Genomic DNA, 57402 nt, shown 5'->3' with positions numbered 1-57402 from the left:
CCTGGAAAAACACCCCCTGTGGGACGGAGAGGTTAATAACCTTCAGGTTACTGACTCCGGCCCGGAGGGAGTAAAGATCAGGGCTTTGATGAGCGCTAAAAATGCTCCCGATGCCTGGAATCTTCGTGTTGATATCCGGGAAGGTTTAATTAACTTTATCCGAAAAGAATTCCCGGATGCACTACCGCGTACCCGGGTAAAACTAACAAATACCTCAGCCTTATAAACCTGTAAAAAAATTACAATACTATGAATAACATCCCTCCCTTTCATCTTGCTATCCCTGTTCACGATGTTGAATTGAACAGAAAATTTTACCTCGATGTTCTGGGTTGCACCCAGGGCCGCAGCAGCGACACCTGGGTAGACCTTGACCTGTATGGCCATCAGCTGGTTATCCATTATAAACCAAAGGCCGAAACCCAGGAGGCCCACCATAATCCCGTTGACGGAAAGTCGGTACCGGTACCTCACTTTGGGGTGGTACTTCCGTGGGAAGAGTTTCACTCACTTGCAGACCGGGTAAAGAGTAAAGGCATCACCTTTGTAATTGAACCCTATATCCGGTTTGAAGGTCAGCCCGGAGAACAGGCCACCATGTTCTTTGAAGACCCTTCCGGCAATGCCATAGAATTTAAATCGTTTAAAGATCCGGAGCAGCTTTTTGCCACCTAAGCGCTCAAAACCATCCCGGTCATGAAAAACACCCTTCTTTCTCCGGACTTACTCAGACAGGTATTCATCCTGGCCCTGATATTGTTAAGTGGTTTTTTGATCATCGGAGAAATGCTGCCTTATCTTTCGGGAGTATTGGGGGCTATAACCTTGTTCACCCTTTTTAAAGGATTGATGAGAAAGATGCTTGACCGTGGTTTGGGAGCTGTAACTGCTGCTTCCGTCATCATCCTGACATCCATTATTATTGTGATCATCCCCCTATGGCTGATCATCAGGTTGATCTTTTCACGTATCGAGGAGGCTACAAAGCATTCCAATACCTTTATTGAAGCCCTAAGAGAGCGTCTGAAAGCCCTGGAATCTGTGATCGATCTTGATTTTGCCTCCGAAATTCAGCCCCAGGCTATCAATTCGTGGGTGTCTGACAACCTGGAACTATTGCTGGGGTCTACCTTCCAGGTGCTGGTTACCCTATCTATCATGTACTTTCTACTGTTCTACATGCTTATCTACGTGAAGGAATTCAAGAACTGGTTACGTCAGTTCTTACCCCTGAACCATAAAACTGTAGAAATGCTCGCCGATGAGATTGACCAGATCGTGCGTTCCAACGCCCTGGGCATTCCTATGGTTGCCCTGATGCAAGGCATTATTGCCCTTTTGGGGTACTACCTCTTTGGAGCCCCCAATCCCTTGTTCTGGTTTGTGATCACCATCTTTGGGTCTATGATCCCCATTATCGGAACAGCTTTGGCGATCATTCCGGTAACCCTGATCCTGTTCACTTCAGGGCACACCTGGGCAGCTTTAGGGATGTTGCTTTACGGGATATTCGTGGTAGGCACCACTGACAACCTTTTCCGAATTTTTATACAAAACAAAATTGCCAACCTCCACCCACTGATCACCCTGATCGGAGTGGTTATCGGGATTCCCCTTTTCGGGTTTCTGGGGCTTATATTCGGCCCCCTTCTGTTAAGCCTCTTTATGCTGCTTATTAAGATCTATACCGCTGAGTATGGAGAAATGCAGGAAGAGGGTGAAGAAGATGAGTAAGGAGCCTGCCTTCCGGCAGACAAGTTTGCGGAACGAGCCTGGCTGTCGCAGGCAGGTTTCAGGGACCATGCCTCCGGCTTGGCAGAAGAGGTTAGATTCTGCCAACTGCAAACCGTAAACTGCTAACTACTGGTATCTCCAACTCGATAGATCAGCCCCTTCAGGAGCAGATTTCTCGATACGCTCCATGATCTTAGGTACATACATACTGTTATAGCGTAATCGGCTGATATGATTCGGATTCTCCTGATCGCCATTCCAGCAGTGTTCTGCGCGATCACCATAATCCACCTCTCCCTCATAATAGGGGTCAGTGGTACTCTCTAAAAAATCCTCCATCAGGTATACCGCATTGTTCAGGTAGTAGTTATCCATGTCACCGCAATAGATATGGATCTTGCCTTTCAGCTTATCACCAAGCCTGCCCCAATCCCTTTCCAAAATATAACGCAGATCGTAATTTTCTTTCCAATATTGGGCCACATCCTTATTGATAACCCCCGATCGTTTATCCCATATTCTTTGTGGGTAGCCATCATCACCCTGGGGCGAATAGGTGGCCTCCCAGATATCCCATTGCTGCCCCGATCTGGATTTATCGCCCAACACAAGTTCCAACTGATTTTCTCGTTTCACCGTGGTAGAAATATGCCCGAGGTAATCGCGCCTTGCCGGTACTTCCAGGCTATCATGCTGCCCGGTATAGTAATAAGCGTTCTCATCCTCATAAATATTAGTAAGGCAGTAAGCCCTGAAGTCTATAGGGTCAGGACATGCCGCAAAGCAACCGTTGTATTCTTCCGGGTACATGACCTGTACAGCGAGTGCCTCCCACCCCCCGGTAGATCCACCATATAAAAATCGTGACCAGCCTTCACCAATACCGCGAAACTGTTTTTCGATATACGGTATTAACTCGTAGGTAATGGCGTCTCCATATGGCCCCTGATTAGCAGAGTTCACAGCATAGCTATCGTCATAATACGGCGTGGGGTGCTGTATCTGAATGATGATAAACCGCGGAAATTCTTCATCTATCCAGCGTTGGTAGAAATCATAAGCCTCCTGCTGCTCAGTGATGTTATAGCCATTCACACCAAATCGTTCAGAATATTCAGGTTTCAATTCCGGATCAGGGGGAGTGGTTCTGAATCCTCCGAAATCCTTTGGAAAGTGCCCGTGAAAGATCATCAGAGGATAATTGGCTTCAGGGTGCTCTTCAAACCCTTTGGGCAGCAAAACATGAGCCCCTAAATACATATCGCGTCCCCAAAATTCTGAAAGCCGCTCTGATCTGATCTTAATATGCTTGATCCACTCGGTATCCTCCGGCGGGGTGATCTCCGGAATCATCTGGTCGATAACAATAGTCACTAGGCCTCCTTTCTTTACCTCAACCTTTACAGGAGTGTTGTACACGTTTCCGGGGGAGGTATTCCATTGCTGTCCTTCCCCATTATCCATAGGCAGTTTTACCGTCTGCCCAGTAGACAAATTAAAGGTTTCGTATACATGAAGCAGTGCCTGTACATTATAGGTGCCAGCGGGCATTTCCGAAAGTTTAGCAATGGGATGCCCGGGAGATTCCGGATCAAAAACCAGCGATTCTCCGGGCTTTAGCCCTTCTACATTCATTCCGAAAATAAGCTGGGTATCGGTACCGGAAGAGATCTGAAAACGGGGCTCACCATCTTCCTCGGTTGAGAACATCAATAATAACCGACCGTCCAGAGACGATACCGCCAATTCCTCATCCAATTTTACCACAAATCGGGTTGTTTCAGTGTCTCCCGTTCCCTGACAGGAAACAAGAGATTGCACGAAAATGAGCATAAAAAAAAGATACCTCATAAGAAAAATGTTTCTTACAAGGTATCGCTTTTAATCTTATATATCAACCGGTTTTTCCCGATCAGCGTTTCCGCTCCCTGGCCAACAAAGTGTTTTTCAAAAGCATGGCGATGGTCATAGGTCCTACACCGCCCGGTACAGGGGTGATATAACTTGCTTTTTTACTTACCTCTTCAAAATCTACATCTCCCACAATGCGATAGCCTTTTTTGGCAGTTTCGTCAGGCACCCTGGTAATTCCGACATCAACTACAGCAACACCCTCTTTTACCATATTGGCTTTAAGGAAATTCGGAACACCAAGAGCCGAGATTATGATATCTGCATCTTTGGTAAATGCTTCCAGGTTTTGAGTACGACTGTGAGTTAAGGTCACCGTAGAATTTCCGGGATCTCCCTTACGGCTCATCAGGATACTGATAGGGCGACCCACGATATGTGAGCGTCCGATCACAACGGTATGCTTTCCTGAAGTAGGCACCTCGTATCTTTTTAGCAGCTCCATGATTCCAAAGGGAGTTGCAGGAATAAATGATTCCATCTCCAGGGCCATCTTTCCAAAGTTGGCCGGATGAAAGCCATCCACATCCTTATCAGGATCTACCGCCAGCAATACTTTTTGCTCATCAATATGCTTAGGAAGGGGGAGCTGAACGATAAAACCATCTATGTCGTCATTGGTGTTTAGCTCGTGTATTTTTCCCAGGAGTTCTTCTTCAGTAGTAGTTTCCGGCAATTTAACAAGGGTCGATTCAAAACCAATTCTTTCGCAGGCGCGTACTTTACTACCCACGTAGGTAAGACTGGCCCCGTCTTCACCAACCAATACAGCAGCAAGATGAGGAACCTTCTCCCCTTTAGCTTTCATTTTACTTACCTCTTGTGCGATCTCGTCTTTGATCTGGTTTGAGATCTTTTTACCGTCTAAAATTTCCATAAAGTTTATCCTGAAATTATATTAATGTGAGATGAATTTAGTGAATGCTTATTGCATGCCTTTCATATTGTTCATCATCTGCATCATTTTACGGCCACCGCCCCCTTGCATCATCTTCATCATCTTGCTCATTTGATCAAATTGCTTGAGCAATTGATTAACTTCCTGGATAGAGGTTCCACTACCTTTGGCAATACGCTTCTTTCGGCTTCCATTGATCACGGAAGGATTACTTCTTTCATCAGGGGTCATTGAGTGAATGATAGCCTCGATACCTTTAAAGGCATCGTCGTCGATATCGATTCCTTTCAGGGCCTTCCCCATTCCCGGTATCATACCCATCAGGTCTTTCATATTACCCATCTTCTTGATCTGCTGGATCTGACTCAGAAAGTCATCAAAACCAAACTGATTCTTGGCGATCTTTTTCTGAAGCTTTCGGGCCTCTTCTTCATCGAATTGTTCCTGTGCACGCTCTACAAGAGAAACCACGTCTCCCATTCCGAGAATACGGTCGGCCATACGGGAGGGGTGAAAAACATCTACCGCCTCCATCTTCTCACCGGTACCGATAAACTTGATCGGTTTATCTACCACCGATTTAATTGATAAAGCGGCTCCACCTCGGGTATCACCATCTAATTTGGTTAGCACAACCCCGTCAAAGTTCAGGACATCGTTAAAGGCCTTTGCTGTATTCACAGCATCCTGACCTGTCATGGAGTCTACCACAAAAAGTGTCTCCTGGGGTTGAATGGCTTTATGAATATTAGAGATCTCGGTCATCATCTGCTCATCAATAGCCAGACGACCGGCGGTATCGACGATCACCACGTTATGTCCATTCTCTTTCGCATGAGCAATTGCAGCGGTAGCAATGGCCACAGGATCCTGATTCCCCTTATCTGAAAATACCTCAACTCCTATCTGCTCTCCAACTACATGAAGCTGATCGATCGCAGCGGGACGGTATACATCACAGGCAACCAAGAGAGGTTTCTTTGTCTTTTTATTCTTCAGGTAGTTAGCCAGCTTTCCGGAAAAAGTGGTCTTACCAGACCCTTGAAGTCCGGACATCAGTATAATGCTCGGATTACCTGACAAGTCAATTCCTGCTGTTTCACCGCCCATCAAAGTGGTAAGCTCATCTTTGACCAGCTTTACCATGAGCTGACCGGGTTTCAGCGACGTAAGTACGTCCTGTCCCATAGCCTTTTCTTTCACGGTGTTCGTAAATGCCTTGGCTGTTTTAAAGTTTACATCGGCATCCAGCAACGCCCTCCGTACTTCTTTAAGGGTTTCTGCCACATTAACTTCGGTGATCTGCCCATGCCCTTTCAGTACGTGTAACGCCTTATCTAACTTATCGCTTAAATTATCAAACATAAATATTGCTTCTTACAATTTCATTACCCCCGATCGCTCAGAGTCGTGCAAATTTAATCATTTGTGTTTGAAGATGGAAGTGTCGGAAGAGTCTTTCCTGTTATTTTCCGCCAAGGGCTCTAAGGTCTGCAAGGCATTGCTCATCAAGAGACGGCACCACCCCACCAAAACTCAATGCTCCTAGTCGCAACCCGGCATCTGTACGGTAGTTCATCAGGCAGTCGGCTGTCTCGCAATGACTGGGATTATCCGGATCTTCATGAGCAGACTGCATAGGGGTTGATAAATTGACCAGGCCAAGAAGGTGACTGAATTCATGATTCATCACAGTCGATTCCAGTACCGTTTTATCATTGCTTATAAATTCTTCTGAAAATCGTCTGATGGTCTCTTCGAACAGCACAAAAGAAGTATTCCGATAAGCAGTTCCCAGTACCACTGCGTTACCCTCATCTCGTGCTGACCTGCCATTAACTACAAGAATAAAAACAGTGATGGTATTGCCCCGGTTATAGTATTCGCGGTATTGTTCTTCCAGGTCAACAATCTCCCTGATGCCCAGGCTGCTCTTTCCCGGGTCTGGAATTGCTGTCAGGCTGTAGTTCACCCCTCCCGGCTTGAAGCAGCGATCTTTTGTGAAGTCGAGTAAGTTTTGAATAGCGCCATAGGAGGGCTCATGCCCTTCTACATAAACAATCTCAAAAAATACGCGATCAAAATTGGTGGAAGTAAGCAGATCTTTTCCCGATATCCCCGTGGTGAGTCGGTTAGCCGCGAAGGAAGCATCCTCATCCATCCCATCGGGCGAACACCCTGCCAACAGCAGCAGGCACAGAGTAAAGGAAAACAACCAGGAACGCATTTTTAGCTTAGGAAACATGTTAAACCTTATTACCATCAGGGTTTTAATTGTACTCACCGCATCGATCTCCATTCAAAACCTTTAAGATAACCCAAATAAATACAGTGCACCATCATCTCTCTTTAAACATCGTTGAAAGGAAGTTTACGTAAGATGAAGGAAAAACGATAATGAGCAATGAGGAATGAAGGAGGAGTAAAGATAAAGGAGGAGGGATAATTCTATTCGGATTTACTTCAAATTAGAACCGGTGTAAAAAATAAAAAAGCCCATCTAATCTGACGGGCTTTTCTAAATATTATTAAATATCGGAATTACATCCGTTCAGGAACATTAACTCCCAGTAATTTCATACTCTTTGCAATTACCTGCCCTACCTGCTCAGCCAGCTGTACTCTGAAAACACGTTGTTCTGACTCCTCTGCTCCTAATATGGATACATTTTGATAGAAGGAATTGAATTCCTTGACCAGGTCATAACAGTAATTAGCGATCAGGGCCGGACTGTAATTTTCAGCTGCCTGCTGCACCACTTCAGGAAACTGACCCAGTATTTTGATCAATTCCTTTTCACGGATTTCAAGTGTATACTCACCCACCTGCTCTGAATGATCAAAATCAGCCTTTCTTAAAATAGACTGTATCCTGGCATAAGTGTATTGTATGAATGGTCCGGTATTCCCCTGGAAATCGATAGATTCTTTCGGGTCAAACAGAATTCGTTTTTTAGGATCTACTTTTAGAATATAATATTTCAAAGCCCCAAGTCCGATTGTGCGATAAAGCTCCTGTTTCTCTTCGTCGGTAAATCCGTCAAGTTTCCCTAATTCAGAAGCGATCTCCCCCGCAGTAGCTGCCATTTCCTCAATAAGATCATCAGCGTCTACCACGGTTCCTTCACGGCTCTTCATTTTCCCTGTTGGAAGGTCAACCATTCCGTAACTCAGGTGATATAAATGCTCTGCCCAACTGTACCCCAGTTTCTTAAGGATAAGGAATAGCACCTTGAAATGATAATCCTGCTCATTACCCACCGTGTATACCATACCGCCGATATCCGGATGATCTTTCACCCTTTGTATAGCCGTACCAATATCCTGAGTCATATAAACAGCAGTACCGTCTGCTCGTAAAACGATCTTTTCATCAAGGCCGTCCTCGGTCAGATCGATCCAGACAGAACCGTCTTCTTTTTTATAGAAAACCCCTTTCTCAAGTCCTTCCTGCACAATATCCTTTCCTAAGAGATAAGTATCGCTCTCATAATAGAGAGTGTCAAAATCGACCCCCATGGCTTTGTAGGTTTCATTGAAACCGTTATACACCCATTGATTCATTGTTTTCCAAAGGGAAACAACCTCCTCATCGCCCTGCTCCCATTTGCGAAGCATATCCTGGGCCTCTAAAAGAATCGGGGCCTGCTTCTCTGCCTCCTTCTTATCCATGCCATTAGCAACCAGGGATTCGATCTCTGCTTTATAGGCTTTATCAAAAGCCACATAATAGTTTCCTACAAGCTTATCCCCTTTTAACCCTGTTGACTCAGGAGTCTCACCGTTACCAAACTTTTGCCATGCCAGCATAGACTTACAGATATGAATACCCCTATCGTTTATGATCTGAGTTTTGTAGACACGCTTGCCTGAGGCTTTCAATATTTCAGCCACCGAATATCCTAAGAGATTGTTTCTGATATGTCCTAAATGAAGGGGTTTGTTGGTGTTGGGCGAAGAATACTCAACCATCACTGCCTTGGAATCCGTCGGGGCTTCACAATACCCAAAATTTTTATCGGTACGGATCTCAGCGAAACGCTTTGTAAAATGATCGTTGTTGATCACCAGGTTCAAAAAGCCCTTGATAACGTTGAAATCACTTACCAATGGTAAATGAGACTTCAGGTAGTCTCCGATCTGTTCTCCGATCTTCTGTGGGTTTCCCTTTACCACTCTAAGCATAGGAAAAACGACCACAGTTATATCGCCTTCAAACTCTTTACGGGTACCTTGTAATTCTACAGATTCCAACTCCTTATCAAAAATATCCTGAACCGCTTTCTTGACGGTTTTTACTAATAGTTCCTCCATGGGTGGTCTAAAAATTTGAATGCAAAGATAACCAAATACCAAAAGTTTTAGGCTTTGCTTAACGGTAAAAGCCCGCGAAAAATGTAACTTTAGAAAAATGAACCAAAACACCTTTCCAAGAGCTGCAGCAGACCTCAAATAACAGATGTACTAATTGAAAGAGGGGCATTATGCAATTTCTAGTTTCACTTCTTTTATCGACAGTTCCTAACCGAAGAAACTACCTTGAGTTAATGGTCGTAAATATCAGTTCGAAAAACTCTGACCAACAAATATCGACCCCCCCCTGTATCTTGTCTGACCACCAGGAATATCATTATTAAAAACATGATCAAACTCTGATAAAATGCTGGTAAACGTATCTTACAATGACCGTGAAATCACGGATAAAATAAACAAGGAGGTTGGAAAGGCCTTTAACCTGAGGGAACGCTTCTTACACAAGGGAATCGGATCTCCAAAGCTCTTTATTACAGGAAGCAGTATTGACATCCATAATCTTTTAGTGTTGGATCAAAACATCAATATCTGCAATATTGAGTTAAGACCTAAGGGTATTATCGTTCGGTTCCGCTCTTTACTGGAAACCTTTGCCCTGGTCATCCCCTATTATAAACTAAACCTTTATAAAGGACAAAGCCAGGAATACAGTATCTTTAGAGACAACTCTTTTGTACGGATCGCTGCAAAAACCCCGCAAATACACAAGTTCATGTCGAAGATCCTGAAAATCAAAGGAGACCAGGCATTTACCTATATTGACGATCTTAACTATCCGCAATGAAAATTCTTCTTACGGGAGCTAATGGCTACATCGGAATGCGTTTACTTCCGTCTCTTCTGGAGGCAGGACACGAGGTGGTTTGTGCGGTAAGAGACAAGAAAAGACTATCGTTAGATGACGAAACACTCAACAAAGTAAGTATCTTAGAGGTCGATTTTCTCGACCCTCCAACAAAAGATCTTATCCCCAAAGATATTGATGCTGCCTATTACCTCATTCATTCCATGAGTTCTTCTACTACAGATTTTGACGAGAAAGAAGCGATCTCAGCTGAAAATTTCAATATTTACCTGAAAGAAACAAACGTAAAGCAAGTCATCTATTTAGGAGGCATTGTCAATGACGACAATCTTTCCAAACATTTAGCATCCAGAAAAAACGTTGAAGACATTCTTAGAAAGGGTGGCTTTGCTCTTACTGCGCTCAGAGCCGGGATCATTGTGGGGTCAGGCAGCTCTTCTTTTGAGATCATCAGAGATCTATGCGAAAAACTACCGGTCATGATCACGCCTAAATGGGTGCTTACCAAAACCCAGCCTATTGCCATAAGAGATGTGATCAAGTTTCTTACGGGAGTACTGGGCAATGAGCAATGCTATAATGATACCTTTGACATTGGCGGTCCCAATGTACTTACCTATAAACAAATGCTGCAACTCTATGCAAAGACCAGGGGCTTTAAGAACTGGATCGTTACGGTGCCTGTAATGACTCCAAAACTATCTTCATACTGGCTGTATTTCGTCACCTCAACTTCTTATAAGCTGGCAGTCAACCTTGTAGACAGCATGAAGTTGGAGGTCGTGGCTAAAGACAAACGGTTGCAGGAAATGCTGGATATAAAAACACACACCTACGTAGAAGCTATTGAAATGGCCTTCGTGAAAATTGAGCAGAACCTTGTATTGAGCAGTTGGAAAGACAGCATGGTTAGCGGCAGGTTTAAAAAAGACCTGAATAAATACATTCAGGTACCTAAGTTCGGGGTACTCAAAGATGAAAAAACCATGAAGGTTGATGACCCTCAGCGCGTATTAAAAAATATATGGAGTATAGGCGGAGCAACCGGCTGGTACTATGGTGATTGGATGTGGCGATTGCGCGGAGTCCTCGATCTCATGGTAGGAGGGCCCGGACTGAGAAGAGGGCGAACCCACCCCGATCGAATATTCACAGGCGACTCGTTGGATTTTTGGCGGGTGCTCCTGGCAGACAAAGAATCTAGAAGATTACTGCTCTTTGCAGAGATGCGGCTTCCCGGAGAGGCCTGGCTCGAATTCCACATAGATGATAAAAACATTTTACATCAAACAGCCACCTTCAGGCCCCGTGGTCTTCCCGGGCGAATATACTGGTATCTGCTGGTGCCCTTTCACTATTTTATCTTTGGAGGGATGATCAAAAATATAGTTGAAACCGATAGTTCCTTACGCCCCCAAAACAGTTGATTCACTTTAATTTTTTGAAGCAGAGCCTGACTGCCTGTCATTCATCTAATATTTCTATACAAAAGAGAATTTATGTATAGAAAGAATTTTATTTTCTATACTTTTAGGATTCTAGTTATCAACAAGTTAAACGCGATGCGCGTAGTATTGTCTGTAATAGTTGCCATCATACTTCTCTGCCTGACTTTCCTGCTATTTATCAGGAAGGAACACACCTATAATGCATCTGCCAAGGTACATGTAGCACAAACCAAGGATGGCTTCCGTTTGATAAGAAATGGAGAACCCTTCGAGATCAGAGGAGCCTCAGGAGAGGAGGCCTATCTTGACAAACTCCATGAGATGGGAGGCAATACGATACGTTTTTACGATACGATCAATTTCAATAAGAAACTTGACTCTGCACAAAAATACGGTATCGCTGTAATAGCTGACATTCCAATACCGGCTTACCGCAAAGAATACAATCCATATGAAAGCGCCTTTAAAAGAGCGCGCTATCAATCTCTCGTAAAAGATTTTGTTTCAAAATACAAAGATCATCCCGCCCTGTTAATGTGGGTATTAGGTAATGAAATTAATTTCCCAGTTTCTTCCAATGGAGACGGGTTTACCACCTATTATAAATCCCTTATCGAAATGGTAAAGGAGATCGACCCCGATCACCCGGTAACCACAGCAATTCCACAATCAGGGAGACACCTGATTTTAAAACTGTGGTATACGACCAAACTCGATCTGATCGCCATCAATACATTTGGAGGGATTAAAGAGATAGAAAAAGATTTCAGACAAATTAATTTTTTGTGGAATGGCCCTTATCTTATTACCGAGTGGAATGATGAAGGACCATGGACAGAAATCATGACCAAATGGGGAGCACCTATAGAACCTACCAGCAGTAAAAAGGCCGAACGCCTCGCTGCGGTCTATGACCAACATATACGCCCCCTGCACGGTCGTAATCTGGGGAGCTTAATATTTTATTGGGGCACCAAACATGAACGCACCCATACCTGGTTTAGTTTATTTGAGGAAAGCGGAGAAATAACTCCTTCAGTATATGCCATGCAAAGCATTTTCAAACAGCAGGAAGAATCAAATTACGATGGGCCGGAAATGTATTACATGATGTTAAACAGATATGGTGCCGAAGAGAGCATGATTCTTACCCAAGGACAAATAAACACAGCAGATGTTTTTTTTAACGCCTCCAATTGTGATTCGATCAGTATACAATGGGAAATTCTTCCCGAAGTGTGGAATAATCAAAAACGATTAAAAAGAAAAGAAATAAAACCCTCTTCCCTCAACCATTTAATACTGGAAAATAAAGACAACATGATCCGGTTCAAAACTCCTGAAGAGGAAGGTCCATACAGGATCTTTTGTGTCATTAGGGATAACAAGGGCAATGTGGCAAGGACAAACTTTCCGTTCTATGTAATAAATCAGATGAATGCGCAAAAATAAGCTGGTCAAACAACCGACATTAAAGCAACGCAATACTCTTCGATTAATGATCGTTTTGGGTATGATCAGTTTATTGAATTTTTTCTACTGGTTTTTTTCACCTCAATTCACCGGAAATTCATTTTTATACGGGTTATTGATCATCGTTATAATCTATGTATCTGCCAGGCTGGTATACGAATGGTATCACTACTGGAGTATTTCCATTCCTGAAGACAAACCGAAAACGATTCCTCTCTCTGTAGACTTCCTCACCACCTATTTCCCGGGGGAACCCTACGAAATGATCGAGAACACCTTACTGGCTATTAAAAATGTAAGATACCCTCATACTACGATCCTCTGTGACGAAGCGAATGATGAGCGACTTATAGAATTTTGCAGAAGGCATGGTATTAAACATATCAGTCGTGATAACCGCGTAGACGCAAAGGCAGGGAATATTAATAACGCTTTGCGAAACATTGCAACCGGAGAAATTTGTGTGATACTTGACCCCGACCATGTACCCCAACCGGATTTTCTCGATGACATTATACCTTATTTTCAGGATCCGGAAATAGGCTATGTACAAATTGTGCAAGCCTACAACAACTTTGATGAATCTTATGTAGCCAAAGGAGCCGCACAACAAACCTTCCAGTTTTACGGGCCCATGATGATGTGCATGAATAGTTACGGCACCGTAAATGCTATTGGGGCCAATTGCACTTTCAGAAGGGCAGCACTTGATTCTATAGGTGGTCATGCCCCCGGCCTAGCCGAAGATATGCACACCTCAATGCTTTTACATGCTAAAGGATGGAAATCAATCTATGTGCCAAAAGTTCTCGCCAGGGGCCTGGTCCCATCTTCACTTACCGCCTATTATAAACAGCAGCTAAAATGGTCAAGAGGCACCCTTGAATTACTGGTATCTGTATACCCCAAAATATTCAAAACACTTAGCAACCGTCAGCGCTTACATTATGCCACTATTCCCTTGCACTACCTCGTAGGGTTTATTTACTTTTTCAACTTCCTGATTCCAATAATATCTCTTATAACGGCAACATCACCATGGAAGGGCAACATCCTGTTCTTCGGCCTAATTACCATACCGCTCATAACCAGTTTACTGGTAATACGAAGCTTCGTACAACGATGGGTTATGGAAGAATCCGAAAGAGGGTTTCATATGATTGGAGGGTTGCTATTAATTAGCACATGGTGGGTATTTTGTGTTGGGGCTATTTATACTGTACTCAGGAAGAAAGTCCCTTATCTTCCCACACCTAAAACCGGTGAAGATAAAACCAGCTGGAAACTCATGATACCTAATGCCGTGATCGCGTTGGTATCCTTGTTTGCTATTATTTACGGACTAAGTAAAGACTTTACACCATTTTCCATCTTCATGTCTGGCTTCGCAGGTCTGAATATAGGTTTTATGCTTTTCAGTTTCTACCTTGCCTCCCATAAGTATGTGGAGATAGAAAGCATTGGAAATACATTTAAAAAGGGATATTACCAAGGAAAATTTTGGATCAAACAGCTATTCTGGGATTTCCGACACGGTCTCTACCGAAATATACGCCAGGCAGCACTCCCTTTAGTCATCATCAGTTTCCTCATATCATTCTCTTTGATTTTCTACGATCAATATATGAAATGGGAGGGAGTACAATCCTATCCGGAATTACCGGTTTTACCTAACAAACTATTGGGCATCTATGCCCCAAACAATGTAAACGGGCTTAGTGATCCTGAGCGCACTGAACAAGCAGAATCTGCCTTAAGCACTAAATTCGACCTTGTAGCTCACTACATTCCCTGGGGTGACACCAGACCCAACCATGATATAAGTACACTATTAGCTTCAGAACAGGCAAGAACCCATACTCCCTTTATCACTTGGGAGCCCTGGGGAAGCACCTTCGACTTTTCTAAAGACCATGATGATCTCCAGGAGGAACGTGAAATATTTAAATATATAACCAACGGATATTTTGATAATTATCTTTCTGAAGTAGCTTCTCAGATTAAAGCATACAACGGCCGGGTATACCTAAGATTTGCCCATGAATTTGATAATCCACAGTATCCATGGTCAAGATCAGGCGGCAATACCCCTGATCAATTTAAAACGGCATGGAGTTATGTGCATACTTTCTTCAAAAAACAAGGGGTAAACAACGTTAAATGGATTTGGAGTCCATGGAAACCAAACTCCATTTCAGAATATTATCCCGGAGATACTTATGTCGATCTGATTGGAGTAACCGCACTGCACTATGGTAAGATTAATGAGACAGGTATTCCTTACAGTTTTGACCAGCTTTATCTACCAATTAAAGACAGCTTGCATGCAGCAGGAATTCGCAAACCAGTTATACTTTCTGAATTTGGAAGCCTGAATCTTGAAAATGGCCAAATTAACTGGATAAACGAAGCCCTTGACAGTATTTATTTCAACCATACTGAGATCACTGGAATGGTGTTCTTTAACAGTGATATCGATAAAAATATTCCAATAGACAACACCTCACTGTCAACCCTTGATTGGACCCTGACCGAAACCAATAACATTCGTTATAAATTATGGGAGCTGGAAAAGGAATATACAGAAGCAAACAAAAAAGAAATTACTCCTACCCCTATTAAAACAGACCGTCTTTTTTCCGAACGAAATAAACTACCCGACACTATTCGGGGAATTAGTTATAAAAAGGGCCAAAACTGGTATAAGAATTATCAGGTTATGGATATCCAAACTGTTCTGAAGGACTTTGAACATATGAAAATGCTGGGCTTAAATACCGTTAAATATTTTGGTAGTTCGGTTTATGACAGAAATATGCTCAAGGCTGCAGATGCCAAGGCAATGCATATCATCTACGGACTTTGGCTGCCGGAATCATTAAATAGTAATACGGCAAAAGTCGAAAATATAGAAGACGATATACTTCAGGCGGTTGCCCGATTAAAAGATAAAAAAGAAATTATTGCCTGGAACCTTGGTAACGATATCATTTCTAAAATCTATCAATACAATAAACCTGACCAGGCTGCAATAAAAATAACCGAGCACTTGAAATGGCTTCAAAAATTAATAGGCAACATTAAAGCACTGGATGCTGAGAGACCTGTGATCATTGACCTGGAACTTAACTCATATGCTTATAAAAATGCGGAACTGTTAATAAACCAACTAGCTCAGCTTGATATGTTATCTATTTCTGTCAAATCAAACACCTTTGATGAAGAATTCTTCAAGCTGGCTCAATTAAAGGGAATACCCTATATGATAGGTGATATTAAACCATCTGAACTCACCAGGTTCAATCAAATACCTTCAAGGTTTCTTTTCAGAAACTGGCAGGATCAGCATGAAAGCAACCTTGTTAGTTTTGATGGTATCATTGACCATAAAGGCAGAAAGAAAAATAATTATTTCATGGCCAAGGAGATCATGCAGGGATCTCTGATAAATGCTAAAAAGTCACAAAGAGTAAGTATCCTAAGGCCAGCCATGCGATTAACTCCAGATAAAGAATATCAATATTACGCACTACTAAGAAATCAAGAAACAGAGCAGTGGAAGTATGCCATACCAAATGAGAGGAACCAGCTCGAATGGTATCTCGTAAAATGTGACAGGTTTGGAACGCCTTTAGCATTTAAAAGCTTAGGTACAGGAATCGATAAATCTATTCAGATTCCTGAGTCTTACGAAAATTATGTCCTTGTTCTTAAATTTATTTCTGAAGGAGTTGTGCATACGGCTCAGTCTTCTCTTAATATTCCTCTTGAGAATACTGAACCAGCTCTCGTTGCACTATATGGTTCTTGATAACCGTCCCGACATCTTTACTAAAAGCTTTTGCACTTTCCGAATGCAGGTGCGACCCATCATAGGTCTCAAAATCATAAGCCCGATCACGATAGTTCAAATAAGGAACCCCTTTTTCACGAGCAATGGAGTCGATCGTTTTATCAAAATCACTCCACACACGGTCTTCCAAAGCCAGTACACCTTCATGCATGGGTACCCTGACCAAATAAACCAACCCTCTTTTTTGAAGACTGTCCATGGTCTTTCCAAACCATTCTATACGATAATCAGATACATGTTCCGGAATAACATCGGCTAACTTACTATAGCCCGATACCGTTTCCCGTTGCCAGTGATCGATGCTTTCCTGAGTAATACGATATCCCGGGGCATATAAACGGAATTCTTCCCAGCCATTGTCATGAAAAACCGTACTTATCCTATGATCGTGAGGCCAGATCCCCTTATATAATGACCGTCCAAAACACTTTCTGACAAACTCAAGGTTTGGATGGGTATTCATATTATTCATCTTACCCAACATGGTACCCGAATCAAATTCGAGAATATCCTCAGGGGTACGCAACCGATTGGAAGCTGAAAAGCTCCCCGGAGAAACCCCCATGATATAGATACCCTTAGCAGTTGACTCAGGAATCTTTTTTAAGATGGCATTGAGATAAACCTCCCCGTAGGGCGATTGGGATTTCTCGAATGCAAAATTTAAAAAAGGCCCCTGGTAATCGACCTCCTCCAATTGCTTTGTTATTGTTTCAGGGTCAAAGGCATAGTGCGCACGAGAGAGCCCCAGGATCAGACTTGCGCTTTGATGGGTGAATTTAGCATAATCATCACTCACAAAGGTTTGTGTCAATTGCCTGGCAAAGAACAGGTAGGTAGCGGTAAGGAGCATTGCCAATACCAAAACCTTTGCCAGAAATATGTACCAAGACCTTTTCAAAATTGAAAATAAATAAAGTTGTTTTGACGGTTCACACTAAACAGTACCACCACCAGAATAAAGGCAAAGTAAAACCCCCAGCGATAGCTTCTTTTTCTTTGCAGGATCAACTCCGGGATCCTGTCATTCCCTTTATAATAATGAATAACCTGAACAAGAATGATCAAGGCAATACTAAGCCACAGTTCTGTCTTATCGTAGGTAACATTTATAAAGGTCGAATTCAAACTCAGCATATTCTTTATGTAAAGCAAGGCATGTAACACATTGGGAGACCTGAAAAAGATCAAACTGGTGGTGATGCTTAAAAAGATAACCAGCCAGGTAAAAAACCTCAGCAATGGATTGGTGAGCGGAATGCCCATCGATTTTAGCAACTTATGCCGAAATGGTTGGGTGCCTACCTCAATGATCATTAAAATACCGCAGATCAAACCCCAGATCACAAAGGTCCAGTTGGCCCCATGCCATAAGCCATTACAAAAGAATACAATGAGTACGGTGAAGATCCTGCTCAATCCGAACTTTTCCAATAAGGGTACGTAGAGGTAGTCTCTCAACCACAACATCAGGGAAATATGCCAACGTCGCCAAAAATCGCGAACACTGCTAAAATAGAGTGGCCTGTTAAAATTCTGCATCAGATCATAGCCCAATACTTTTGCTGCTCCGATAGCAATTGTACAATAGGCCGAAAAGTCAAAATAGATCTGAAAAGCAAAGAAGAGACTTCCTAAAAACAGCGGCAACCCTCTATGGGCCGAAGGATCAAGAAAAACGGTATCTACATAGACTCCCAGTCTGTCGGCAACCACCAGTTTCAAAAAGAAGCCCCATGCCATCAGCACCAACCCCCATTTGATTCGATCAAGATCGACCTTGATATGCTTTTCAAACTGAGGCAAAAGCCTGTCAGCCCTTTCAATAGGACCGGCAACCAATTGAGGAAAAAATGCCACGTATAGCGCATAACGTCCAAAATGTTTTACCGGCTCTACCTTTCGTCGGTAAACATCAATAGAGTAACTGAGGGTTTGAAAGGTGTAAAAACTAATACCCACCGGGAGTAGTATCTTGTTAAAAACATAGTTCTCTTCTCTGCCACCACCAAACCATTCTATACCGAAAAACTCGAGAATGGCCTGCGAACTGTTGGTAAAGAAAATAAAGTACTTAAAGAAAAAAAGCATCCCGAGATTCCCGATAATACTCAACCACAGAAATCGTCGCCTTACCCGGGGAGCTGTTCTGTTATGCATTTGCAATCCGCAAAAGTAATCCAGACAGGTTGAAGCCATGAGCAAAAAGATCAGGGAAGGCTCGAGGTATAAATAAAAGAAGTAACTTGAAAGCAGCAACCATAACCACCTGTACCGATGTGGTATCACATAGAACAATACCCCCACTATAGGGAAGAAAAAAAGAAATTCGAAAGAATTGAACAACATGAAGCAGCAGGTTGGTAACTACCTCTAAAATAACCCTTTATACACTTTGTTTTCATTTAAAACAGATTAAACGTAAAATTGCCTGATTAATAACGTCTTCGAAAAGAGGTTTTTAACCATTTATCATGCCATAATTTCCACCATGAAATCACTAAAATTCTTACAAGAGAATGCTGTACTCCTTATTTGTATCGGAATTTTTGTGATCTTCTCCCTATCCATCTTATTCTTTACCGAAGCATTCTACGATTTGCTCGTCCGTTTCTCCCTCTTCATCCGGTCATGGTTTGGCAGGTACTACCTCTATTTAGGCCTGGTATGTGTGATCATTCTATTGTTGTTAACCCTGTTACCTTACGGCAGGATCATCTTGGGCAAAGAAGGTGAAAAGCCGGAATTTTCAAGGTTATCCTGGTTAGCAATGCTGTATAGTGCAGGTATGGGTGCCGGAATTTTGCTCAGAGCGGTACAAGAGCCTGTATTTATGCTCGTAAATCCACCGCTCGACACAGAGACCTCTGCCAGGGTCATGGCCCTCGAATATACATTTTACCAATGGGGCTTTACCGCCTGGGCATTCTATGCGTTGTTCGCCCTGATCATAGGGTTTGCAGTGATGAGTCGAAATAAAAAGCCCTTACTGAGCAACATTCTTCAAAAGCAAAACATTTCAACTCCATTATTAAAGGGTCTGGATATCCTAGTGATCCTTACTACGGTAACCGGAGTTACAGGGGCCATTTGCCTTGGTACAACCCAAATAACAGGAGGTTTCAATTATCTTATTCCGGAAGCTTTTTATGCCCTCGATCTGAATATAGGAGCACTGGTATTGATCTGTGTTCTGGCTTTTATTTCTGCATGGCAGGGCTTAAACAAGGGTATAAAAATGGTGTCTAACATTAACATTGCTCTTACCACCCTGCTTTTTATATATGTATTACTGCAGGGGAACATGCTGAGTATTCTTCAGAACTTTATGGCGGCATTATATTCCTACATCATAGATTTTATTCCAATGAGTCTTGCCTGGGGCAATTTCGATCCAGGAGAAGCCTTTCTGAAAGAATGGACTTATTACTATTGGGCATTTTGGATTGCCTGGGCTCCTTTTACGGGGATATTCATCGCCAGAATATCACGGGGACGCAGCATTCGTGAATTCATTTTAGGGGTATTAATCATTCCTTCCCTAGCCAGCTTTATTTGGTTTTCAGGTTTTGGTGATACTGCGTTCAATCTTATATCAGGGCAAGGGGGATACTCAGGACAATTCTCAGATGAGTTTGCTTCCCTGTTTGAATTCTTCTCTTACTTCCCATGGTCGGGTACGGTCAACATTCTGATCATCCTACTGCTGCTTGGATTTTTGATCACTTCAGCCGATTCTGCCATCTATGTACTCAGTATGTTCACCGATAATGGAAAACTTCACCCACAAAAAAAGCACCGCCTTATCTGGGCAGTGCTTTTAGCTATTGGCGGAGTTGCCTTATTGGTTTTAAGCGAGATAAAGCCTGAAGTAGATATCATCAATATTTTACAGCTACTGCTTATTATTACCTCCCTACCTTTTTGCATTATTAATTCCCGTTTTGATCCTTTTATTCTTAAAAGATCTCAGGGCAAACAAGCCCTAGCGAACTATTAAAGCGTTACCGGGTACCATTGCATTCTTCAACGATTTCATGTCTATTAAATAACCGTTGTATACATAATATTTCAATACACCATTTTGATCGGCCAGGAAGAACGATGGATTGTTACCAATACGGATTTCAAAGTCAGGAGTTGTTCCCGGAGTAACAAGGTGCATAGGCAGGGCCACATTATTCAAGTCTTTAGGAATATTATTCACCTGCAGGTAACCATATCCCTTTTTTATCAATTCATGATGAGCAAGAGCCTTAGCATCGTCCACCGTTTTCAGAGTTGCAGGGTAGGCCTTAGCAGGTACATATTTCAGTCCTTCAGCATTGATGGTCTCGTAACCGTAGAAGGTAGAAAGGTCTCCCAAATCGCCAATTCCGGCTGCGATAAAATAATCGCTATGAGCTTCGTTGTCTTTTTCGAATTGATAAAAACCAACGTCAAGAATATATTCTTCCCCTAAAAGGTCGTAGGTCAGTCCGGTTAATTTAAGATCAAATAATTTGCGATCGTTGTTAGGAATCTCGAAGTATCTGTCAACAGGGATATCCTTAAAGCTTTCATCTGCAATGGCACTTAAGGCTGTTAGAATGGATACAAAATTGAGTTTTCTGATCTCCTGCTTTTCCCTGTCTTCATAAGTACCTCCAGATTCGATCAGTATGGTACTGGTACCCCACTTTTGAATATTATCACCAAATGCCCTGGGTTCAAAATCATCATTGTATCGCCCCACCTGTCCGGGTACATAATGCTGAAGCACATCGTTCATCAATACAATGATCTTCATGGCATCCCCCCTGGTTTCATTGATCTCCTTTTCATAATTATAGGCCGGTGCCAGGTAGGATACGGTGGCAGGTTTCGCAGTAAGGTTTGCATTATAGTAGCGGCTTTGGTCGTGAAGATTAAAGCCAAAATCGGCATCGAGACTATCTCTGACCCTTTTCAGGGTTTTAGATTCAGGCGATTGTAAACGAAGTGCATCACGGTTAATATCAATACCTAGTCGATTTCTCCTGGTAAACAATTCTGCCCCATCAGGATTCAACATGGGTAGAAAGTGAATCCTTAGATTTTTCAACATTTCCCTTTTCTCCTTTTTGTAAGAACCTGCCTCAAAAAAATTCAGGATATCAAAAATGGCCATGGTGGCGGTAGATTCATCACCATGCATTTGCGACCATAGAAAAACATCCGTATCGCCTTTTCCCAAAGAGATAAGGTATAGCGGTCTTCCTTCAATGGAATGGCCAACGGTATTCACCTCAACACCTTTCATTTCTTTGACCTTTTCCACCAAGGCACTAACATCGCTGTGCTTGATCCGCCTTTTACTGATGGCAGGTTCCATAAAATCCTTATAATCCTTATCTAATTGCGTCATAAAATCCTGGGCATTGACAGTGATTACCACCAGCAGGATCGTAAGAAATGAGAGTACTCTTTTCATTCTTTAATTATTTGGTATTTCTTTAAACTTATTGGGTTCAAAAGCATTCCTGATCTCGCTCATAAACACATCTCCGGGATCTGATTTCTCTGTGCGATACCCCTGATCTTTCTCCATCCATAACGGGTGGCCTTCAAAATTCCGGTATTCATGATGCCCGATCACATAAGAGATATCATATTTTGATGACAGGTAGTCAATCAGGTCAATATTAGCCTTGAGCTGTGCATCGGTCAAAGGGGTGTCATCAGTACCTCCTACGTTTTCTATCCCAATAGCACAATGGTTCAATCCGATCACGTGGCGTGCCATAATGGTTTCCGGCATTAAACGATATATGGTTCCATCCCGGTCTACCAGAAAATGAGACGACACATTCAGTGCACCCGCTCCTGCGATCTCTGGCCGCCAGTTTGGAAGTTTTGTGTCGGCAAAGGCTTCAAAAGATTTCTCAAAAGTGGGTATAGCCGTCCAGTGTACAACCACCATTTTTGGTTCAATGCTTGGTTCATCCTGAATCAACCCATAATGGGATTCCATATATTCTTTAGAAAGCTCAAGTCGTTCCTGGTTAAAAACTATGGGTTTGTCAACAATTTCGGGTGCACATGATTGCATCCCGTACCCTATTACCAGGAATAGAGATAGTAGCATTAATTTCTTCATAAATAAGCTTTGGTTAATCTTAAATCAGAGATAAATATAAACTGATTAGGGTGTATTTCTATCAAAAAAGCCGATCTTTTGACCGGCTTATTTAATTAAGGCTTTTTGTGATTAACTCTAAGGTAGATGGAGACCACATTCCCGATGTTCCATCACTTTTGTAGGGTCGTAATATCGTGGCTCATCCTTCAACCCGTTTTCAGACATATACTGATCCAATTCATTATCCGACCAGGAATAGAAAGGGCTGATTTTTAAGATTCCTGTTTTATCCTTGGTAGCTACATCAAGAGTATTCCTAAAAGTCGTCTGTCCTTTTCGCAGGTTAGCGAACCAAGCATCCGGTTGATGATCAGACAATGCACGCTCGAAAGGTTCTAATTTTACAAGGCGGGCAAAGGTCGAATGAGCAGGATCATCTATTTGAGGAACACCACCGTGAACGGCCTCCCAGTGGGCTCTGGATCGTTTTGGATGATAGACTTTGATATTCAGCTGTAAATGATCAATAACGTATTCTGCAAACCTATAGGTCTCCTTTGTGTTATAACCGGTGTCACACCAAATCACAGGAATATCTGGAACTACTCTGGTTACCAAATGTAATATAGCCATGGAGTAGGCACCGAAGCTGGTGGTTAAAATAGGATTCTCAGTATTCCGGCAAACCCACTCAACGATATCTTCGGGGGTTTTATTTTGAAATTGCGCATTCAATCCTACTATGTCCATAATGCAAGATTTGAGATTCAGCCACAAAAGTATAAAAACCTACCATATCAGTAGATTTTTAAAAGTTATATTCCTGCTAAAAACCAAGCTCTTGTAGGAAAATCATCTCAAATAAGGTCTGCCAGCGTTTTACTCTCTAACACTTTAAGGGTGTTGTCTCTGACTTCTACCATGAGTCTGTTGAGAGAACATTGGGTCTCATCAGGACAGTCATCGCATTTTTCATAAAAGTTAAGGCTCACACAGGGCAGTAAGGCGATGGGACCTTCCAGTATCCGGATCAAGGCAGCAATAGATATCATTTCGGGCTCCTGCACCAGATAATACCCGCCTCCTTTTCCTTTCTTAGAGCCTAAAAAACCATTGTTCTTCAATTGCAGTAAAATGAGTTCCAGAAATTTCCTCGAAATATTTTCCGCCTCGGCAATTTCAGAGATCAGGATAGGGGCTTCATCTTTTTTCCTTGCCATATAGGTCAGAGCTTTAAGACCATATTTAGTTTTTTTAGAAAGCATAGTACAGTAGGTTCATTAAAAAAGGCAAGATATAAAAAGAGGCCGTTGAAAAGATGATCTTTATCAGCGGCCTTTTAAAAAATTAATCCTGTAATTACTTTTTAGGAAGAAACACCTCTGCCATCATGCAACGTGCACTACCGCCTCCTGCTGTTTCTATGGTCTCCAGAGAGCTGTACAGTATTTCAGAATATTTCTCAATTCGCTTTACCTGATCTTTATTTAAAGAGCGAAACGCTGCTTCACTCATCACCAGATACTTTTTATCTTCTGCCCCTGTTACCTGTAGCATATTACCCGCAAATTGCTGCATTTGCGCTTCGGTGATCTCAATGATCTCTTTACCATCTTCCTTCAGGTGGTTTAACACATTCTTACGCTCCTTTTTATCATCAATAGTATCGAGACAGATCACTGCAAATTTATCAGCCACACACATCATGACATTGGTATGGTAGATCAAAAGACGCTCCTGATCAACATTTTGATAGGCATGAAAAACTACAGGAGTGTACTCAAAATCTTCACAGAATTCTATAAAGAGGTCTTCATCGGCCCTCGGAGACAATGCACAATAGGCCTTTCTATTTACCCTGTCAAGCACCACACTTCCCGTACCCTCCAGGAAAACATCCTCAGCTTCTGCCCCGGTATAATCCATGACACTTTCTATATGAAATCCCTCCGACTCCAGTTTCTCCAGAACATCTTCTCTGCGCTCCAATCTTCGGTTTTCTGCAAACATAGGATAGAGACCTATTTGCCCGTTATCGTGAAATGAGATCCAGTTATTCGGAAATATAGAATCAGGAGTATCAGGATCTATGGTATCTTCCACCACTACCACATTTACTCCAACAGCTTGCAGTTTGTTCGCAAATGCATCGAATTCATCCTGAGCCCTTTTATTTACCGTTGCCTGCAGCCCTTCAGGAGACTCCTGAAAATAGTTGTTTACAGCGGTTTGTTCGTTCATCCTGAAGTTCACCGGACGAATCATTAAAATGGTATTTGTAGCCTGTCTGTTCATGTTCGTTTTTACTAAAAATTATTTATGCTCTGATCAATGGCATGGTAGAACACCTTAACAGTCCTTCCTGTTTGGCGATCTCTGCATAGGGTATCTCTTCTACCGTAAATCCTTTAGAGCGGAGCCATTCGTTAAGCCTGGTAAAATTACGCTCTGTTACTACCACATCGGGTGCAATAGAAAATACATTGCTGAACATATGGTACATCTCATCCGCTGTGATATGAAACAGGTTCTCTTCTCCGAACAGATCTACCAAATATTTGTAGTCATCTTCAGAACGAAAACCTTCCTTGTGAATGATTCCAAGGTTCTTTCCCACCGGCTGGAAACAACAATCCAGGTGAAGGGCATTTCGTTTGGCATCGGTATTCGATTTTACCAGGTCAAATTCCTTCACTTTCTTATGCGGAAAATGTTTTCTTATAAATTCGACCCCTTGCATATTGGTTCGGGCCGTAATATAATTTGGGTAGTCCTCACCTTTGTAAGTGCCTATAAATACATGGTCGCCCCACACCATAACATCGCCCCCTTCAATATGCACCTCCTCAGGAGGCGTCAGTATTTTTTCAGGTGCGATCTGATCAATTACGTATTGAATGGCTTCCAGTTCCTGCTCCCTGTCCGGTAAAATATTCGACTTCACCAATACATTATCAATCACCATGGCGATATCTCTTGAAAAGATCTGGTTGCAATCCTCGATCAATTTCGGACGATATACGGTTACTCCATACTTCTTGAGCACCTTATCAAAAGCATCCATTTCCTTCACCATATCGGCTTCTTTAGGATAGGTACCTGCTATAATGTGTTCTAACGATTTCGGATCGTAGGCTTCTTCTACCGTGGGGGTAGGACCGCAACTATCGGCTATCCCCAAGATCACTGCCTTCAGGACAGATGTTTCATCTGTAACATGTAGTTTGAGCATGTTCTTTTTAATTTCTGCTAATATAAAAAAGCGGTGAAAATGATTCTATCAATATTCACCGCTTTTTATTAAATATTAAAGTCTTTTAACTATCGTTGTTCCAAAGGCTTAAATTCTCTGTGAGTCTCTCCTACATAAACCTGTCTTGGTCTTCCGATCGGCTCTTTTCTTAAGCGCATCTCTCTCCATTGAGCGATCCATCCGGGCAGACGTCCTAAAGCAAACATTACAGTGAACATCTCCGTAGGAATACCAAGTGCACGGTAAATAATTCCTGAATAGAAATCTACGTTAGGATACAGCTTACGATCTACGAAATATGGATCTTCCAGCGCTTGTTTTTCAAGGCCTTTAGCAATATCCAGCACAGGATCTTCTACCCCCAGGTCGCCCAGTACATCATCAGCGGCCTTTTTAATAATTCGCGCACGAGGATCAAAGTTCTTATACACACGGTGTCCGAATCCCATCAGTCGGAAAGGATCGTTCTTATCTTTTGCCTTTTCCATATACTTGGCGGTATCGCCACCATCGGCCTTAATACCTTCCAGCATTTCGATCACCGCCTGGTTAGCCCCTCCGTGAAGTGGCCCCCATAGTGCAGATACCCCTGCAGCTAGTGAAACAAAAAGACTGGCATGAGATGACCCTACAATTCTAACGGTAGAGGCAGAACAGTTTTGCTCATGATCAGCGTGAAGAATTAAAAGCTTGTCCAGGGCATCTACTACGGTCTGATTCGGAACATAACTCTCATTTGGCTTTTTGAACATCATATACAGCATGTTCTCTTCATAGCCCAACGAAGAGTCTCCGTAATCGTATGGCTTGGCATTGATCTTTCTCAGGGTCCACGCTGCTAACACAGGAAATTTACCCATGATCTTTACGATGGCCTTGTACATATCCTCCTCTGAATTAATATCTACAGAAGACGGGTTAAAGGCCGTAAGGGCGCTGGTAAGCGATGACAAAATTCCCATGGGGTGAGCACTTCTCGGGAAACTGTCTACGATCTTTTTAAGATCCTCGTCTACCTCAGAGTTCGCCTTAATATCAGCGTGAAACTTATCCAATTGCTCTTTGTTAGGCAACTCTCCGAATATCAGCAGATAAGCTACTTCCAGGAAGCTTGCTTTTTCAGCAAGATCTTCAATGGCATACCCCCTGTATCTCAAAATTCCCTTTTCTCCGTCAAGGTAGGTAATTGCACTTTCACAAGATCCGGTATTCTTATACCCGGGATCGATGGTGATCATCCCAGTTGAGGCTCTGAGTGTTTTAATATCAATAGCTAACTCATTTTCTGTACCTTCAATTACAGGAAATTCAAACTTCTTCCCGTTGTATTCTAATGTAGCTTTATCTGACATATTCTATATCGAAATTTTTAGTGATTTTTAAAGTGTTGCGAAAATACGAAATAAACTGTTAAAATTCGGTTAACTCAAACGGTTTTTACCCGTGAAATCAGGCCGTTTTGAGGATATCCTAATTAATTTCGATTCTAAAGATAATCACTACACAGAACCCTGAATGTAATATTAGTTACCTACTGCTTTTTCAGGTACTTTAATTTGATATAGTTCTTTGTAATAAGCCTTTACCGATCGCTTCCAGGTAAATCGTTCAGCAGCGGCCTTCTCTCTGATTTTTTGCCACTTTTCCTTATCGTTAAAAAATACTTCGAGCGCAGCTTCAAAGACCTTAATGAAGTCGGTCTTCTTTTCTGCAAAAGTGTCACCATCAAAGGCAAACCCGGTTTCCATATGCCTAACCGTATCTTTAAGACCTCCTGTATGATGCACCAGGCAAGGCTGCCCGTTTCTCATGGCCAGCATTTGACTAATTCCACAAGGTTCGAACAAACTCGGCATGATATAAAGGTCTGATTCGGCATACAACCCATCAATGACCTCTTCAGACTGTCCGTTAATAAAGATCAGACTTTTATGCCTGCGGCTCATAGCTCTGAACAATCTCTCATATTCCGGAGCCCCGGTTCCCACCAGCACATAGACTCCGCCTTTTGCCTCGAGATCATCGAGCATGGTGGCCAGCAAAGAAGGATCTTCCTTAAAAAAGAAAAATTTCTGTTCGGTTAACCGCGCTACACTCCCGCACACCATTGTGGGTGGTGCTTCCAGTAAAGCTGCTATTTTCTCTCCGGTATGAGCAAGAAAATGGGCTTTATATTTCTTATCGGCCATTTGCAACCATCTCAAGGTGGTTTTCAAAGCTGTCAGAAAGAATTTTCCTAGCTCCGGCTGATGGTACCCCTTGTAGTTACAACCATTCAAGATCCCAAAAAGACGCCCTTCTTCGGCTGCATTTTTAAGATCTTCTTCCAGCCCTTCACCGCCGATAAATCCGGGCGGATTACTGGGTTGCTGTATATCGATCATATAAGAGGGTGAAACCGTGTGTACGGCGTCTGAAAACCGGATCCCAATAGCCATCAGGTTAAAACAATCTAAATACCGGGGGTCCTTTATGCGTTCATGATCTGCATTCAGATCGGGAAAAAAAGCCTGCAGAGAACCGTAATCATTCTCCAATGGCCTGATACCCTGTATGGCAAGATTGTGAATGGAGTACACCATTCTTATCTTTTTGAGTGCATGATAACGTTCATGATATTCGCGTAAAAGCAATAGAAAACTGGCATGCCAGTCGTGTAAATGAACGATATCTACTTTATCAAAAACACCCTTGTAAATCGCTTCAGCAACTATAGCACCAAACCTGGAAAAGGTCAAGGTATCTGTATAAAAAGGTTTATCAGGATCATTAAAATAAATATGAGCGATATCTCCCGGACGAAATTCCCGATGATGCCAGACAAAATGACGAATACGCTCATGTGGCTTTTTCCCGGTTACCTCGTACAATTCTGCCTCATCCTCCTGACCCCGGTATGAAAATTTAATTTTCTCAATAAACTTAGCCCTATGATGCAAACGTCCGTAAGAAGGGGTTATCACGGTAACACGATCTCCGAACTCGGCAATTTGACGAGGTACATCACGAACCACATCGGCCATACCTCCTGCCTTGCAATTAGCTATACCATCATTCTCTGCAGCGACAAATAAAAAGTGTTTTTTCAATGGTGTTATTTCTTATTAACAAACTGTTTCACACTATAAAATAAAGATAAGAAGGCGTAAGAAAAAAAATATGCCTATTAAATGAATGTTAATCAAAGAAAAAGCCCCTTAAGAGAAGGGGCTTTTTACAAGAATACACAACAAGGTGTTATTTATTGATCTTAAAAGCTTTCTCCTGCGGATAATACGCTACCGGACCTAGCTCCTCTTCGATTCTTAACAATTGATTGTATTTCGCCATACGATCGCTACGTGAAGCAGAACCGGTTTTGATCTGACCGGTATTTAAAGCTACGGCGAGATCGGCTATGGTATTATCTTCAGTCTCTCCCGAACGGTGCGACATAACAGAAGTATACCCGGCGTTCTTAGCCATGTTCACTGCTGCAATAGTTTCGGTAAGGGTACCGATCTGATTTACTTTGATCAGGATGGAGTTTGCGATCCCTTTATCGATTCCGGTTGAAAGTCGCTCAACATTGGTCACAAAAAGATCATCACCTACTAACTGAACCTTATCTCCAATTTTCTCGGTCAGCACTTTCCATCCTTCCCAATCGTTCTCATCCATACCGTCCTCTATAGATACAATAGGATACTTTTCACAAAGTTCAGCCAGGTATGATGCCTGTTCTTCTGAAGTTCTAACCGCACCTTTATCTCCTTCGAACTTGGTATAATCGTATTTTCCGTCTACATAGAATTCTGCAGAAGCACAGTCAAGGGCGATAAGAACCTCATCTCCCATTTTGTATCCGGCATTTTCCACGGCCTTAGATATGGTATCCAAGGCATCTTCAGTACCTTCCAGCTCAGGAGCAAACCCTCCCTCGTCGCCTACTGCCGTACTAAGATTACGGTCATGAAGTACCTTTTTCAAATGGTGAAAGATCTCCGTACCCATTTGCATGGCGTGGGTAAAGCTTTTAGCTTTTACCGGCATTACCATGAATTCCTGGAATGCGATGGGTGCATCTGAATGTGATCCACCATTAATAATATTCATCATTGGAACAGGCAGGGTATTAGCACTCACCCCTCCTACATAACGATACAACGGCATCCCCAGTTCAGCTGCAGCTGCTTTAGCAACAGCTAGCGACACGCCAAGAATGGCATTAGCCCCTAACTTTGACTTATTAGGAGTTCCGTCAAGATCGATCATGGTTTTGTCAATAAGATTCTGCTCAAAGACAGAAGCCCCAACGATCTCTTCAGCAATTAAAGTATTTACATTTTTCACCGCATTGGCCACACCTTTTCCCATATAGGCCTTCCCACCATCGCGAAGCTCAACAGCTTCGTGTTCTCCGGTTGAAGCCCCTGAAGGTACAGCAGCTCTTCCGATCATTCCGTTTTCGGTCATTACATCGACCTCTACGGTTGGATTTCCACGGGAATCAAGAATCTGACGCGCATGCACATTAATAATTATACTCATGCTATAACTTGTTTTGATTGTTTTATATTTTCAATGAATTGATCGAATAAATAGGTGGCGTCATTCGGACCTGGGCCTGCTTCAGGGTGATATTGTACCGAGAAGCAATTTTTTGTCTTATGACGGATACCCATTACGGTATTGTCATTCAGGTGAGAATGGGTTATTTCAAGATCATCATTTGACTCAACCTCTTCTCTGTTAATGGCAAAACCGTGGTTTTGAGAAGTGATCTCTCCTTTCCCTGTAAGATGATTAATTACAGGATGGTTGATACCTCTGTGACCGTTAAACATTTTAAAGGTAGCCACTCCCTGGGAAAGGGCAATGATCTGGTGACCCAGACAAATACCAAACAGGGGCAGATCTTTTTCGATGATCTCACGTGCTACGGCTATAGCACTTTCAAGCGGCTCAGGATCTCCGGGACCGTTGGAAAGGAAATAACCGTCTGGCTCAAACGACTTCAGATCTTCAAAAGAACTGTTGTATGGGAACACCTTGATGTAACAACCTCTCTTTGCCAGGTTTCTAAGAATATTCTTTTTGATCCCCAGGTCGAGAGCCGCAATTTTATAGGGTGCATTTTCATCTCCAAAGAAATAAGGTTCTTTGGCAGATACTTTTGAGGCAAGCTCCAATCCTTTCATATCAGGCGTTTGGGCAAGCTTTTCTTTAAGGGCAGCAATATCATCTACCTCTGTAGAGATCACGGCATTCATAGCACCATGTTCCCGTATATAACTTACAAGGGCTCTGGTATCAACATCAGAAATGGCCAGGATATCGTTATTTTTCAGGTAATTCTCTAAAGAATCTGTAGCACCGTCTCTTGACGGGGTATAGCTGAAGTTCTTGCATATTAACCCTGCAATTTTAACAGAATCTGATTCTTCTTCCCCTTCCTTTACACCATAGTTTCCAATATGAGCATTGGTGGTTACCATTAGTTGACCAAAGTAGGACGGATCGGTAAAGATCTCCTGATACCCGGTCATACCGGTATTAAAACACACTTCGCCAAAGGAACTTCCTTCCAGATTTCCGACTGCCTTACCCCAAAAGATGGTACCATCTGCCAGGAGGATAAGGGCTTTTTTCTTTGCTTGGTATTTCATTGAACTGCTTAGTAAAAAGTTTCACAAAAATAGCACAAAAAAAAAGGATAAACTAAATCGTTTATCCTTTTTGGTATGTAACTAATAATTCTTCACTATTCCTGAGTGTCTTCAGTTTTCTCATTAGTTGAAGCTTCTGCAGCCGCAGGAGCATCGGCTGTAGCTGCAGCTTTCTTAGAACGGCCACGACGAGTAGACTTCTTCTTAGCAGGCTTACCTGCATTGTAAAGTTCATTGTAGTCTACAAGTTCGATCATAGCCATATCAGCGTTATCACCCAAACGGTTACCCAACTTAATGATACGGGTATACCCTCCCGGACGATCTCCAACTTTTACTGCTACTTCTCTGAAAAGTTCTGTTACAGCTTCCTTATCTCTAAGTCTGCTAAAAACGATTCTTCTGTTATGCGTAGTATCCTCTTTTGATTTTGTTACCAAAGGCTCCACAAATTGCTTAAGCGCCTTTGCTTTAGCCAATGTGGTATTGATACGCTTATGCTCGATCAGCGAGCAAGCCATATTAGCAAGCATAGCCTTTCTGTGAGCGGTCTTTCTACCTAAATGATTGAATTTTTTTCCGTGTCTCATTGTATTCTTTAATTACTCCCTTCCGTTACGTTCATTCGCTCGCTTCAGGGAAAAGAAACTAGTCCTTATCTAATTTATACTTTGAAAGATCCATTCCGAAGCTAAGACCTTTGTTGTTTACCAACTCTTCCAGCTCGGTTAATGACTTCTTACCAAAGTTTCTGAATTTCATTAAGTCGTTCTTGTTAAATGACACCAGGTCACCCAATGTGTCTACTTCAGCAGCCTTCAAACAGTTCAGGGCACGAACAGAAAGGTCCATGTCTACCAGTTTTGTTTTCAACAACTGACGCATATGCAGCGACTCTTCATCATAAGTTTCGGTCTGCGCGATCTCATCGGCCTCCAGGGTAATTCTCTCATCAGAGAATAACATAAAGTGGTGGATAAGGATCTTGGCAGCTTCTGTAAGGGCATCCTTAGGATGAATAGAACCATCTGTAATGATTTCGAAAACCAGTTTTTCGTAGTCGGTCTTCTGCTCAACACGATAATTCTCGATGCTGTATTTCACATTTTTGATAGGTGTATAGATCGCATCTGTGAAGATGGTTCCAAGAGGCGCATTGGCCTTTTTGTTCTCTTCAGCAGGTACATAACCTCTACCCTTTTCAATAGTGATCTCCATATTGATCGTCACTTTAGGATCCAGGTTACAGATCACAAGATCCGGATTTAACACCTGGAAACCAGAGATGAACTTCTGGAAATCACCGGCAGTGATCTGCTCTTTACCGGTTAGGGAGATAGAAACGGTTTCGTTATCGATATCATCGATCTGACGCTTGAAGCGAACTTGCTTCAAGTTCAGGATGATCTCTGTAACGTCTTCCACCACACCCTCGATGGTAGAGAACTCGTGCTCTACTTTGTCAATTCTTGTAGAAGTAATTGCATACCCTTCAAGAGATGAAAGTAGAACTCTGCGCAATGCGTTACCAACGGTCAATCCATACCCGGGTTCCAAAGGACGAAATTCGAATTTCCCTTCGAAATCGGTAGAATCGATCATTATAACTTTATCGGGCTTCTGAAAATTTAATATTGCCATAGTACGACTGCTGTCTAATTATTATTTAGAGTATAACTCGACGATTAATTGCTCTTTAATGTTTTCCGGGATCTGGATACGCTCAGGTACACTTACAAAAGTACCTTCTTTTTTCTCGCTATTCCAGCTGATCCATTCGTAAACACTACTTGTGTTAGCAAGTGATCTTTCGATCGCTTCCAATGATTTCGACTTTTCTCTTACTCCAACAACATCACCAGGCTTCAATTGATAAGACGGAATGTTTACAACCTCTCCGTTTACAGTAATGTGACGGTGTCCCACTAACTGACGGGCAGCTCTTCTTGAAGGAGCTACACCCATTCTGTAAACTACATTATCAAGACGTGATTCACAAAGCTGCAGCAATACCTCACCGGTAACGCCCTTATTGCGGTTCGCCTTTTCAAACAGGTTACGGAATTGACGCTCAAGAATACCATAGGTATACTTCGCTTTTTGCTTTTCCATTAACTGGACAGCGTATTCTGATTTTTTACCTCTTCTACGGTTATTACCGTGTTGCCCCGGAGGGTAATTTCTTTTTTCAAATGATTTATCATCACCGAAAATTGCTTCTCCGAATTTACGGGCAATCTTAGTTTTTGGACCTCTGTATCTTGCCATGTTTCTTTTGTATTTAGAAGGTGATTATGAATTAAGGCTTATCCTTCGATAATCATATAAAACCTTCTGAAAACATTAATTAATTAAACTCTTCTTCTTTTAGGAGGACGACATCCGTTGTGTGGTAGTGGAGTAACATCGATGATCTCGGTTACTTCGATACCGGCATTGTGGATCGATCTGATTGCAGATTCTCTTCCTGAACCAGGTCCTTTTACGTACACCTTCACTTTTCTAAGGCCGGCCTCGTGAGCCACCTTTGCTGCATCTTCGGCTGCTACCTGAGCTGCGTAAGGAGTATTTTTCTTAGACCCGCGGAATCCCATTTTACCGGCAGACGACCAAGAGATCACATCACCCTTCTTATTGGTCAGGGAAATGATCACGTTGTTGAACGATGCCGCAATATGAGCTTCACCAACCGACTCTACTACTACTTTACGCTTTCTAGCAGTTTTTGCATTTGACTTTGCCATAACTAAGCTACGTATTATTTAGTTGCCTTCTTCTTGTTAGCAACAGTTTTTCTTTTACCTTTTCTAGTTCTCGAGTTATTCTTGGTACGCTGACCTCTTAAAGGAAGTCCTGCTCTGTGACGAATCCCTCTTTGACAACCGATGTCCATTAAACGCTTAATGTTCAACTGAGTTTCTGAACGAAGCTCACCTTCAATTGTATAGTGAGAAATAGCTTCACGAATTCGAGCGATCTCGTCGTCTGCCCAGTCAGATACTTTTGTATCCTCGCTAACCTGAGCTCTTTCTAAGATCTCTTTAGCTCTACTTTTACCTATACCAAAGATATAAGTTAATCCAATAACTCCTCTCTTTTGCTTTGGTAAGTCTACACCTGCGATTCTAGCCATAACTTATCCTTGTCTTTGTTTAAATCTAGGATTCTTTTTATTAATTACATACAACCTCCCTTTTCTACGCACAATTTTGCACTCGGGACTTCTTTTCTTGAGTGATGCTCTTACTTTCATCTCTTTAATATCTATAAGTAATTCTTGCTTTTGTTAGATCATACGGACTCATCTCAAGCTTCACCTTATCGCCGGGAAGTAATTTGATATAATGCATTCGCATCTTTCCGGAAATGTGAGCCGTTACAACGTGCCCGTTTTCCAATTCTACCCGGAACATTGCATTCGATAATGCTTCGATGATCGTTCCGTCCTGTTCTATAGCTTGTTGTTTTGCCATAAATACTTACGCTACAACTTTTCTGTTTTTACCTGATTTCATTAAACCGTCATAGTGCCTGTTAAGCAGGTAAGAATTTACCTGTTGCATGGTATCTATGGCCACACCAACCATAATGAGCAGGGAAGTACCTCCGTAGAACAGAGCCCAACCTTGCTGTATACCCATAACATTTACCACGATAGCCGGGAAAATGGCAATAACCGCCAGGAATAATGATCCCGGGAAGGTTATCAATGACATGATCTTATCCAGGTAATCTGCCGTTTCTTTCCCGGGTCTGATACCAGGAATAAAGCCGCCGCTACGCTTAAGATCGTCAGCCATTTTATTTGTCGGTACGGTAATTGCGGTGTAAAAATACGTAAATACAATGATTAATAACGCAAACACTACATTATACCAGAATCCGAACATGGATCCGTTACCGAAATTCACCTGCAACCACTGTCCTGCTGCAGTATCCTTCAAGGCACCAATGGTACCAATATAACCCGGAGCAAACATAATCGCCTGAGCAAAGATAATTGGCATAACCCCCGAAGCATTAAGCTTCAACGGGATATACTGTCTTGACCCGAACACATTCTTTTCGTAACCACCGGAGGCAGTTCTTCGAGCGTACTGTACAGGGATCTGACGGGTAGCCATTACCAACATGATGCTGGCCAGGATCACTACGAACCATAGAATCACCTCGATCAGGATTAAAATAAGACCTCCGTTGTTTCGGTTAACGACAGAATCAAATTCCTGAGCAAAGGCAATCGGAAGGGTAGCAATAATACCTACCATGATCAACAGTGAAATACCGTTACCAATACCTTTATCGGTGATCTTCTCACCCAGCCACATGGCAAAGATGGTTCCTGTTACCAGGATCAATACGGCAGGGATCATAAAGCCCAGCCCTTTACCTAGGATAAAAGCACTGTCAGGTACCCCAAGGGCCCCAAGACCATACAAATAAGCAGGCGCTTGCACTAAACAGATCCCGATGGTCAACCAACGAGTGATCTGGTTAAGGGTTTTACGGCCACTTTCACCTTCTTTCTGTAATTTCTGAAGGTAGGGAATGGCCAGCCCCATTAATTGAACCACGATAGATGCCGAGATATATGGCATGATTCCCAGGGCAAAAACAGAAGCGTTTGCAAACGCCCCACCTGTAAATGCATTCAGGATACCTAATAAACCTCCGCCATCTGTTCTGCTGGTCAATTCAGCCAATTGCTGTGTATCAATACCCGGAAGTACTACCTGAGCACCAAATCGGTACACCAATAGCAATCCGATGGTTACAAGGATTCTCCCTTTCAATTCTTCGATCTTCCAGATATTGTTAAGTGTCTCTAAAAACTTCTTCATGGTTACTTTTGGTTGGGTTTGGGTTATAAACTTACTGCTTCTCCACCGGCAGCCTCAATAGCGGCTTTGGCGCTGGCTGTAAATTTATGTACAGAAACTTTCAATTTAGATTTCAGCTCGCCACCGCCTAAGATCTTTACAAGATCATTAGAACCTGCCAGTTTGTTGGCCACTAATATATCTAAATCTACGGTGTCTTTCACAACACCTTTATCAACCAATTCCTGTAACTTGTTAAGATTGACACCAACATACTCTTTTCTGTTGATATTTTTGAAACCAAACTTAGGTACACGTCTCTGAAGCGGCATCTGCCCTCCTTCAAATCCGATCTTTTTAGAGTAACCTGAACGAGACTTCGCCCCTTTGTGTCCACGGGTAGCTGTTCCTCCTTTACCGGAACCTTCTCCTCTACCTACTCTTTTACCGTCTTTGTGAACTGAACCTTCAGCAGGTTGTAAGTTACTTAAATTCATAACTGTATTGTATTTAAGCTTCTTCTACAGAAACCAAATGTTCAACTTTTTTTACCATACCAAGGATAGTTGGTGTCGCCTCATGTTCCACCACCTGTCCGATTCTTTTCAGACCAAGCGCTTCGAGCGTTCTCTTTTGATTCTGAGGACGCTTGATGTTGCTCTTTACCTGTGTTACTTTAATCTTTCCCATTTTATCCTTGATTTATCCTTTAAAAACTTTTTCTAAAGAAATACCGCGTTGAGCTGCTACGGTCTTCGCATCTCTCAGTTGCAGTAAAGCATCAAAAGTTGCTTTTACTACGTTGTGAGGGTTTGAAGATCCCTGTGACTTAGAAAGTACATCGTGTACCCCTACAGCTTCCAATACCGCACGAACAGCACCACCGGCAATTACCCCGGTACCGTGAGAGGCAGGCTGAAGGTATACGCGTGCTCCACCGTATTTCCCTTTTTGTTCATGTGGAAGGGTTCCTTTGTTCAAAGGAATACGAACCAGGTTCTTCTTGGCATCTTCTACCGCCTTAGAAATAGCATCAGCCACCTCTTTTGATTTCCCCAGACCGTGTCCTACTACACCGTCCTCGTTTCCTACAACTACAATGGCAGAAAATCCGAAGGCTCTACCACCTTTGGTAACCTTGGTTACCCTTTGTACTCCAACCAGACGATCTTTAAGTTCAAGCCCTCCCGGCTTCACTAATTCTACGTTCTTATAATCTTGATACATAATTTCTTAGAATTTAAGTCCTGCTTCTCTGGCTCCTTCCGCCAATGATTTAACTCTTCCGTGGTACAGGTAGCCTCCTCGGTCAAAGGTAATGCTTTCGATACCGGCCTTAACCGCCTTCTCTGCGATAGATTTCCCAACCAGGGCAGCGATCTCAGTTTTAGTACCTGCAGCAGAACTAATCTCCTTATCTCTTGACGATGCCGCCATCAGGGTTTTCCCGCTGTTGTCATCGATTAATTGAGCATAGATCTCCTTATTACTTCTGTAAACAGCCAGCCTAGGTCTGGTTTCGGTTCCCGAAACCACCTTACGGATTCTGTTTTTAATTCTCTGTCTTCTTTCAGTCTTTGATAATGCCATAATGCTACTTATTAAGCTGATTTACCTGCTTTTCTTCTTAATTGCTCTCCAACGAACTTCACACCTTTTCCTTTGTAAGGCTCAGGCTTACGGTAGGAGCGAATCTTAGCAGCCACCTGACCTACTAATTGCTTGTCATGTGAGGTTAACTTCACGATCGGGTTTTTCCCTTTTTCTGAAATGGTCTCTACCTTGATCTCAGGAGCGAGTTCCATTACGATGTTGTGAGAAAATCCTACGGCAATATCTAGTTTCTGACCCTGGTGGCTGGCACGATAACCTACTCCAACCAGTTCGAGCTCTTTGGTAAACCCTTTAGAAACTCCTTCCACCATGTTGTTAAGCAATGATCTGTAAAGACCGTGCTTGGCTCTAACGTCTTTCTTATCTGAATCGCGCTCAACGATCAGCTGTCCTTCCTCTACCTTAACAGTAACATCCTGAACCTGCTGCGTAAGCTCGCCCAGCTTTCCCTTAACGGTAACTTCGCCGTCTTTAATATCTACAGTAACTCCTTCCGGAATTGCTATTGGACTATTACCTATTCTTGACATTTCTTCTTGTCTTTAAATATTAGTAAACGTAACACAATACCTCACCACCTACGTTCTCAGTCTTGGCCTGCTTAGAGGTCATAACTCCGTGAGACGTAGAAACGATAGCGATACCAAGACCGTTCAGTACGCGGGGAAGCTCATCTTTCCCACTGTACTTACGAAGACCTGGCTTACTTACACGCTGGATCTTTTTGATCACAGGTTCTTTGGTCACTTTATCGTACTTCAACGCGATCTTGATGGTACCCTGAGCAGAGCTCTCATCATCGAACTTATAGCTCAGAATGTACCCCTGATCAAAAAGGATCTTAGTGATCTCTTTCTTCAGGTTCGAAGCAGGGATCTCCACTACGCGGTGACCGGCACTGTTCGCGTTTCTTATTCTTGTTAAATAATCTGAAATAGGATCTGTATACATCTTTTATCCTTTTAATCTATTTACCAACTTGCTTTTTTAACTCCCGGAATCAACCCTTTGTTGGCCATTTCTCTGAACATTACACGAGAAATACCGAAAGTACGCATATACCCTTTAGGTCTTCCGGTTAGTTTGCAACGGTTGTGCAGACGTACCGGTGAAGCGTTCTTTGGCAGCTTTTGAAGTGCTTCGTAATCGCCGGCTTCTTTAAGAGCCTTGCGCTTTTCAGCATACTTATCTACCAATTTTTGTCTTTTAACCTCACGGGCTTTCATTGATTCTTTAGCCATACTTAATTCTTTTTAAAAGGTAATCCTAATTCGCTTAATAATGATTTTGCTTCCTTATCGGTCTCAGCAGAGGTTACAAAGGTAATATCCATTCCGGCTACCTTGTTCACCTTGTCGATATCGATCTCAGGAAAAATAATCTGTTCGGTTACTCCCAGGTTGTAATTCCCTCGTCCGTCAAAACCATTCGCCTTGATCCCATTAAAATCTCTTACACGTGGTAGTGCTGAAGTAATCAGTCTGTCAAGGAACTCATACATACGCTCTCCTCTAAGGGTTACTTTAGCCCCGATAGGCATTCCCTTACGAAGTTTGAACGATGCAACGTCCTTTTTAGAAACAGTAGAAACTGCTTTCTGCCCTGAGATTCTTGAAAGCTCATCAACGGCATAATCGATCAGTTTTTTATCGGCTACTGCGGCACCAACTCCACGGCTAATAACAATCTTCTTAAGCTTTGGCACTTGCATTACATTGCTGTAACCAAACTCTTCTGTAAGAGCGGTAATCACTCTGTCTTTATACTCTTGCTTTAATCTTGGAATGTAAGCCATAACTAAATTACTTCATTAGATTTTTTAGAAAATCTCACTTTCTTTCCATCTCTTACCTCGTACCCTACACGGGTTACCTCTCCTGACTTAGGATCGATCAACGACAGGTTAGAAATATGGATAGGAGCTTCTTTCTTTACGATCCCTCCCTGAGGATTTTTAGCACTTGGCTTCTCATGTTTTGAAACCATGTTTACACCCTCAACGATCGCCTTATTCTTCTCACGATCCACCTTCAGAACGCTCCCTTCAGCACCTTTGTGCTCTCCGGCAATCACTCTTACAGTATCTCCTGATTTTATTTTTAGCTTTGTCATTTCTTGTCAATGTATTAAAGCACCTCAGGTGCTAATGATACAATTTTCATAAACTGCTTGTCACGTAGCTCACGAGCTACCGGTCCGAATACACGGGTACCGCGCATCTCTCCGGTGGCATTCAAAAGCACACAAGCATTATCGTCGAAACGAATGTAAGAGCCATCAGGACGTCTTACCTCCTTCTTGGTTCGTACTACTACAGCAGTAGATACCTGACCTTTCTTCACGTTTCCGTTAGGAGTGGCATCCTTTACGGTAACAACGATCTTATCACCAACAGAGGCGTATCTTCTCTTAGTACCCCCTAGCACACGGATCGTCAAAACTTCTTTGGCGCCGGTGTTGTCTGCTACTTTTAATCTAGATTCTTGTTGTACCATAATTATTTAGCTCTTTCAATGATTTCAACTAATCTCCAACATTTAGTTTTACTCAACGGACGAGTTTCCATGATCCGAACGGTATCACCAATGTTGCAATCTTCTTTTTCGTCGTGTGCGACATATTTCTTTGTCTTTAACACGAACTTACCGTACATAGGGTGCTTTACACGTTTCACCTCAGAAACCACGATCGATTTCTGCATTTTGTTACTGGTAACTACCCCTATTCTTTCTTTTCTTAAATTTCTATTTTCCATCTCTTAGCAGAATCGAATTATTGTAATTCTCTTTTAGTAAGCTCAGTTGCCAAACGGGCCACGGTTCTTCTTGCTGAACGCAATTGAATCGGGTTTTCCAAAGGCTGAATGGCGTGAGCCAGTTTCAGATCTGCATATTGTTTCTTATAATCACCAAGCTTTTCCTGTAGCTCAGCAGTAGACAATTCTCTAATCTCTGATTGTTTCATGATCTTCTTACTCTAATGAATTAAGCGGAATAATCCCTGGCTACTACGAATTTGGTTCTTACAGGCAGTTTCTGAGCGGCAAGACGCAGTGCTTCTTTAGCAACGTCCATAGGCACACCACCTACTTCAAACATGATTCGACCTGGTTTCACAACAGCTGCCCAATATTCTGGGGCACCCTTACCTTTACCCATACGCACCTCTAAAGGCTTCTTTGTAATAGGCTTATCCGGGAAAATTTTGATCCAAAGCTGACCTTCCCTTTTCATAAAACGGGTGGCAGCCACACGAGCCGCCTCGATCTGACGCGAAGTGATGAACTGTGAATCTAAAGACTTGATCCCGAACATTCCGTTTGAAAGTTGGTTCCCTCTTTGAGACACCCCTTTCATTCGGCCTTTTTGCTGCTTACGGTATTTTGTTCTTTTAGGCTGTAACATTTTCTTTTACTTTAAAAAATTACTTTCTGCGACGAGCTTTACCTCTTCCGGAGTTGTTTCCAGCTCCACCTTTACCTTGCTTCTTAGACATTCCGGTTAAAGGAGAAAGATCTCTCTTTCCGTAAACCTCGCCTTTCATGATCCATACCTTGATACCCAATCTACCATAGGTAGTGTGAGCCTCTTCAAGCGCATAATCAATATCAGCTCTGAATGTTGACAATGGAATACGACCATCTTTATAGGCTTCTGAACGCGCCATTTCAGCACCGTTCAAACGCCCGGAGATCTGGATCTTGATACCTTCGGCGTTCATTCTCATTGCTGCAGCGATAGCCATTTTGATTGCACGACGATACGAGATACGATTCTCGATCTGACGTGCGATGCTTGAAGCAACAAGATTAGCATCAAGTTCCGGTCTTTTGATCTCAAAGATGTTGATCTGAACTTCCTTGTCTGTGATCTTTTTAAGCTCCTCTTTCAGCTTGTCTACCTCCTGACCGCCTTTCCCGATAATAATACCAGGACGGGCAGTGGTGATAGTAACGGTTACAAGCTTTAAAGTACGCTCAATGATCACTCTCGATACACTAGCTTTAGAAAGACGTGCATGGATATACTTTCTGATCTTATCGTCTTCAGCAAGCTTATCTCCATAGTCATTACCTCCGTACCAGTTGGACTCCCATCCTCTGATGATACCAAGGCGATTTCCGATTGGATTTGTCTTTTGTCCCATACTATCTATCTAATTAACTTTGTGTATTATTGTTAGAACCAAGCACGACAGTAACGTGGTTGGAACGTTTTCTGATTCTGTGAGCACGACCCTGTGGTGCAGGACGCAAACGCTTAAGCATCGTTCCTCCGTCCACACGGATCTCCTTAATGAATAAATCTGCATCCTCAAGGCTGGCTTCTTCGTTCTTTGCCTGCCAGTTGGCAATGGCAGAAAGAACCAGTTTTTCCAGACGGCCTGAAGCCTCCTTTTGGCTAAATCTCAAAATAGCAAGCGCCTTTTCCACCTTCTCCCCTCTTACAAGATCAGCAACAAGTCTCATCTTACGTGGAGAAGTAGGGCAGTTATTCAACTTTGCAAATGCTAAGCTCTTCTTAGCTTCTTTTATTTGCTCTGCTTTTTCTCTTTTACGAACTCCCATGGCTACTTATTATTTTTTTCCTTTATTTTTCGCACCCGCATGACCTCTGAACGATCGTGTTGGTGAAAATTCTCCTAACTTATGACCCACCATGTTCTCTGTAACATATACAGGAACGAACTGGCGACCATTATGTACCGCTATGGTCTGCCCTACGAAGTCTGGCGTAATCATTGACGCCCTGCTCCAGGTTTTGATAACGGTCTTCTTACCTGATTCAACATTTTGTTGAACTTTCTTCTCTAATTTATAGTGAACGTAAGGTCCTTTTTTTAATGAACGTGCCATCTTTTAATACTTTATTTCTTTCTACGTTCTACAATGTACTTATTACTTGCCTTGGTCTTAGAACGTGTTCTAAAGCCTTTAGCAGGCAAGCCTTTTCTTGATCTTGGGTGACCTCCGGAAGCTCTTCCTTCACCACCACCCATTGGGTGATCAACAGGGTTCATCACAACTGGTCTTGTTCTAGGTCTTCTACCTAACCAGCGTTTTCTACCTGCCTTACCTGAAACGATCAACTGGTGGTCAGAGTTAGATACCGCACCAATGGTAGCCATACAATCGGCTAATACCATACGGGTTTCTCCCGATGGCAGTTTAATGGTAGCGTATTTACCCTCTCTGGCCATCAACTGTGCGAACGCACCTGCTGAACGTGCCATAACCGCACCCTGTCCGGGACGCAGTTCAATACAAGAAATAATAGTACCTAAAGGCACCTCACTTAAAGGCATTGCATTTCCGATCTCAGGAGCAACTCCGGTTCCAGACACTACGGTCTGACCTACCTGAAGTCCGTTCTGAGCAATGATATAGCTCTTCTCTCCGCCTTTGTAAACGATCAATGCAATAAACGCAGTTCTGTTTGGATCGTACTGGATCGACTCCACAGTAGCCTCAACACCTGTATTAGCTCTTTTGAAATCGATAACACGATACTTTCTCTTGTGACCACCACCTTTGTAGCGCATGGTCATCTTACCTTGACTGTTTCTACCTCCCGACTTTTTTAACGGAGCGAGCAAGCTCTTCTCCGGCTTATCAGTAGTGATCGCGTCAAATCCGTTCACTACTCTAAATCGCTGTGCAGGAGTAACTGGTTTTAATTTTCTAACTGACATTCCGTCTCTAATTAAATATTGCTATAAAAATCAATAATCTCTCCTTCAGCTACCTGAACGATTGCTTTTTTATAAGCGTTGGTTTTTCCGTTTTGGATGCCGCTTTTTGTGTAACGGGTACTACGCTTAGGCCCGTAATTCATTGTGCGAACTTTTTCAACAGAAACACCATAGGCAGCCTCAACCGCATTCTTGATCTCGATCTTGTTTGCTCTGGTATCAACCAGGAAACCATAACGATTATTCAACTCGCTGTCTGCGGTTGCTTTTTCCGTAATAATAGGCTTAATTAACACACTCATGGGTTTCATTATTTACTTAAATTCGACACAATACCTTCCAGTGAACCCTCAAAAAACACCACACTTTTAGCGTTAACTATCTTGTAAGTGTTTAATTCTGAAGGAGTTACGACTTCTGAGGCCTTCAAATTGCGCGACGACAAATATACATTTTTATTTGCATCACCCAAGACGAACAAAGACTTTTTGCCTTCTAACCCTAAGGCTTTCAGCACAGAAGCAAAATCTTTGGTTTTAGGAGACTCGAAGTTGAAGTCTTCAACTACCATGATCTGATTGTCTTTTGCCTTGGCAGAAAGCGCAGATCTTCTGGCTAGTTTCTTCAATCCTTTGGTCAACTTCTGGGTGTAGTCTTTTGGTCTTGGACCAAAAATACGTCCACCTCCTTTAAAGACTGGCGACTTGATACTTCCCGCACGAGCTGTACCTGTCCCTTTTTGCTTCTTGATCTTACGGGTACTCCCGGCGATCTCAGCACGCTCTTTAGCCTTGTGTGTTCCCTGACGTTGGTTAGCCAGGTACTGCTTAACATCCAGATAAACAGCGTGATCGCTTGGTTCTATTCCAAAAACTGAATCAGAAAGACTAACCTTTCTTCCAGTTTCTTTTCCGTTCTTATCTAATACTGCTACTTCCATTACTTCTGAATGATTACATAAGCATTCTTGTGACCCGGAACACACCCTTTAACCACTAAAAGGTTTTTCTCAGGAACCACTTTCAATACTTTTAGGTTTTGTACTGTTACTTTTTCTGCACCCATCTGTCCTGCCATGCGCATTCCTTTGAATACACGTGCCGGATACGATGCAGCTCCAATAGATCCCGGTGCTCTCAGACGGTTGTGCTGCCCGTGAGTGGCCTGCCCAACACCTCCAAAGCCGTGTCTTTTAACAACACCCTGGAATCCTTTTCCTTTTGATGTACCACTTACATCAACAAATTCTCCTGCTTGAAATTGCTCTACTGTCAAAGTATCGCCTAATTTGTACTCACCTTCAAAATCCTGGAATTCGACAACTTGTTTTTTTGGAGCAGTACCTGCTTTTTTAGCATGACCTAGTTCAGCCTTGCTAGCATGTTTTTCTGCCTTGTCATCGAAACCAAGTTGAAGAGCCTCATACCCGTCAACCTCATTGGTTCTGACTTGGGTAACTACGCATGGTCCAGCTTCGATAACAGTACAAGGAATATTCTTCCCGTTCTCATCGAACAGACTGGTCATACCAATTTTCTTTCCAATTAACCCAGACATTCTAATTTTCATTTAATGACCTCGAATCGCTCTATTCCGATTTCCGGTCTTTGTTAATATAAATACGAACTATTTAAAAAAACTTCAGGGTCAAAATACTTTCAACCCTGAATGTATTTTTTCCGTTTTTCCTTTGCGAATCGCTCCGGACATGTCGTGCAACCCCTTCCGGTGGCACACCTGAGAACTTACACCTTGATCTCTACCTCAACCCCGCTTGGAAGCTCAAGCTTCATCAGCGCATCGATGGTTTTCGAAGAAGAGCTGTAGATATCAAGAAGTCTTTTGTAAGAACTCAACTGAAACTGCTCTCTCGACTTTTTGTTTACGTGAGGAGAACGCAGTACGGTAAAGATCTTTTTGTGAGTAGGTAACGGGATAGGCCCTGTTACCACAGCGCCGGTAGTTTTTACCGTTTTTACAATCTTCTCTGCAGATTTATCTACCAGGTTGTGATCGTACGACTTTAACTTTATTCTGATTTTCTGACTCATTTTCTTTAGATTTAAGCATTAACTCCTTTAGCTGCTTTGATCACTTCTTCGGCAATATTCGAAGGAGTTTCTGCATAGTGAGAGAATTCCATAGTAGAAGTAGCTCTACCTGAAGAAAGGGTTCTAAGCGAAGTCACATATCCGAACATCTCAGATAACGGTACCTCTGCCTTGATCACCTTAGATCCGGCACGGTCGCTCATGTTGTTCACCTGACCGCGACGACGGTTAAGGTCACCAACAATATCACCCATGTTTTCTTCCGGAGTAAGCACCTCGAGCTTCATGATCGGTTCCATGATAATCGCTCTTGCGGCTCTGGCAGCCTCCTTGTAACCAAGCTTGGCAGCAAGCTCGAACGATAGCTGATCAGAATCCACAGGGTGGAAAGATCCATCCTTCAGGGTCACCTTCATGGCATCCATCTCAAATCCTGCAAGAGGTCCGTTCTTCATAGCCATCTTGAATCCTTTTTCAACCGATGGAATGAATTCCTTAGGAATATTACCTCCTTTAACCTCGTTCACAAACTCAAGTCCGGCTTTACCTTCTTCAGCAGGCTCCATGGTAAATACGATATCTGCAAATTTACCACGACCACCGGTTTGCTTCTTGTACACCTCTCTGTGATCTGCTTTACCGGTAATAGCTTCTTTGTACTCTACCTGAGGCTGACCTTGGTTCACTTCTACCTTAAACTCACGCTTAAGACGGTCAACAATAATATCAAGGTGAAGCTCACCCATACCTGAGATAATGGTCTGACCTGAAGCTTCATCTGTTTTAACCTGGAACGTCGGATCCTCTTCAGCAAGTTTTGCCAACGCCATACCAAGCTTATCAACATCCGCCTTCGTCTTAGGCTCAACAGCGATACCGATCACAGGGTCAGGGAAGTTCATACTCTCCAATACAATTGGGTGCTTCTCATCACTCAGGGTATCACCTGTCTTAATATCTTTAAATCCAACAGCAGCTCCAATGTCTCCTGCTTCGATAAAGTCAATTGCATTTTGCTTGTTAGAGTGCATCTGATAAATACGAGAGATACGCTCTTTTTTACCTGAACGATTGTTCAATACGTAAGATCCTGCATCTAGTCTACCTGAATAAGCACGGAAGAAAGCCAGACGACCTACGAACGGGTCAGTAGCGATCTTAAATGCTAGTGCAGCAAAAGGAGCATCAACACTTGGCTTACGGCTGATCTCTTCTTCTGTATCAGGGTTGGTACCAACAATCGCCTCCTTATCTACAGGAGAAGGCAGGTAACGACAAACACAGTCAAGCAAGAACTGAACTCCTTTATTCTTGAAAGAAGAACCACATACCATTGGTACGAAGCTCAGATCCATTACTGCAGCGCGTACAGCAGCGTGAATCTCATCTTCAGTAATAGAGTTCTCATCTTCGAAGAACTTCTCCATAAGCTCTTCATCATACTCGGCTACAGCCTCAATAAGCTGTGCTCTGTACATATCAACTTCTTCCTGCATTTCGGCAGGAATGTCCACCTCGTCAAAAGTAGATCCGAAGTTGTCTTCGTGCCATATGATAGCACGGTTTTTAACCAGGTCAACGATACCTTTAAAGTCGGCCTCTTCTCCAATAGGAAGAACAAGCGGCACGGCTTTAGAACCAAGCATCTCTTTTACCTGCTTACAAACTGCCAGGAAGTTTGAACCCTGACGGTCCATTTTATTAACGAACCCGATACGCGGTACATTATAGTTATCGGCAAGCCTCCAGTTAGTTTCCGACTGTGGCTCCACCCCGTCAACCGCACTAAATAAGAATACCAATCCATCAAGTACTCTCAGCGAACGGTTTACCTCTACGGTAAAGTCAACGTGGCCGGGAGTATCGATAATATTAAAGTGATAATCTTTAGCATTCGGAAGAGGCTGCCCTTTTTCCATCGGGAATTTCCAGGTACAAGTAGTTGCAGCAGAGGTAATGGTAATTCCTCGCTCCTGCTCTTGCTCCATCCAGTCCATCGTAGCTGCACCATCGTGCACCTCACCGATCTTGTGACTTATCCCTGTATAGAAAAGGATACGCTCGGTAGTAGTGGTCTTACCGGCATCAATGTGCGCAGCAATACCAATATTCCTTGTATATTTTAAATCTCTTTGTGCCATTTTCTAAATGTTCGGTTTTCGGTTAAAATCTAAAGTGAGAGAACGCCTTGTTCGCTTCAGCCATCTTGTGCGTATCCACACGTTTCTTCACTGCAGCACCTTCTTCTTTAGATGCAGCAAGAATTTCATTGGCAAGACGAAGTGCCATAGACTTCTCATTTCTCTTACGAGCATAACCGATAAGCCACTTCATCGCCATAGATACCTTTCTGTCAGGTCTGATCTGCATAGGAATCTGGAAGGTAGCTCCTCCAACACGTCTACTTCTCACCTCTACGTGAGGCATAACGTTTGATAATGCATCTTTCCAGATCTCAAGCGCGGTCTTTTCATCATCCTGTTTCTTCTCCTCCACTATATCGATAGCATCGTAGAAAACTTTAAATGCAATAGACTTTTTACCATCCCACATCATCATGTTAACGAAGCGTGTTACCAGCTGATCGTTAAACCTAGGATCCGGCAAAAGAGGTCTCTTTTTAGCCTGTCTTTTTCTCATGTTTTCTTTTTAAAAGTTTTAATTACTTTTTAGGGCGTTTAGCACCGTACTTAGATCTCCTTTGCGTTCTTCCCTGAACACCTGCAGTATCCAGAGCACCACGAACGATGTGATACCTAACTCCCGGTAAGTCTTTTACCCTTCCGCCTCTTACTAATACTATCGAGTGCTCTTGTAAATTGTGACCCTCTCCTGGGATGTAAGCGTTTACTTCCTTACCGTTGGTAAGACGTACCCTTGCCACCTTACGCATAGCCGAGTTCGGCTTCTTAGGTGTAGTGGTGTAAACACGCGTACAAACCCCTCTTCTCTGAGGACACGAATCCAAAGCAGCCGATTTACTCTTCTTAGTAATCTTGGCTCTTCCTTTTCGTACTAATTGTGAAATTGTTGGCATAATTTACTTTACAATAAATATTATTTTATATCCTCAAAACCCACGTCTGGCTTGGACACAGAACCTCCTGAGACAGAAGTACATGCCGTTTTGAGGTCGGCAAAGGTAGGAATAAATACTAATAAATCAAATCTTAAATGATTAATTTTCAACCTACTTTCATGTTATTCCAAAAAAAGCAGTCAGGAATGGAGATCCGATGGAAGAATTCTAACTCAACACCTGAAATGATCAGGTAGATCCACATGAGACGTTGATCCAATAAACAAAAAACACAGCCTCCTGTAGAAGTTTAAGACCATGATCAATGTCCATGACACTATTGACCGTAAAAAAATTGCAACCCTGGAAAAAAAATCAAAAGCCTGCATTCAAGGCCTGGAAAAAGGTCACCAGCTCAGCTTCTTCCTTAAGATCATAACCTTTTTCACTGAGAAAACTTCGAGCTGCAGCCACCTCTTGCTCGGGCAACATTTCAAGTACCTTATTTCTTCTCATCTTAACCAGCTTGGGCAACTCTCTGTTCACACCGACAAGCACCTCCTCTTTAAGAATAAATCTGTTTGGAACACTCCCTTTCAGAGGGTCCCCGGAATCTCTGCCCTCCCGGAAATAAACCCACTGTTTTTTAAACAACCTGTAATCCCCATCAGTAACCAATGCAAGTAAATAGCCATTTTGCCTGCCTTCATCTGAGCTATATTCTGAATAAACATAGAGATCATCCCCGATCTTACATCGTATCTCCGGGTCCTTTTTTACCACATACACCTCATTTTCAGAATCAGAGATGTTTATTTTTATTTCCATAACTCCATTCAGCGCATCAAACCTTGCATAGACACCGGGTATTTCCTTACCTCCCAGATAAAGAACAGATTCTTTAAAACGGTCATCTGCATAACGAGACCCCGCAACCTTCAAATCGTTATCAACAGCATTCTCATGATCTACCTGCCGAATTAAATTTCCCAACTCTTCAGATAACTGAAAAAGGTCTGCCGTAGTTCCGGGCGTTTGACAGCTGATGTTTTGCACTGGCAATAAAAACATCATAAAAACAAGTAGACACAGTATATTCCTCATAATACATTTGTTAAGGTCGAGAAACAATAATACATAAAAAAACTCCTTCATCTAAAAAAGCATGCCCGGAAACCCTTTGAAGACACATTCCCTGGAATCACTCATGAACTTAGCGCAAATCTACATCACGCAGATGCAGGCGTTTTTACAGTCATCGCGATCAATATTCACTATCAATATCCAACCTTTCTGAATAAGCACATTTCCCTTAACAAAAAGTATCGTTTGAACCGTCATCACTCCTTAATATATATCGAAAAAAACAAGAGATCTCACAATAGAAATAAACAGCAATAAAAAACCATCAACTTCCAGCCTTAAAAAACACAGAACCCAAACGATCTTTTCTTGTACCCTGCCCACATAATCACTTTTTCCATTTGCCACTTATTCTGTTTAAAGGTAACAGTAACGCACCATGAACTACACCGCAATCACACAAACCACCTAAAACAACCACACCACCCTTCGCGACCCTAATAAGCAAAATACCTGATCAAAGGACTCCAAACATACCAACCCTCAACATTTTTAAATTATTTTTTGAGAAATTATCATAAAATTAAGAATAGTGTTAACAAGGGTTCAGGGTCTTAAAAACCAAATCCGGAAACACTTATTTACTGCATATAACTCCCCAGCGCAACAGCACCCCATAAAACGATTAAAACCCACACACCTCTGTATTTCAGTTACTTAAAATATGAGTGAAAACAATAACTGAGAAGCAACATGAGCTGCACCCGAAACAAAAATCAAGAATTCCGATAGCTACCCATGGGCAACACTTTGTAAAAACAAGCTTTGATAATTAAGAAGCCTGTTAATAAAATACTAAGGGATATTTGTGTTTGTTAACAATAATTTTAGATATTTAGCCCGCTAATTCAATATTAATTCACAAATATGAAAACTAAACTTAAAGGCTATCTAGCACTTTTACTGGTGCTGGTTGCGCAGATTTCATTTGCGCAGGTGAAAACGATCACTGGTACGGTAACCGACCAGGATGGTTTGCCTCTACCGGGTGCCAGTGTTGCAATTCAAGGCACCACACAAGGTACGCAAACAGATTTCGATGGGAATTATGCTATCGAAGCTGCCGCGGGGCAGGTCTTGGTTTTCTCCTATGTAGGACAGAAAACCGAGGAACGAACAGTTGGAGCTTCCAACGTAATTGATGTGGTTTTAGGGCAGGATGCCCAGGCCCTGGAAGAGGTAATTGTTACCGCCCAGGGTATCAAGCGGGAACGTAAGGCTCTTGGATACGCGGTATCTGAGGTTGCCAGCGAACAGCTTGAACAACGTGCTGAAGGTGACATTGGACGTGTACTTTCAGGGAAGGCATCAGGGGTACAGATTACCGCTCAGAGTGGTCTGTCAGGTTCTGGTACCAACATTATTATTCGTGGTCTCAGCTCCTTTAGCGGGTCTAACCAACCATTGTTCATTGTTGATGGGGTTCCCTTCAGCTCTGATACCAATGCACAGGGAGACTTCGTAGATGGTAACGCTGGTGGTTCAAGATTCTTTGACCTTGACCCGAACAACATCGAAAGCATCAACGTACTTAAAGGTCTTGCAGCTGCAACTCTTTACGGTACGCAGGGACGTAACGGGGTGATCCTGATCACCACCAAGAACGGAGCTTCAGGTGGAGGCGCCAAGAAGAACGAGGTAACTGTTAACACCTCTTTATTCTTTAACGACATCGCTTCTTTACCTGACTACACCAACAAGTGGGGTAACGGATTTGACCAGGCTTTCGGGTGGTTCTTCTCTAACTGGGGACCCAACTTTGAAGAAAATGCCATTGGTGGATGGGGGTCTCAGGCTGCCATTGACGAGAATGGTACACTACCTCACCCTTACTCTACAGCGAGTTCAGGTACAGGTATTCCTCAGGCATTCCCTGAATTCCAGGGCGTGCGTTACGACTACAAACCTTACCAGAGTGCTGAGAACTTCTTTAAAACAGGAACGGTTCTTAACACCTCGGTTAACTTTAACACCTCTTCTGATGACGGGAAGATGAGCATGAGTGCCAACATGGGTCACTTAACTGACGAAGGGTTTACCCCTGAGAACAAGGTTATCAGAAACACCTTGGGTATTGGTGGTAGAGCTGAATTAAGCAACAACTTCACAGTAAGTGGTACACTGAACTACGCAAGAACAGATTTTCGTTCACCTCCTATCGCAGCGGGTGATGGTAACACCGTATTCGGTGCTTCAGAAGGATCTTCTGTATTCTCGAATGTATTCTTTACACCTCGAAGTGTTGACATGCTAAACCTGCCTTATCAGAACCCACTTACCGGGGCCAGTGTTTACTACCGTCAGAACAACAGTATTCAGCACCCTTTATGGACTGTAAACAACGCTCAAACAAGACAGGAAACCAACAGAACCTTTGGTAACACCACCATTGTTTATAAGGTTAATGACAACATGAACCTGACGTACCGTTTGGGACTTGATATGTATAGTGAAAATAACACCAACTATCAAAACAAAGGTGGGGTGAGTGATGTTGCCCGTACCCGTAGTGGTTTCTACAACACGTGGAACAACACCAACACTATCTGGGATCACAACCTTTTCTTAAGCGGTCTATTTGATATCACCGAAAAGATCGGAGTTTCTTTCAACGTTGGTGCTACTGCCAGACGTGACGTATTTGATCAGAACGGAGTTTCTTCTTCAGGACAGCAGGTATTTGACGTAATCCGTCACTTCAACTTCGAGCTTCAGGATGAGATCCAGTTCTTCCAGCAACGTAACATCAACGGTATGTACGGACAAGCTGATTTCGATTTCGGCGACTTCGTTTACCTGACTGTTGCCGGTCGTAACGACTGGGTATCTAACCTTTCAGAAGAGAACAGATCTATCTTCTACCCCAGTGTTAGTACCTCATTTGTTCCAACCAGTGCATTTGACGCGCTAAGAGGAAGTTCTTTCTTAAACTTCCTGAAAGTGAGAGCCGGTTACGGTACTTCTGCTACCTTCCCAACAGGATATCCAACAGTAAGTACGCTGAACCTGAACACTCAGAGATGGATCAACGCTGCCGGTGGTTTTGCTGCCTCTAACGAGATTTCTGCAACCCTTGGTAATCCAAACCTAAGACCAGAAACACTTAAAGAACTGGAGTTTGGTGTTGAGTCAAGATTCTGGAACAACAGAATTACCCTGAACGCTTCTTACTTTAACCGTATTACTGAAGACCTGATCGTAGATCGTAGACTGGATGCTTCTTCCGGAGCGCGTTTTATCCAGACTAACATTGGTGAGATCGAAGTAGACGGAGTTGAAGTTGACCTTGGTGTAGACATCTTCAGAAATCCTGAAGGATTTAACTGGAATGTTAATGCTAACTTCAATGCCATTGAGCCTATCGTAAACGATCTTGGGGCCGACACAGACCTTATTGTATATGCAGGTTTTGGTGACCTTGGTAACGCCGCTATCGAAGGAGAGCCTCTGGGTACCATTGTAGGTTCAAGAATCCTTAGAAATGACCAGGGACAACCCCTGATCAACAGTGAAGGTGATTATATTGTAGAGGCAGGACAGTTCGCCATTGGTGATCCTAACCCTGACTACACCCTGAACGTTTCGAACTCTTTCTCTTTCGGAAACTTCAACTTCAGCTTCCTGCTTCAGCATGTTGCCGGAGGTGATATCTATAGCCAGACGATCGCTACCCTACTTGGTCGTGGTTTGGTTCAGGACACTGACAACAGGGAAGCTACTTATATCCTTCCTGGTATCAATGAGAACACCGGACAACCTAACAACATTCAGATCAACAACTCAGATTACCACTTTGACAACGTTCTTTTCGGACCGTCAGAGCTGAACATCTACGACGGGTCTGTAATCCGTTTACAGGAAGTTGCTTTCGGGTATTCACTACCTAAGAAGATCCTTGACAGAACACCTTTCGGTGCACTGACCTTTACTGTGTCAGGACAAAACCTTTGGTACGAGGCTTACAATACTCCTGATAGTGTTAACTTTGATCCAAACCAGGCAGGTCTTGGTGTAGGTAACGGTCAAGGATTTGACTGGTTAACCGGACCTAGTTCAAGGAGATATGGATTTAGTGTAAAAGCTACATTCTAAACAATAAAATGAGAAAAATGAAAAACAGTTTAAAGAAAATCGGATTAGGGATTCTTTCGGCAATGACCTTTGTTGCTTGTGAGACCACCGATCTTGATCTCACAGATAACCCTAACGCACTAATTCCGAGCCAGGCAGACGTTAACTTTTACACCACTGCCATCCAGCTGAATTATGTGAACTTTGTTGAAAGCATGGGAGTTACCGGTGGGCAGATCACCCGTCAGGAGGTATTTTTTGACAGAAACTACCTGAACGCCTATGCACCTATCGCCTTTGATGGTGAATGGGATGATGTATATCGTGGAATATTAACCAACCTGAAGGCCATGCGTCCTGTGGCTCAAGAAAATGAATTATTCAACCACCTAGGTGTGGCTGAGGTACTGGCTGCCGATGCTATGATCACCTTGGTTGATTATTTCGGACCGGTACCATTTACTGAAGCCCTGGCTGCAGAGGAAGGGGTATTTAACCCGGCTCCTGATTCAGGAGAGGAAGTGTACGCCGCTGCCCTTGAAATGTTGAATACAGCGATCGCTAATTTTAACAAAGGTGCTACTGCTGAACTTGCCAGTGACTTCTTCTACGGAAACGACTATGACAACTGGATCAAATTGGCCAATACCCTTAAAATGAAGATCTATCTTCAGACAAGATTGGTGAATCCAAGTGCAGTTTCTGAATTCAACGCCATCGTTACTTCAGGAAATTATATCGATGAAACCTCTGAAGATTTCGAATTCAGATGGGGTAACAACGAGAACCAGCCCGACACTCGTCACCCGAGATATGCGGATGACTATACACCAACCGGTGCCGGTAACTACCAGTCTAACTGGTTAATGAACCTTATGCAGACTACCAACGACCCAAGACTTCAGTACTACTTCTATCGTCAGACATCAGTAGTTCCAGGTCAGGACGGAGCGGAGCCTAACGAGGAAACCATCGACTGTTCTCTTGAAACTGCTCCACAGCATTATCTTGACGGAGATTTCACTTTCTGTGCTCTTTCTAACGGATATTGGGGAAGAGATCACGGAGATGATTCAGGTATTCCACCAGATGGATTCTTCAGAACTGCCATCGGGGTTTATCCTGCTGCAGGTAACTTTGATGACGGACGTTTTGATGATGTACAGCAAGGTGGCGGAGGCCAGGGAGCTGGTATCACTCCGATCATGCTGGCTTCATGGGTAGACCTGATGCAAGCGGAGATGGCAGCTATCAGCAACCCTGCTGCTGCTAAGCCATTCCTGATCTCTGCGCTTGAAAAGTCAATCGCCAAGGTACAATCATTCGGAGCTCTTGATGCTTCTGCAGATCTTGATACTGCACCTACTGATGCTCAGGTTGACGCTTTCACTGCCTTGATCGACGGATCTTTTGATGCTGCATCAGACAGTGAGAAGTGGGATATTATTGGTGAGCAGCTAATCGTAACCACTTTCGGTAACGGTACTTCTGCTTTCAACTTCTACAGAAGAACAGGTTTCCCAACCACGCTTCAGCCTAACAGGGAGCCAAATCCGGGATCTGTGATCCGTTCGTTGAGATATCCTGCAAATGCCGCTAACAACAACTCTAGTATCGAGCAGCGTCAGAACGTAACTTTCCAGGTGTTCTGGGATAACAATCCTGCTTCACCTGCGTTCCCAATCGCTAACTAAAAAACTGATTTAGAACATGAAAAGAATAAAATCAATATTAACTTTTGGTCTGTTAGCAGCGACTGTTTCCTGTGTGGAGAGCGACGCTTCAATAGACGAGCTATTTGACAATACCTCCAGAGGAGCTGTATTGCGAACGCTGGACGTTTCCAGTCCTGACTTTTCTATCTCTGATCCTGAATCTGTTTTTTCAGTAACCCTGGAAGAGCAAGATGAAGAGGAAGGAGCACTATTTGAGTCTATGGATGTATACGTATCCTATACTGATAATACCCCGGGAAAACCGGACGACAATGACTATTCTAAAGCAGAGGCTTTCCTTAAAAACATTCCTGCTTCAGAATGGGGTACAAGTGCCTTAGGCCTTCCTGAATACACCCTTGAGGTTAGCTTCGGAGAAGCTTTAAGCGCTTTATCAATTGCCGATACTGAGTTTGCAGGTGGAGATTATTTTGACATTCGTTTGGTATTAAACCTAACTGATGGTCGTTCTTTCTCCAGTGCCGATGGTAATGGTAACATCTTTACCGGATCTTTCTTCAGAAGTCCGTTCTCCTACCGTTCACCTATCGTATGTCCTGCTACATTTGATGCACCTACTGTAGGTACCTGGACCCTTTCAGGTCAGGATTCTTACGGAGACGGATGGAACGGAGCCTCTATTGACATCCTTGTTGACGGAGAGCAGTTCCTGAACTTCCTGGTAACAGAAGATCAAGGTGATACTAATGAAGTAACCTTTGAAATTCCTTCCGGAGCTACTTCTATCGAAGTGTTCTACAATTCCGGAGCATGGGATTCTGAGGTAACCTTCCAGCTAATCTCTGCCAATGGAAATACAGTACTGGATCTGGGACCAAGTCCTGCTGCAGGAGTATCTCTGATCGATTACTGCAACTCAGACTTATAATATTCCTTTTAACCATAAAAAGGAGTTCTCTGAGTCTCTTTTTAAAATTAATTTGATCAAACCATCCCCATTTCGGGGATGGTTTTTTTATGACTATCCTGTAAAAAACTTCTCGGGAACTTAAGGATCAAGAAGTTCTTCAAACCCTTTTATCCAAGGGGTAAAGCACTCCCCACGTCTATACCCAAAAGACCCATTCATGTTAATTTTCCCCGTATAGCATTGAAATAAAGGCTACATAGATCTGAAAGATCCACCCTTTCTAAAAACCGACTTACCCCCTAATAACAGTAGGATAACAACTTAAAATATCTCGGTTAAATCTTACTGGATTAACAAATTGTTAAGGATATTTTATGTTTATTAACGAGAATTTAGGATATTTAGGCCGCTAATTCAATATTAATTCACAAATATGAAAACTAAACTTAATGGCTTTCTAGCACTATTGCTGGTGCTGGTTGCGCAGATTTCCTTTGCGCAAACAAAAACGATCACTGGTACGGTTACAGACCAGGATGCCTTGCCGTTACCCGGGGCCAGTGTTTTGGTAAAGGGTACATCTAATGGTACTCAAACCGACTTTGACGGAAATTATTCGATTCAGGCCTCTGAAGGCCAGGTGCTTGTTTTCTCCTATGTTGGGCAAGAAACTCAGGAGATCACCGTAGGCGCCTCTTCCACGATCAATGTGCAACTGCTTCAATCGGCTCAAGAGCTTGGAGAGGTAGTACTTACAGCATTAGGTCTGGAAAAAAAGAAGGATGAGGATCTAAGTTCCTCGACCCTGGTAGACACGGAAGCATTACAGAAATCAGGAGAAACGGGAGTGATCCAGGGGCTTGCGGGTAAAACCTCAGGTATTCAGATCACAAGAAACTCCGGAGACCCGGGTGCTGGTGCCTATATCCAGATTCGTGGTCAAAACACCATTACCGGTAGCGCTTCTCCC

General features: G+C 42.8%; 62 protein-coding genes (2 of these 62 cut by a window edge). 12 read left to right on the top strand and 50 right to left on the bottom strand.

Going from position 1 to position 57402, the window contains the following annotated elements:
* The 3 genes in view from E7Z59_RS06525 to E7Z59_RS06515 are tightly spaced (at most 23 nt apart) and all read left to right on the top strand, a layout consistent with a single transcriptional unit that may run on beyond the window.
* A protein-coding gene (locus tag E7Z59_RS06525; protein WP_136335466.1) for a mechanosensitive ion channel family protein crosses the window boundary here: on the top strand, window positions 1–226 show its 3' end. Its footprint begins 695 nt before the window's first position; the window shows 226 of its 921 coding nt (coding positions 696–921); the start codon falls outside the window, past its left edge; its stop codon occupies window positions 224–226.
* A gap of 23 nt (window positions 227–249) precedes the next feature.
* Entirely contained in the window at window positions 250–675 is a 426-nt protein-coding gene (locus tag E7Z59_RS06520; RefSeq protein WP_136335465.1) for a VOC family protein, read from the top strand.
* A 21-nt stretch (window positions 676–696) separates the two neighbouring features.
* The gene (locus E7Z59_RS06515; protein WP_136335464.1) at window positions 697–1734 is read left to right on the top strand and encodes an AI-2E family transporter; all 1038 of its coding nucleotides are present in this window, start codon (window positions 697–699) and stop codon (window positions 1732–1734) included.
* 126 nt (window positions 1735–1860) lie between these two features.
* Here E7Z59_RS06515 and E7Z59_RS06510 read toward each other — a convergent pair whose 3' ends face one another.
* The 5 genes from E7Z59_RS06510 to argS all read right to left on the bottom strand — a co-directional run bounded on the left by E7Z59_RS06510 (window position 1861) and on the right by argS (window position 8857).
* Window positions 1861–3585, bottom strand: a complete 1725-nt coding sequence (locus E7Z59_RS06510) for an alpha/beta hydrolase-fold protein (protein WP_136335463.1) — start codon at window positions 3583–3585, stop codon at window positions 1861–1863.
* A gap of 61 nt (window positions 3586–3646) precedes the next feature.
* Window positions 3647–4522, bottom strand: a complete 876-nt coding sequence (gene folD / locus E7Z59_RS06505) for a bifunctional methylenetetrahydrofolate dehydrogenase/methenyltetrahydrofolate cyclohydrolase FolD (RefSeq protein ID WP_136335462.1) — start codon at window positions 4520–4522, stop codon at window positions 3647–3649.
* 48 nt (window positions 4523–4570) lie between these two features.
* Complete coding sequence (ffh, locus tag E7Z59_RS06500; protein ID WP_136335461.1) at window positions 4571–5908, bottom strand: signal recognition particle protein; 1338 nt, start codon at window positions 5906–5908, stop codon at window positions 4571–4573.
* Window positions 5909–6008: 100 nt separating this feature from the next.
* Complete coding sequence (locus E7Z59_RS06495) at window positions 6009–6788, bottom strand: membrane metalloprotease (protein ID WP_136335460.1); 780 nt, start codon at window positions 6786–6788, stop codon at window positions 6009–6011.
* A gap of 296 nt (window positions 6789–7084) precedes the next feature.
* Window positions 7085–8857 (bottom strand): arginine--tRNA ligase, encoded by a 1773-nt coding sequence (gene argS, locus E7Z59_RS06490; RefSeq protein ID WP_136335459.1) that lies wholly within the window; start codon window positions 8855–8857, stop codon window positions 7085–7087.
* A gap of 346 nt (window positions 8858–9203) precedes the next feature.
* On the opposite strand from argS, the gene E7Z59_RS06485 reads away from it, so the two are divergent.
* From E7Z59_RS06485 to E7Z59_RS06470, 4 genes are all read left to right on the top strand, one after another.
* Complete coding sequence (locus E7Z59_RS06485) at window positions 9204–9641, top strand: hypothetical protein (RefSeq protein WP_136335458.1); 438 nt, start codon at window positions 9204–9206, stop codon at window positions 9639–9641.
* Window positions 9638–11089: an SDR family oxidoreductase gene (locus E7Z59_RS06480; RefSeq protein WP_136335457.1), complete on the top strand. Its 1452-nt coding sequence runs from the start codon at window positions 9638–9640 to the stop codon at window positions 11087–11089. The genes E7Z59_RS06485 and E7Z59_RS06480 overlap by 4 nt, the downstream gene beginning before the upstream one ends.
* A 135-nt stretch (window positions 11090–11224) precedes the next feature.
* Window positions 11225–12562 carry a glycoside hydrolase family 2 TIM barrel-domain containing protein gene (locus E7Z59_RS06475; RefSeq protein WP_168731248.1) on the top strand — a complete coding sequence of 446 codons (1338 nt, stop codon included), beginning with the start codon at window positions 11225–11227 and terminating at the stop codon, window positions 12560–12562.
* Window positions 12549–16394, top strand: a complete 3846-nt coding sequence (locus E7Z59_RS06470) for a glycosyltransferase (RefSeq protein ID WP_136335455.1) — start codon at window positions 12549–12551, stop codon at window positions 16392–16394. Before E7Z59_RS06475 ends, E7Z59_RS06470 begins: the two co-directional genes overlap by 14 nt.
* Here the strand turns inward: E7Z59_RS06470 and E7Z59_RS06465 are convergent.
* Both E7Z59_RS06465 and E7Z59_RS06460 read right to left on the bottom strand, forming a co-directional pair.
* The gene (locus E7Z59_RS06465) at window positions 16339–17337 is read right to left on the bottom strand and encodes a hypothetical protein (protein WP_136335454.1); all 999 of its coding nucleotides are present in this window, start codon (window positions 17335–17337) and stop codon (window positions 16339–16341) included. The two genes, E7Z59_RS06470 and E7Z59_RS06465, sit on opposite strands and share 56 nt — an antisense overlap.
* Window positions 17334–18785 (bottom strand): MBOAT family O-acyltransferase, encoded by a 1452-nt coding sequence (locus tag E7Z59_RS06460; RefSeq protein WP_136335453.1) that lies wholly within the window; start codon window positions 18783–18785, stop codon window positions 17334–17336. The genes E7Z59_RS06465 and E7Z59_RS06460 overlap by 4 nt, the downstream gene beginning before the upstream one ends.
* A 142-nt stretch (window positions 18786–18927) precedes the next feature.
* On the opposite strand from E7Z59_RS06460, the gene E7Z59_RS06455 reads away from it, so the two are divergent.
* Window positions 18928–20436, top strand: coding sequence for a BCCT family transporter (locus tag E7Z59_RS06455; RefSeq protein ID WP_136335452.1), 1509 nt, complete (start codon window positions 18928–18930; stop codon window positions 20434–20436).
* Here the strand turns inward: E7Z59_RS06455 and E7Z59_RS06450 are convergent.
* The 43 genes from E7Z59_RS06450 to E7Z59_RS06240 all read right to left on the bottom strand — a co-directional run bounded on the left by E7Z59_RS06450 (window position 20422) and on the right by E7Z59_RS06240 (window position 49736).
* Complete coding sequence (locus tag E7Z59_RS06450) at window positions 20422–21888, bottom strand: M14 family zinc carboxypeptidase (protein WP_136335451.1); 1467 nt, start codon at window positions 21886–21888, stop codon at window positions 20422–20424. The genes E7Z59_RS06455 and E7Z59_RS06450 overlap by 15 nt on opposite strands.
* Window positions 21889–21891: 3 nt before the next feature.
* A complete protein-coding gene (locus tag E7Z59_RS06445) occupies window positions 21892–22554 on the bottom strand; it encodes a peptidoglycan recognition protein family protein (RefSeq protein ID WP_136335450.1) in 663 nt (220 codons plus the stop codon).
* A 117-nt stretch (window positions 22555–22671) separates the two neighbouring features.
* Window positions 22672–23286, bottom strand: coding sequence for a phosphoadenosine phosphosulfate reductase domain-containing protein (locus E7Z59_RS06440; protein ID WP_136335449.1), 615 nt, complete (start codon window positions 23284–23286; stop codon window positions 22672–22674).
* A gap of 107 nt (window positions 23287–23393) precedes the next feature.
* Window positions 23394–23801 (bottom strand): RrF2 family transcriptional regulator, encoded by a 408-nt coding sequence (locus E7Z59_RS06435; protein WP_136335448.1) that lies wholly within the window; start codon window positions 23799–23801, stop codon window positions 23394–23396.
* Between the two features lie 94 nt (window positions 23802–23895).
* Window positions 23896–24831, bottom strand: a complete 936-nt coding sequence (gene ctlX, locus E7Z59_RS06430; RefSeq protein ID WP_136335447.1) for a citrulline utilization hydrolase CtlX — start codon at window positions 24829–24831, stop codon at window positions 23896–23898.
* A gap of 22 nt (window positions 24832–24853) precedes the next feature.
* Window positions 24854–25768 (bottom strand): dimethylarginine dimethylaminohydrolase family protein, encoded by a 915-nt coding sequence (locus tag E7Z59_RS06425; RefSeq protein WP_136335446.1) that lies wholly within the window; start codon window positions 25766–25768, stop codon window positions 24854–24856.
* 89 nt (window positions 25769–25857) lie between these two features.
* Window positions 25858–27141, bottom strand: coding sequence for a citrate synthase (locus E7Z59_RS06420; protein WP_136335445.1), 1284 nt, complete (start codon window positions 27139–27141; stop codon window positions 25858–25860).
* A 171-nt stretch (window positions 27142–27312) separates the two neighbouring features.
* A complete protein-coding gene (locus E7Z59_RS06415; RefSeq protein ID WP_136335444.1) occupies window positions 27313–28878 on the bottom strand; it encodes a glycogen synthase in 1566 nt (521 codons plus the stop codon).
* A gap of 148 nt (window positions 28879–29026) precedes the next feature.
* Window positions 29027–30319 carry a phosphopyruvate hydratase gene (eno, locus tag E7Z59_RS06410; protein ID WP_136335443.1) on the bottom strand — a complete coding sequence of 431 codons (1293 nt, stop codon included), beginning with the start codon at window positions 30317–30319 and terminating at the stop codon, window positions 29027–29029.
* Window positions 30316–31437 (bottom strand): glutamine-hydrolyzing carbamoyl-phosphate synthase small subunit, encoded by a 1122-nt coding sequence (gene carA / locus E7Z59_RS06405; RefSeq protein WP_136335442.1) that lies wholly within the window; start codon window positions 31435–31437, stop codon window positions 30316–30318. Before carA ends, eno begins: the two co-directional genes overlap by 4 nt.
* A 95-nt stretch (window positions 31438–31532) precedes the next feature.
* Window positions 31533–32027, bottom strand: a complete 495-nt coding sequence (gene rplQ, locus E7Z59_RS06400) for a 50S ribosomal protein L17 (RefSeq protein WP_136335441.1) — start codon at window positions 32025–32027, stop codon at window positions 31533–31535.
* Between the two features lie 58 nt (window positions 32028–32085).
* Window positions 32086–33078 carry a DNA-directed RNA polymerase subunit alpha gene (locus tag E7Z59_RS06395; protein WP_136335440.1) on the bottom strand — a complete coding sequence of 331 codons (993 nt, stop codon included), beginning with the start codon at window positions 33076–33078 and terminating at the stop codon, window positions 32086–32088.
* A gap of 21 nt (window positions 33079–33099) precedes the next feature.
* Window positions 33100–33705, bottom strand: a complete 606-nt coding sequence (gene rpsD, locus E7Z59_RS06390; RefSeq protein WP_136335439.1) for a 30S ribosomal protein S4 — start codon at window positions 33703–33705, stop codon at window positions 33100–33102.
* Between the two features lie 83 nt (window positions 33706–33788).
* Complete coding sequence (rpsK, locus tag E7Z59_RS06385) at window positions 33789–34181, bottom strand: 30S ribosomal protein S11 (RefSeq protein ID WP_136335438.1); 393 nt, start codon at window positions 34179–34181, stop codon at window positions 33789–33791.
* 14 nt (window positions 34182–34195) lie between these two features.
* Window positions 34196–34570 (bottom strand): 30S ribosomal protein S13, encoded by a 375-nt coding sequence (gene rpsM / locus E7Z59_RS06380; protein WP_136335437.1) that lies wholly within the window; start codon window positions 34568–34570, stop codon window positions 34196–34198.
* A gap of 3 nt (window positions 34571–34573) precedes the next feature.
* Window positions 34574–34690: a type B 50S ribosomal protein L36 gene (gene ykgO / locus E7Z59_RS06375; RefSeq protein ID WP_074978891.1), complete on the bottom strand. Its 117-nt coding sequence runs from the start codon at window positions 34688–34690 to the stop codon at window positions 34574–34576.
* Window positions 34691–34694: 4 nt separating this feature from the next.
* Window positions 34695–34910, bottom strand: coding sequence for a translation initiation factor IF-1 (gene infA / locus E7Z59_RS06370; RefSeq protein WP_136335436.1), 216 nt, complete (start codon window positions 34908–34910; stop codon window positions 34695–34697).
* A gap of 6 nt (window positions 34911–34916) precedes the next feature.
* Window positions 34917–36278 carry a preprotein translocase subunit SecY gene (gene secY / locus E7Z59_RS06365; RefSeq protein WP_136335435.1) on the bottom strand — a complete coding sequence of 454 codons (1362 nt, stop codon included), beginning with the start codon at window positions 36276–36278 and terminating at the stop codon, window positions 34917–34919.
* 23 nt (window positions 36279–36301) lie between these two features.
* Window positions 36302–36754, bottom strand: a complete 453-nt coding sequence (gene rplO / locus E7Z59_RS06360; RefSeq protein ID WP_136335434.1) for a 50S ribosomal protein L15 — start codon at window positions 36752–36754, stop codon at window positions 36302–36304.
* 13 nt (window positions 36755–36767) lie between these two features.
* Window positions 36768–36947 carry a 50S ribosomal protein L30 gene (gene rpmD, locus E7Z59_RS06355; RefSeq protein ID WP_136335433.1) on the bottom strand — a complete coding sequence of 60 codons (180 nt, stop codon included), beginning with the start codon at window positions 36945–36947 and terminating at the stop codon, window positions 36768–36770.
* Between the two features lie 12 nt (window positions 36948–36959).
* Window positions 36960–37484, bottom strand: a complete 525-nt coding sequence (gene rpsE / locus E7Z59_RS06350) for a 30S ribosomal protein S5 (protein ID WP_136335432.1) — start codon at window positions 37482–37484, stop codon at window positions 36960–36962.
* A 6-nt stretch (window positions 37485–37490) separates the two neighbouring features.
* Window positions 37491–37847: a 50S ribosomal protein L18 gene (gene rplR / locus E7Z59_RS06345; RefSeq protein WP_136335431.1), complete on the bottom strand. Its 357-nt coding sequence runs from the start codon at window positions 37845–37847 to the stop codon at window positions 37491–37493.
* A gap of 11 nt (window positions 37848–37858) precedes the next feature.
* Window positions 37859–38401, bottom strand: a complete 543-nt coding sequence (rplF, locus tag E7Z59_RS06340; protein WP_136335430.1) for a 50S ribosomal protein L6 — start codon at window positions 38399–38401, stop codon at window positions 37859–37861.
* A 19-nt stretch (window positions 38402–38420) separates the two neighbouring features.
* On the bottom strand, window positions 38421–38822 hold the full coding sequence (rpsH, locus tag E7Z59_RS06335) for a 30S ribosomal protein S8 (RefSeq protein ID WP_136335429.1): 402 nt from the start codon (window positions 38820–38822) through the stop codon (window positions 38421–38423).
* 20 nt (window positions 38823–38842) lie between these two features.
* Window positions 38843–39112 (bottom strand): 30S ribosomal protein S14, encoded by a 270-nt coding sequence (gene rpsN / locus E7Z59_RS06330; protein ID WP_136335428.1) that lies wholly within the window; start codon window positions 39110–39112, stop codon window positions 38843–38845.
* A 2-nt stretch (window positions 39113–39114) separates the two neighbouring features.
* Complete coding sequence (gene rplE, locus E7Z59_RS06325; protein WP_136335427.1) at window positions 39115–39666, bottom strand: 50S ribosomal protein L5; 552 nt, start codon at window positions 39664–39666, stop codon at window positions 39115–39117.
* Between the two features lie 2 nt (window positions 39667–39668).
* Window positions 39669–39983: a 50S ribosomal protein L24 gene (rplX, locus tag E7Z59_RS06320; RefSeq protein WP_136335426.1), complete on the bottom strand. Its 315-nt coding sequence runs from the start codon at window positions 39981–39983 to the stop codon at window positions 39669–39671.
* A gap of 14 nt (window positions 39984–39997) precedes the next feature.
* Window positions 39998–40366, bottom strand: coding sequence for a 50S ribosomal protein L14 (rplN, locus tag E7Z59_RS06315; RefSeq protein WP_136335425.1), 369 nt, complete (start codon window positions 40364–40366; stop codon window positions 39998–40000).
* 2 nt (window positions 40367–40368) lie between these two features.
* A complete protein-coding gene (rpsQ, locus tag E7Z59_RS06310) occupies window positions 40369–40626 on the bottom strand; it encodes a 30S ribosomal protein S17 (protein WP_136335424.1) in 258 nt (85 codons plus the stop codon).
* Between the two features lie 17 nt (window positions 40627–40643).
* A complete protein-coding gene (gene rpmC / locus E7Z59_RS06305) occupies window positions 40644–40835 on the bottom strand; it encodes a 50S ribosomal protein L29 (RefSeq protein ID WP_136335423.1) in 192 nt (63 codons plus the stop codon).
* A gap of 20 nt (window positions 40836–40855) precedes the next feature.
* The gene (gene rplP / locus E7Z59_RS06300) at window positions 40856–41275 is read right to left on the bottom strand and encodes a 50S ribosomal protein L16 (protein WP_136335422.1); all 420 of its coding nucleotides are present in this window, start codon (window positions 41273–41275) and stop codon (window positions 40856–40858) included.
* Between the two features lie 19 nt (window positions 41276–41294).
* Entirely contained in the window at window positions 41295–42017 is a 723-nt protein-coding gene (gene rpsC / locus E7Z59_RS06295) for a 30S ribosomal protein S3 (protein ID WP_136335421.1), read from the bottom strand.
* A gap of 13 nt (window positions 42018–42030) precedes the next feature.
* Entirely contained in the window at window positions 42031–42438 is a 408-nt protein-coding gene (gene rplV, locus E7Z59_RS06290; RefSeq protein WP_136335420.1) for a 50S ribosomal protein L22, read from the bottom strand.
* A gap of 9 nt (window positions 42439–42447) precedes the next feature.
* On the bottom strand, window positions 42448–42726 hold the full coding sequence (gene rpsS / locus E7Z59_RS06285; RefSeq protein WP_136335419.1) for a 30S ribosomal protein S19: 279 nt from the start codon (window positions 42724–42726) through the stop codon (window positions 42448–42450).
* Between the two features lie 11 nt (window positions 42727–42737).
* On the bottom strand, window positions 42738–43562 hold the full coding sequence (gene rplB / locus E7Z59_RS06280) for a 50S ribosomal protein L2 (RefSeq protein WP_136335418.1): 825 nt from the start codon (window positions 43560–43562) through the stop codon (window positions 42738–42740).
* Window positions 43563–43573: 11 nt separating this feature from the next.
* A complete protein-coding gene (gene rplW, locus E7Z59_RS06275; RefSeq protein ID WP_136335417.1) occupies window positions 43574–43864 on the bottom strand; it encodes a 50S ribosomal protein L23 in 291 nt (96 codons plus the stop codon).
* Window positions 43865–43872: 8 nt separating this feature from the next.
* Entirely contained in the window at window positions 43873–44502 is a 630-nt protein-coding gene (gene rplD, locus E7Z59_RS06270) for a 50S ribosomal protein L4 (RefSeq protein WP_136335416.1), read from the bottom strand.
* Window positions 44502–45119: a 50S ribosomal protein L3 gene (gene rplC, locus E7Z59_RS06265; protein ID WP_136335415.1), complete on the bottom strand. Its 618-nt coding sequence runs from the start codon at window positions 45117–45119 to the stop codon at window positions 44502–44504. The genes rplD and rplC overlap by 1 nt, the downstream gene beginning before the upstream one ends.
* 188 nt (window positions 45120–45307) lie before the next feature.
* A complete protein-coding gene (rpsJ, locus tag E7Z59_RS06260) occupies window positions 45308–45613 on the bottom strand; it encodes a 30S ribosomal protein S10 (protein WP_007094989.1) in 306 nt (101 codons plus the stop codon).
* An 11-nt stretch (window positions 45614–45624) separates the two neighbouring features.
* Window positions 45625–47754, bottom strand: coding sequence for an elongation factor G (fusA, locus tag E7Z59_RS06255; RefSeq protein ID WP_136335414.1), 2130 nt, complete (start codon window positions 47752–47754; stop codon window positions 45625–45627).
* A gap of 22 nt (window positions 47755–47776) precedes the next feature.
* The gene (gene rpsG, locus E7Z59_RS06250) at window positions 47777–48253 is read right to left on the bottom strand and encodes a 30S ribosomal protein S7 (protein ID WP_136335413.1); all 477 of its coding nucleotides are present in this window, start codon (window positions 48251–48253) and stop codon (window positions 47777–47779) included.
* 22 nt (window positions 48254–48275) lie between these two features.
* Window positions 48276–48650 (bottom strand): 30S ribosomal protein S12, encoded by a 375-nt coding sequence (gene rpsL, locus E7Z59_RS06245; protein WP_036121756.1) that lies wholly within the window; start codon window positions 48648–48650, stop codon window positions 48276–48278.
* A 357-nt stretch (window positions 48651–49007) separates the two neighbouring features.
* Entirely contained in the window at window positions 49008–49736 is a 729-nt protein-coding gene (locus tag E7Z59_RS06240; protein WP_136335412.1) for a hypothetical protein, read from the bottom strand.
* A gap of 906 nt (window positions 49737–50642) precedes the next feature.
* On the opposite strand from E7Z59_RS06240, the gene E7Z59_RS06235 reads away from it, so the two are divergent.
* From E7Z59_RS06235 to E7Z59_RS06220, 4 genes are all read left to right on the top strand, one after another.
* Window positions 50643–53867, top strand: a complete 3225-nt coding sequence (locus E7Z59_RS06235; protein ID WP_136335411.1) for a SusC/RagA family TonB-linked outer membrane protein — start codon at window positions 50643–50645, stop codon at window positions 53865–53867.
* Between the two features lie 17 nt (window positions 53868–53884).
* Entirely contained in the window at window positions 53885–55540 is a 1656-nt protein-coding gene (locus tag E7Z59_RS06230; RefSeq protein ID WP_136335410.1) for a SusD/RagB family nutrient-binding outer membrane lipoprotein, read from the top strand.
* A 16-nt stretch (window positions 55541–55556) separates the two neighbouring features.
* Complete coding sequence (locus E7Z59_RS06225) at window positions 55557–56450, top strand: hypothetical protein (protein ID WP_136335409.1); 894 nt, start codon at window positions 55557–55559, stop codon at window positions 56448–56450.
* 415 nt (window positions 56451–56865) lie between these two features.
* Window positions 56866–57402, top strand: partial view of a SusC/RagA family TonB-linked outer membrane protein gene (locus E7Z59_RS06220; protein ID WP_136335408.1) — the start only. It continues 2670 nt past the right edge of the window; the window shows 537 of its 3207 coding nt (coding positions 1–537); it begins with the start codon at window positions 56866–56868; the stop codon falls past the right edge of the window.

The organism is Robertkochia marina, assembly GCF_004799345.1.
GTDB classification, from domain to species: Bacteria; Bacteroidota; Bacteroidia; order Flavobacteriales; family Flavobacteriaceae; genus Robertkochia; species Robertkochia marina.
The sequence above is the reverse complement of the archived record's forward strand: the minus strand, read 5'-3'. Positions and strand labels throughout refer to the sequence as shown.

Coding starts and splice junctions, on each gene's coding strand:
- rplD (WP_136335416.1), bottom strand. CDS start 44,502: ATGGAAGTAGCAGTATTAGATAAGAACGGAAAAGAAACTGGAAGAAAG.
- ffh (WP_136335461.1), bottom strand. CDS start 5,908: ATGTTTGATAATTTAAGCGATAAGTTAGATAAGGCGTTACACGTACTG.
- rpsK (WP_136335438.1), bottom strand. CDS start 34,181: ATGGCAAAGTCAAATGCAAAAACTGCTAGAAAGCGTAAAGTAGTAGTA.
- rplX (WP_136335426.1), bottom strand. CDS start 39,983: ATGACAAAGCTAAAAATAAAATCAGGAGATACTGTAAGAGTGATTGCC.
- E7Z59_RS06455 (WP_136335452.1), top strand. CDS start 18,928: ATGAAATCACTAAAATTCTTACAAGAGAATGCTGTACTCCTTATTTGT.
- rpsS (WP_136335419.1), bottom strand. CDS start 42,726: ATGGCACGTTCATTAAAAAAAGGACCTTACGTTCACTATAAATTAGAG.
- E7Z59_RS06230 (WP_136335410.1), top strand. CDS start 53,885: ATGAAAAACAGTTTAAAGAAAATCGGATTAGGGATTCTTTCGGCAATG.
- E7Z59_RS06420 (WP_136335445.1), bottom strand. CDS start 27,141: ATGTCAGATAAAGCTACATTAGAATACAACGGGAAGAAGTTTGAATTT.
- rpsC (WP_136335421.1), bottom strand. CDS start 42,017: ATGGGACAAAAGACAAATCCAATCGGAAATCGCCTTGGTATCATCAGA.
- E7Z59_RS06460 (WP_136335453.1), bottom strand. CDS start 18,785: ATGTTGTTCAATTCTTTCGAATTTCTTTTTTTCTTCCCTATAGTGGGG.
- rplB (WP_136335418.1), bottom strand. CDS start 43,562: ATGTCAGTTAGAAAATTAAAACCAGTTACTCCTGCACAGCGATTTAGA.
- E7Z59_RS06485 (WP_136335458.1), top strand. CDS start 9,204: ATGCTGGTAAACGTATCTTACAATGACCGTGAAATCACGGATAAAATA.
- rpsD (WP_136335439.1), bottom strand. CDS start 33,705: ATGGCAAGATACAGAGGTCCAAAAACTAAGATTGCCCGTAAATTCGGA.
- E7Z59_RS06475 (WP_168731248.1), top strand. CDS start 11,225: ATGCGCGTAGTATTGTCTGTAATAGTTGCCATCATACTTCTCTGCCTG.
- rplF (WP_136335430.1), bottom strand. CDS start 38,401: ATGTCAAGAATAGGTAATAGTCCAATAGCAATTCCGGAAGGAGTTACT.
- ctlX (WP_136335447.1), bottom strand. CDS start 24,831: ATGAACAGACAGGCTACAAATACCATTTTAATGATTCGTCCGGTGAAC.
- E7Z59_RS06450 (WP_136335451.1), bottom strand. CDS start 21,888: ATGAAAAGAGTACTCTCATTTCTTACGATCCTGCTGGTGGTAATCACT.
- argS (WP_136335459.1), bottom strand. CDS start 8,857: ATGGAGGAACTATTAGTAAAAACCGTCAAGAAAGCGGTTCAGGATATT.
- rpsJ (WP_007094989.1), bottom strand. CDS start 45,613: ATGAGTCAGAAAATCAGAATAAAGTTAAAGTCGTACGATCACAACCTG.
- E7Z59_RS06480 (WP_136335457.1), top strand. CDS start 9,638: ATGAAAATTCTTCTTACGGGAGCTAATGGCTACATCGGAATGCGTTTA.
- E7Z59_RS06240 (WP_136335412.1), bottom strand. CDS start 49,736: ATGAGGAATATACTGTGTCTACTTGTTTTTATGATGTTTTTATTGCCA.
- rpsG (WP_136335413.1), bottom strand. CDS start 48,253: ATGAGAAAAAGACAGGCTAAAAAGAGACCTCTTTTGCCGGATCCTAGG.
- infA (WP_136335436.1), bottom strand. CDS start 34,910: ATGGCAAAACAACAAGCTATAGAACAGGACGGAACGATCATCGAAGCA.
- rplQ (WP_136335441.1), bottom strand. CDS start 32,027: ATGAGACACGGAAAAAAATTCAATCATTTAGGTAGAAAGACCGCTCAC.
- rplC (WP_136335415.1), bottom strand. CDS start 45,119: ATGTCTGGGTTAATTGGAAAGAAAATTGGTATGACCAGTCTGTTCGAT.
- rplO (WP_136335434.1), bottom strand. CDS start 36,754: ATGAATTTAAGTAACTTACAACCTGCTGAAGGTTCAGTTCACAAAGAC.
- rpmC (WP_136335423.1), bottom strand. CDS start 40,835: ATGAAACAATCAGAGATTAGAGAATTGTCTACTGCTGAGCTACAGGAA.
- E7Z59_RS06510 (WP_136335463.1), bottom strand. CDS start 3,585: ATGAGGTATCTTTTTTTTATGCTCATTTTCGTGCAATCTCTTGTTTCC.
- fusA (WP_136335414.1), bottom strand. CDS start 47,754: ATGGCACAAAGAGATTTAAAATATACAAGGAATATTGGTATTGCTGCG.
- rplV (WP_136335420.1), bottom strand. CDS start 42,438: ATGGGAGTTCGTAAAAGAGAAAAAGCAGAGCAAATAAAAGAAGCTAAG.
- rpsM (WP_136335437.1), bottom strand. CDS start 34,570: ATGGCTAGAATCGCAGGTGTAGACTTACCAAAGCAAAAGAGAGGAGTT.
- E7Z59_RS06520 (WP_136335465.1), top strand. CDS start 250: ATGAATAACATCCCTCCCTTTCATCTTGCTATCCCTGTTCACGATGTT.
- rplW (WP_136335417.1), bottom strand. CDS start 43,864: ATGAGTGTGTTAATTAAGCCTATTATTACGGAAAAAGCAACCGCAGAC.
- E7Z59_RS06225 (WP_136335409.1), top strand. CDS start 55,557: ATGAAAAGAATAAAATCAATATTAACTTTTGGTCTGTTAGCAGCGACT.
- ykgO (WP_074978891.1), bottom strand. CDS start 34,690: ATGAAAGTAAGAGCATCACTCAAGAAAAGAAGTCCCGAGTGCAAAATT.
- E7Z59_RS06395 (WP_136335440.1), bottom strand. CDS start 33,078: ATGGCAATATTAAATTTTCAGAAGCCCGATAAAGTTATAATGATCGAT.
- rpsL (WP_036121756.1), bottom strand. CDS start 48,650: ATGCCAACAATTTCACAATTAGTACGAAAAGGAAGAGCCAAGATTACT.
- E7Z59_RS06495 (WP_136335460.1), bottom strand. CDS start 6,788: ATGTTTCCTAAGCTAAAAATGCGTTCCTGGTTGTTTTCCTTTACTCTG.
- rplN (WP_136335425.1), bottom strand. CDS start 40,366: ATGGTACAACAAGAATCTAGATTAAAAGTAGCAGACAACACCGGCGCC.
- carA (WP_136335442.1), bottom strand. CDS start 31,437: ATGAAATACCAAGCAAAGAAAAAAGCCCTTATCCTCCTGGCAGATGGT.
- rpmD (WP_136335433.1), bottom strand. CDS start 36,947: ATGGGAAAGATTAAAGTAACACAGGTAAAGAGCAACATCAAGCGTCCT.
- secY (WP_136335435.1), bottom strand. CDS start 36,278: ATGAAGAAGTTTTTAGAGACACTTAACAATATCTGGAAGATCGAAGAA.
- rpsE (WP_136335432.1), bottom strand. CDS start 37,484: ATGTATCAAGATTATAAGAACGTAGAATTAGTGAAGCCGGGAGGGCTT.
- rpsQ (WP_136335424.1), bottom strand. CDS start 40,626: ATGGAAAATAGAAATTTAAGAAAAGAAAGAATAGGGGTAGTTACCAGT.
- rplP (WP_136335422.1), bottom strand. CDS start 41,275: ATGTTACAGCCTAAAAGAACAAAATACCGTAAGCAGCAAAAAGGCCGA.
- rplE (WP_136335427.1), bottom strand. CDS start 39,666: ATGGCTTACATTCCAAGATTAAAGCAAGAGTATAAAGACAGAGTGATT.
- E7Z59_RS06425 (WP_136335446.1), bottom strand. CDS start 25,768: ATGCTCAAACTACATGTTACAGATGAAACATCTGTCCTGAAGGCAGTG.
- eno (WP_136335443.1), bottom strand. CDS start 30,319: ATGAGTATAATTATTAATGTGCATGCGCGTCAGATTCTTGATTCCCGT.
- rpsH (WP_136335429.1), bottom strand. CDS start 38,822: ATGTATACAGATCCTATTTCAGATTATTTAACAAGAATAAGAAACGCG.
- E7Z59_RS06440 (WP_136335449.1), bottom strand. CDS start 23,286: ATGGACATAGTAGGATTGAATGCGCAATTTCAAAATAAAACCCCCGAA.
- rpsN (WP_136335428.1), bottom strand. CDS start 39,112: ATGGCTAAAGAATCAATGAAAGCCCGTGAGGTTAAAAGACAAAAATTG.
- E7Z59_RS06470 (WP_136335455.1), top strand. CDS start 12,549: ATGCGCAAAAATAAGCTGGTCAAACAACCGACATTAAAGCAACGCAAT.
- E7Z59_RS06445 (WP_136335450.1), bottom strand. CDS start 22,554: ATGAAGAAATTAATGCTACTATCTCTATTCCTGGTAATAGGGTACGGG.
- E7Z59_RS06235 (WP_136335411.1), top strand. CDS start 50,643: ATGAAAACTAAACTTAAAGGCTATCTAGCACTTTTACTGGTGCTGGTT.
- E7Z59_RS06515 (WP_136335464.1), top strand. CDS start 697: ATGAAAAACACCCTTCTTTCTCCGGACTTACTCAGACAGGTATTCATC.
- folD (WP_136335462.1), bottom strand. CDS start 4,522: ATGGAAATTTTAGACGGTAAAAAGATCTCAAACCAGATCAAAGACGAG.
- E7Z59_RS06435 (WP_136335448.1), bottom strand. CDS start 23,801: ATGCTTTCTAAAAAAACTAAATATGGTCTTAAAGCTCTGACCTATATG.
- rplR (WP_136335431.1), bottom strand. CDS start 37,847: ATGGCATTATCAAAGACTGAAAGAAGACAGAGAATTAAAAACAGAATC.